The organism is Embleya sp. NPDC005575 (assembly GCF_040605455.1).
In the GTDB taxonomy this organism is placed as follows: domain Bacteria; phylum Actinomycetota; class Actinomycetes; order Streptomycetales; family Streptomycetaceae; genus Embleya.
This window is the reverse complement of record NZ_JBEXCV010000064.1, coordinates 1-44,840: the sequence shown is the minus strand read 5'-3', so window position 1 is coordinate 44,840 and position 44,840 is coordinate 1. Positions and strand designations below refer to the sequence as shown.

The following is a 44,840-nucleotide window of genomic DNA, read 5'->3' as shown; positions in this document are numbered from 1 at the left end:
CGCCGGGCCGAGGCGGGGCAGCCCGCCGAGCCGGGCGGCGGACGGCCGCCGCACCAAGGCGGGCCGGGCCTCCGATCCATCGACCTCGGTGGCCGTCCGCCGGCGGGTTCGCGCCGGTAGGTTGCCGCCATGAGCGACTTCGACGCCCACATCGAGGCGGAGCGCAAGCGGTTGGCGGACCCGGCAGCCGCAGCCGGCGCGACACCGGCCGCGGGGCGACCTGCGGACTGGGCCCGGATCATCGAACGCATCGAGCTGCTCCTGGCCGCGACGGCTGCGGAGTTCGACAGGCGGGGTATCGCGACGCTGCCGGTCTTCGGATACCCGCCCGCGCGGGGGCTGTCCCGGTTCATCCGCCGGCGGCCGGGCGTCGTGGATCGCCGTCGACCGGTCCTGGACCTGTTCTCACTCGACCGCGCGGGTCGGCCGTTCCTGGAGCGCGGCGCCGTACAGGCTCAGGAGGTCTGGTTGCGCAACTCGCACCCCGGCCGGGCCAACGCACTGCGCGCGGCTGTGCTCCGCGCCGGCCTGACCCCGGACACCCGGGTCCTTCGCGCGGGCCCGCCGATCCTGCTCGACCCCGACGAGGCCGCCCGCACCGACCGCGCCGGCGACTGCTTCGGCGTCGCGGCCGACGGAACGCTGCTGGTGTACCCACCGGCGGCCGACACCGCACCGATCCCGCTGGTCGAGGCACTCACGACGGCCGTGACGAACGCCGCCCCACACCCCTCGCGCAGTGACGCGAGTCCGCCGCACTGACCGCCGAATTCGAACGACCCGCGGTCGCCCGGCCGAATCCCTCCGCGTAGGCTCCCGCCATGGCTGAACCCACCTTCGTCCCGGCGGAGTTCGTCGTTCCGGCGGCGCCGAGCACACCGTCCTTCCGACTGGAACCGCTGGCCGCCCGGCACAACCGGGCCGATCTGGCCGCGTGGTCGTCGAGCATCGAACACATCCGGGCCACCCCCGGCTTCGTCGATCGCCACTGGCCGCCGCTCGACGGGCTGACCGCGGAAGAAAATCTGCGCGATCTGGTAGAACACTCCGACGACTTCACCAAGCGCACCGGCTTCACGTACACCGTGCTCGACAACGGTGGCAACGCCGGCGACTACGACGTGATCGGCTGCGTCTACATCTACCCGGACCGGGACGACCCCGCCGTCACTTCGGTGCGCTCCTGGGTCCGGGCCGACCGGGCCGAACTCGACGGGCCGGTGTACCGCGAGGTCTCCGCGTGGCTGGCCGAACACTGGCCGTTCGAGCAGGTCCGGTACGCGAAACGGTAGTCGGCACCGACCCGGCCATCCTCAAACCGGCCGGGTCGCCGCCTACCAGGGCCCGTCGTCCCGACCGGTATCGGTGATCGCGTCCGTCAACGAGGCGAAGGCGTACGTGCGTTGCGGATCCCAGTCGGTGCTGCGCAACAAACGGTCACGCATGCCCGCCCAGCCCGGTGCCGCACCCGCCACCACCCACGCGTCCGGAGCCTGTGCGGTCAGCCGCAACGCCGGGCGCAGCCACGAGGCGGCCTGCTCCGGCCACGAGACGAGCGCCACCACCTCGCCCGGCCAGGCCGCCGCGAGCGCATGCGCTGCGGCGGTCGAGGCGCGGTCTCGCCCGTGCCCGATCGCCAACGTCCGGCAACCGGCCAACCTGCCCAGCAGCTCGGCCAGTTCGGCATCGGTGTGCGGCGCCGGCGGGCGCCCGTGCCAGCGGGCGTAGGCCGCCGGCAGGCACACCGCGCACGGCCGGAACCCGGCCGCGATCGCGGCGGCCTCGTCGGCGAAGAACACCCGACTCGCGACATAGCCGCCGAGCGCGATCGCTCGCAGTGCACTGCGGCAATCCAACCGCCCGTACAGCCGACCGTTGGTGGTGCCGCCCAGTGTGCCGGGCGTGACGCTGCGGTAGGGCCGCCCGTCCGGCCCGATCAGCGTGTACTTCACCTCACGCCGCATCGTGGAAGACCAATCCGAGAGTACGGCGCAGCCCGGTGTGCACGGTGCTGACGCCGTGCCGCATCGGCGCCGCCGACCAGCCGCGGGCCGAGCGGATCGGGCGATCCCGAGTGGTGAAGATCAACCCGTGCCCCTGCGGCAGGCTGATCGCGGTGCCGCGCGACTGGGCCCGAAAGCGCTGCTCGGCCATCAGGAACTCGCCGCCCGTGTAGTCGACTCCGGGCTCGTCCAGGCCGATCACCACCTGGAGCGGGAAGACCAGGTCGCCGTACAGATCCCGGTGCAACGCGTTCCAGTCTCCCGGTCCGTAGCGCAGCAGGATCGGCGTCGGCCGGGTCTGGCCTGCCGCATGACACATCGTCAGCCACTCCTCCAGGGTGTCCGGCCAGGGTGCGGGCCGCCCCAGGCGCTCGGCCCACGCGCGAGCGATCGGCAGCAGGTGCGGGTAGCAGGACGCGCGCAGCGTCGCGATCGGCTCGGGCACGGGTGCGGCGAAGTAGCGGTACCGGCCGGAGCCGAACCGATGTCGGGCCATGTCGATGGTGGCCCGGAAGAGCTCCGGGCGGTCGTACAGCTCGGCGATCTCGCGACAGGCGTCCGGGTCCAGGATCCGGTGGGTCAGCGCGTGGCCGTGCTCGTCCACGCGCGCGGCGAGTTCCGTGCCGGCGGCCGGCTCTGTGGCGAACAGCGTGTCCACGGCACTCACCGCACCCGTGCCAGGATGGCGCCTTCGTGGGCGAGCAGGTACTCCTTGCGTTCCAGGCCGCCGGCGTACCCGCGCAGCGCGCCGTCCGCGCCGATCACCCGGTGGCACGGCCGGACCAGAAGCAGCGGGTTGGCGCCGATCGCGGTACCGACCGCACGCACTCCCGCCCGCGAGGTGCCCACCCGCTCGGCGATCGCACCGTACGTGGTGGTGGTGCCGTACGGGATCTCGTCGATCGCGGCCCAGATGCGTTCCTGGAAGGCCGAGCCGCGCGATGCCATCGGCAGGTCGAAGTCGTGCAGGTCGCCCGCGAAGTAGGCGTCGAGTTGGCGGACCACCTCGGCGAACACGGCCGGGTCCGGGCGCGAGTCGGCGGCCGCGGCGGCGCCGCCCTTCTGGCCCGGCACGGACAGCGAGGTCAGCGCGAGCGTGCCGTCGGGGCGTACGTCGCCGATCAGCAGCAGCTCGCCGAGGGGGCTGTCGAGGGTGGTGTGGACGGTCATGAGCGCTTCCTTCCCGCGTGCAGTGGCCGGATGCCGCGTGCACTGATCACAGGTGCTTCCGGGTTCCACTGTGCGCGATGGCGGGCGCTTCGTCCGGCGGGAATCGGACATCGCATTGAACCTCGATTCGGGCCGCGATGCGGGCTGTCGTTCGCGCCGCGGTTCGAGCCTCGCCGCAGGTCGCGGTCCTGACCCCGCTGCGGGCCGCGGCAACACCCGACCACTCGGGCTCTGCGCCACATTCGGGCAGGATGGTCCGATGATCGAAACAAACCGTCTCCTGCTCCGCCGCTGGCGTGACGACGACCTGCCCGCGCTCACCGCGATGAACGCCGACCCCGAGGTGATGCGCCACGTGGGCGACGGCCTGCCACGTACCCCCGAGCAGAGCGCCGCTGCCCTGGCCGCGTACGAACTCGCGTGGGAGACCCGCGGCTTCGGCCTGTTCGCGGTCGAACTGCGCACCGCCGAACCGGGCCCGGCCGGCGCGCTCGCGGGCTGGGTGGGCCTGGCCGTACCGGAGTTCCTGCCCGAGGTACTGCCCGCCGTGGAGATCGGCTGGCGGCTGGCCCGCCCGTACTGGGGTCACGGCATCGCCACCGAGGCCGCCTTCGAGGTGCTCCGGTTCGCGTTCGAGTACGCCCGGGTGCCACGCCTGGTCTCCGTCTGCCACGTGGACAACACCGCATCCATCAAGGTGATGGGCAAACTGGGCATGACCGAGGAGCGCCGCACCACCGTCCCCGCGCACGGTCGCCCGGTCCTGGTCACCGAGCTCTCGCGCGGCCGCTATCTGCGCGCCCACCCCTGAGCGAACGGCCCGCCGCCCGAAGGACCCGGTCCATCGGGCCGGGCGGGATGCCCGTCGCGCCGTTGTCGAAGGCGGCGTCCAGCCGGCCCTACAGGTACACGGCGCGGTCCACGGCGGCGCGTACGTCGTCCACGTCCGCCAAGTCGCGGACCGCGTCCGGCGCGTGGTGATCCACACCGCGGCGCCCGGTCCGCCTGCCGAGGAGGCGCTGCGGCTGCTGTCGGTCGTCGGCACCCACCGCCTGGACGTAACGGCTGGGCCGAGCCGCCGACATCGCCGTCCGCGTTCAGCCCGAGACGCAGAACTCGTTGCCCGCGGGGTCCTGCATCGTGGTCCAGTTCAGCCCCGGCGCATCGCGCTCGGCCACCACCGTCGCACCCAGAGCCACCAACCGCTTGACCGCGGCCGGGCGGTCCGGCGTGGAGAAGTCCACGTGCACCCGGTTCTTGCCGACCCGATCCTCCGGCACCCGCTGGAAACCCAGGACCAGGGGCTGGGCCGCGACGATTACGAACTCGCCGAAGTCCTCGGCGATCTCCACCCCCAGCGCGTTCGCCCACCAGGCGGCCAGAGTGCTCGGATCGGCGCAGTCGATCGTGATCATCTCTTGTTTCAATTCCATACGCGCACGATAGGAGGTCGCCCCGACCAGGCGACCCACTCCTCGCCGGAAGTGTCGCAGCCCACACCGACACGGCACCCGCGTCTTCGGGCGCGGTCCGCTGCGTACCGGCCCCGGGCCCGCCTCCGGTCAGGAGCGTGCGATGCCTCGGATCAGGGTACGAGCCGTGCTCGCGGCGAACTCGGCCACCGTCGGGCCGTCCTCGACGCCCATGAAGTGCCGTAGGAACGCCCGTTGGTAACACGCGCCGAGCAGCAGCGCGGCGGCCGCGTCCGGGTCGGCGTCCGGGTCGATCCGGCCCCGGTCGCGTTCGACCGTGAGGTAGGCGGCGAGCAGGCGCAGCGGGACGTGCGGGCCGGCACCGATGCCGCGCAGCGCCTCGCGGTGGCGGTGCAGCAGCGCGGGTTCGGCGAACAACGACGAGGCGATCGGCATGCTCTGCTCGTAGAACTCGGCGGCCCGGCTCGCGATCGCCGCCAGTCGCCGCTCGACCCCGTCGGCGCCGGACTCCGCAGACCCGCCGGACCCGCCGGACCCGCCGGAATCTTCGGACCCGTCCAACCCGTCCGACTTCTCGAACTCCTCTGATTCTTCGGCGAGTTGGGCGAGCAGCGGTCCCAGCGGCGGCAGTCGCTCCTGGAGGACCGCGACGAACAGCTCCTCCTTGCCGGTGAAGTGCTTGTACAGCGCGGCCTCCGAGCAGCCGGCGGCGCGCGCGATCTCCTTGGTCGTGGTCCGCGCGAGGCCGAGCGTGCGCATCAGGTGCTCGGCGGCGTCCAGGATCCGCTGCCGGGTGGGCACGACCTGTCGCGGCCCCTCGGCCGGTGCCGAGTGCGGCTCCCGCTGCTGGGGTTCGGGGCGGGGCGAGTGCGGCATGGAGGCGGTCGTCCGTTCGTCGTGGGTGGTCCGATCCGGGGGTTTCGGGTGCCTCCGATGGGGTTCGAGGCGGTCCGTCTCCCGGACTTGACGTAGTGGTGAGCAAGTATTCACCATATGGAGGTGAGTGAATACTCACCCACCTCGGGAGGCAGAACATGAGGCTCACCGTCCTCGGAGCGACCGGTGCCACCGGTGAACACGTACTGCGTCACGCCGCAGCCGCCGGACACAAGATCACCGCCGTGGTCCGGGCGCCGTCCCGACCCGCCTTCGAACACCCGAACATCGAGGTCGTATGGGCGGACGTGACGAACCCGGCCGAGCTGCGCGAGGCCATCGAGGGCCGCGACGCGGTGCTGTCCGGAATCGGACCGCGCAACCGCAAGAGCCCCGGCATCGCAACGGCGGCGACCACCGCGATCCTGGCCGCGATGGCCGACACGGGTGTACGACGCGTGGTGACGATCAGCGCGGCGCCGGTGGGCCCGACGCCACGCGAGGACTCGGTCTTCGTACGCGGCGCTCTGATCCCGATCCTGCGCGCGATGCTCAAGGCGGTGTACGCGGACCTGGCGGCGATGGAGGCCGAGTTGGCCCTCAGCGACGCCGACTGGACCACCATGCGGCCACCGAAGCTCACCAATGGCACCGGCACCGGCACCTACCGCACCCACATCGGCGGCAGCGTCCCACGCGGCAGCACCATAGCCCGGGCCGACCTCGCGCACGGCATGCTCGCGGTCCTGGACGACCCGGCGACCTACCGCCGACCGGTGGGCATCGCGTACTGAATCGGGTACCGGGCCGGCCCGACGGTGAGATCGCCGCGAGTCGGGTACAGGCCACCGATCACCACACGAGCGGGAGGCACCATGGCTCGGCGCAACACGACCGGCGGACCCACCATCACCGTGCGCCGGGTATACGAGCCGGCCGATCCGGACGACGGCCTGCGCGTCCTGGTCGACCGGCTGTGGCCACGCGGGATCGCCAAGGCGGACGCTCATCTCGACGCATGGCCCAAGGAGTTGACCCCGTCCACCGAGCTGCGCCGGGCCTGGCACGCCGGCGGCCCGGCCGACGAGGTCTTCCGCGCCCGCTACCGCGACGAACTCGACGCCGCGCCGGCGCACGCGGCCCGCACCGCACTGCTCACCCGGGCGGGCGGCGGCCGGCTCACCCTGCTCACCGCCGTCCGCGACCCGGAGCACAGCCACGTACCGGTTTTGATCGAGTATCTGAGCGAGGGCCCATAGGGCACGGCGGCACACTCCTGCCGAGTCGTCGCACGCCCACGGGTCCTCGAACCCCAGCGGGTGGACGCGGTACCGCCGGGTCCTCGAACCCCCACCCCTCGAAGCTAGACAGGCCGAAACGCACCATTCGGTCACCATCGACCGCACCACAAGCCGATACGCACCATCCGGTATCCATCGGCCGAACCACAATGGCCCCATGACCGACCACGAGGGCGAGTACGTCGCCGACTGCCGCGCCCGCATCGGCTTCGACCTGCTCACCAATCGCTGGAACAGCGTGGTCGTCTACGCACTGGCCGACGGCCCGATGCGGCCGGGCACGCCGGCCGCGCAGATCGGCGGGATCAGCGCCAAGGTGCTCAACGAGACGCTGCGCCGGCTGGAATACCACGGCCTGGTCATCCGCCGAGGCTCCGCCGCGCGTCGAGTACGCGCTGACCGACCTGGGCGAGACCCTCCTGGTCCCGTTCCGCGCACTCGGCGCCTGGTCGGTCGAACACGACCACCGCGTCCTGGCTGCCCAGGACGCGGCGGACGCCGCGGCGGATACCGCCTGAACGCCACTCCGGGCGCGGGCGCGGCGATCGCGGCTCGGGGCCCGGCTCCCGGTCACCGCCCCAACCGGGCCGCCGGCACCGTGGTGACCAGCGCCGTCGCAGCGATGGCCCACGCCGTCAGTTCGCCCGCGTGGTGGAAGTCGGTACCCACCGACAGGTAGAGCGTGCCGAAGGCGGCCACCCCGAGCACCTGCCCGAGCTGGATCATCGTCACCATCAGTCCGGACGCGTCCGACGCCCGCGGCAGCGGAACCCGGCGCAGCGCGAGCATCATCACCGGGCTGTACGCGACGCCCAGGCCGAAGCTGCTCACGATCATCGTGGCAAGCATCACCACCAGCGGCTGCCCGGTGCCGAACGCCCACCCGGTGGCCGCGAACCCGAGCGCACCGATCGGCATCCCGATCGTCGGCAACCGCCGATGCCAGGCCGCGGGCAACCGCTGCCACCGCAACGACACCGTCGCGAACACGACCGAGGACGGGATGAAGGTCAGCCCCGCCTCCAACGCGCTGTAGCCCAGACCGCTCTGCACGTACAGCGCGGTGGCGAACATCAGCCCACCGAACGCCGTCATCACCAACAACAGGGTGACCGCACCCGCCACCACGCCCGGCACCCGCAGCAGCGCAATCGGAATCAGCGGCGCCGACACACGTCGTTCGACGATCGCGAAGAGCGCGAACAGCACCGCGCAGGCGCCCAGGCTGAACCAACCCCAGGTCGGCCAGTCCAACTCGTGTCCCATCACCAGCGGGACGACCAGAGCGAGCAACGCGGGAGCGAGCAACGCCAGGCCCGGGACGTCCAGGCCGCGTGCCGCAGGGGTCCCACCGGCCGGCAACACCCGGCGGGCGAGCACGTACAGCACTATCCCGACCGGGATGTTGATCAGGAACACCGGCCGCCAGGACAGTCCGAACAGGTCGGCGCTGACCAGGAGTCCGCCCAACACCTGGCCGGCGACCATGCCGCCCGAGATGGTCGCCGCATACCGACCCATCGCTCGGGCCCGGTCGGCGCCGGCGTAGGTGGCCTGGATCAGGTTGAGCACCTGGGGCACCATCAGCGCGGCGCCGCCGCCCTGGACCGCGCGGGCCGCGATCAGTGAGGTGTCGTCCCAGGCCAGGCCGCACAGCAGCGACGCAACGGTGAAGACGATGAGGCCGGCGCCGAACACCCGACGGAAGCCGTGCCGGCCGCCGAGCCGCGAGCCGGTGACGATCAGCATCGCGTAGACGACGGTGTAGCCGGAGATGACCAGTTGCAGTCCCGCACCGCTGGTGTCCAGGTCGGTACGGATCGTGGGGCCGGCGACGTTGACGACGGAGGTGTCCAGCAACGCCATGAACTGGGCGGTGAGCAGTGCGGTCAGCAGCAGCGGATGGGCGCGTCGCGCCGTGTCCGGCGCCGCGGTCGTGGTGGTCATGCCAGGAGCGTGCGGGCGGGCGGGTCCTGTTGCCGAGAGCCTGTCGATCCTGGTACCGAAAGCACCTGGCAGCCAATCGCAGCAGGTACGAGGATGGCCGCATGAGCACCAACACCGCGAGCCGACGCACCGAACTGGGCGCGTTCCTGCGCAGCAGGCGCGAACGCCGGACCCCGGAGGATGTCGGCCTGCCGCCGGGCCTGCGCCGACGCACGCCCGGCTTGCGCCGCGAGGAGGTCGCGATGCTCGCCGGCGTGGGGGTGACCTGGTACACGTGGCTGGAGCAGGGTCGCCCGATCAACGCGAGCGTGCAGGTGCTGGACGCGGTGGCCCGCACCCTCGGGCTCGACCCGGCCGAGCGCACCCACCTGTACCGACTCGCGCAGGTGCCCTGGGAGATCGAGGCGCAGTCGGGGGCGACGTTGCCGGTGGAGATCCGGGAGATCCTCGACGGCCTGGTCCCCAATCCGACCGCCGTGTACAACGCCCGCTACGACGTGCTGGCCTGGAACGAGGCGTATCACAAGGTGTTTCCAGGCCTGGTCGAGCAACCGGTCAACGAACGCAACGTGCTCTGGGCCACGTTCATGTCGCCCGACGAGTGCAACCCGTTCCTCGACCGGGACTTCGAGGAGCCGCGCATGGTCGCCGAGTTGCAGGCGTCGTTCGCCCGGCACGTGGGCGAACCGGAGTGGGAGTCGTTCGTACAACGCCTGGCGAGTTGCAGCCCGGAGTTCGCCCGACTGTGGGCGCGCCGCGAGGTCGGCTCGGGCAACCGGCACATCAAGCGGATCGTGCACAACCAGCTGGGCCGGATGGACTTCGCGGGCACCCGGCTGGGGCTGAGCGTGCCGGAGACCCGGATGGTGGTGTACACACCGGCCGACCACGAGACACGCGAGCGCATGGCCGAGCTGATGGCGATGCCGACCACGCACTGGTGCTGCGAGCGCTGCCGGCGGAAGTCCCGCTGGAGCCACCCCACCTCGGCACTCGACATGGCAGGGGACCGGTCCGGCGACCCCACGACCACGGTCCCCGCCGCCCGGCTGTCCGGGTAAGCGGGTGAGCGGGTGACCGCGACGACCCCGAACAGCGCGCCCTCCGATCGCGGGAGCGGGATCGCTGATCGGGCCCACTGGCCGAACCGGTCTCGCGGGCGATCCGGGGTGGGCTCGCCGCGGGCTCGGCCGTCGCGGGCGGCTCAGATGTCGTAGGCCACGGTTACCGGCGCGTGGTCGGACCAGCGCTCCGCGTACGTGTCGGCGCGTTCGACCGCGGCGGTGACGGCCGCGTTCGCCAGTGCGGGCGTCGCCACGTGGTAGTCGATCCGCCAGCCCGCGTCGGTGTCGAACGCCTTGCCTCGGTAGGACCACCACGAGTACGGCCCAGGGCCGTCGGGGTGGATCCGGCGGACCACGTCATGCCAGTCGGCCGCGCCGAACAACGCGTCGAGCCAGGCCCGCTCCTCCGGCAGGAAGCCGGACTTCTTGACGTTGCCCTTCCAGTTCTTGATGTCGTGCTCGGTATGCGCGATGTTCCAGTCCCCACACACCAACGACTCGCGCCCGCCGATCGCCGCCGTCGCCCGCATCACCTTCAGATGGGCGACCAGGTCGGCCATGAAGCGGTTCTTCTCCTCCTGCTTGGGCGTCTCCGCCTCCCCTGTGGGCAGATACAGGCTGGCCACGGTCACCTTGGGCAGGTCCACCTCGATCCACCGCCCTGCCGCGTCGAACTCGGCCGACCCGAACCCGATCCGCACCGCGGTCGGCTCGACCCTGCTGTACACGGCCACACCGGCCCGGCCCTTGGCCGCCGCCGGGGCGTAGTAGGCGTGCCACCCCTTGGGGTGGCGCACCTCGTCGGTGAGTTGCTCGGGCGTGGCCCGCACCTCTTGCAGGCACACCACGTCGGCCTCGGTCGCGTTCAGCCATGCGGTGAAGCCCTTGCCGGCGGCGGCGCGCAGGCCGTTGACGTTGGCAGTGGAGACGGTGATCATCGGTGCAGATTAGCCCGTTTCGCGGCGGTGCGAGGCAGGGGGGTGAGGTGGCACGGGATCGGCCGCTCGGCCCGTACGGCGACGCCGGCCCGGGACCTCAGCCGAGCAGCGTGGCGTGCAGCGCCAGCCAGGCCGCGCCGGCGCAGCGCGCGGCCACCTCGGCCGGCTCGACCCACTCGGCCGCGTCACACTCGGACGCGGGGTCGGGCCGGGTCGGCGCGCCCGGATCCGGCAGCCGCACCGTGTAGAAGGCCTGGAACGCCCGAGTCGGATAGCGGTAGTCGGCCGGCGGCGTGGCCAGGAGGGTGATCCGCTGGCCGCCGAAGAGAGTGAGCCGCTCGGCGGCCACCCGCAGCCCCGCCTCCTCCGCGAGCTCACGCGCCGCCGCCCGGGCCGGCGTCTCCCCGGGGTCCAGGTGTCCGCCCGGCACCTCCCAGCCGCGTCCCGGCCGGTCCACCCGGGTCAGCAGGGTGCGCCCGAGGCCGTCCAGCGCGAGAACGAAGGCGGTGGTGACGGTGTAGCCCTCGGGCAGGTCGGCACAGCGCAGCACCTCCATCCGGTGCGTGGTGGGGATCCAGGGCACGGTCAGCGATGCGAGCACGGTTGACGCCATCCCGCCATCCTCCCGGACATGGCGGTTGTCCCCCGCGTCGACCGGCGGTATACATCTGCATACGCTCGCCCGTCCGCCCCGCCGCGACAGGCCGCACCCGCACCGCCGGTCGACGCCGCGAAACCGGGCCGACTCGGGCGCCTTAGGGAGTACCTCAGGCCGCCTTACCCCGCCTTACCTCACCTTAGGGTTCCTCGGCGCGGCTTAGGTATCGGGCCGGGTTCGGGGGCCGGCATAGATGCGGCATCCGCCTCATGCCCGACCCCCCACTGGGACGCGAAGCTGTTACCACGAGCCGGGGAGACCGGGTCGAAGTAACAGAAGGTGGACACAGTGATCGAGTACGAGCTTTACAAGAGCCGTCAGCAGGAGCTTCTCGCCGTCGCCGACCGGGACCGTCTGGTCATGGCGACCCTGCGCACCCGGCGCGCCGCCGCGAAGGCCCGTCGCGCCGAGCGGGCGGCCCACGAGGTGGTACAGAGCGCCGCCGCCATCGAGTCGGTACGCATGCGTCGGAACCTGCAACTGCTCACCCGGTGACGGCGACGGTGACCCCCGACCCGCGGTCCGGACCGACCGGACGATGTCACCCACCGGCCGAACGGCACGCGACACCGCCGAGCGGTACACGGCAACAGAGCAACACGGAAATCCCCCGGCGACCCCGAGTGGACCTTTGTCCCTCGGGGTCGCCGCACGTCCGGGCCCGGTACTCGGAACATTGCCCACGGCGTCCACGGCACGGCAGGCACCGCAGGCACCGCCCGAGTGTCGATCGGGACGGCCACGGGCCACGGCCGACATCGGGGGCGGCTACCTTGGCGGCATCGCCGAAGAAATCGACAAGGAACCGATGAGGAGGCTCTGCCGATGAGCGTCGCGTTGTTCACACTCGGGGGCACGATCGCGATGGCCGGCGCGGTCGGCACCGATGCCGGGACGGTGGTCGCCCGCCTGAACGGCGCGCAGTTGACCGCCGCCGTACCCGGCCTCGCGGATCTGGGTGTCGCGCTCGACGTGCAGGACGTACAGGCCGTACCCAGCGGGAATCTGACTTTCGCCCAGGTCCTCGACGTGGTCGCCACCGCGTCGCGCGCGGTCGCCGCGGGGGCGATCGGCGTCGTGGTGTCCCAGGGCACCGACACGCTGGAGGAGACCGCCTACCTCGTCGACCTGGTCTGGCCGCACCCGGAGCCGTTCGTGCTCACCGGCGCGATGCGCAACCCGACGTTGGCCGGGCCCGACGGCCCCGCGAACCTGCTCGCCGCCGCCCGGGTCGCGGCGGCCGAATCGGCGCGTGGGCTGGGCGCGTTGGTGGTGTTCGGGGACGAGATCCACGCCGCGCGCAGGGTGCGCAAGACGCACAGTACGAGTACCGCCACGTTCCGCTCGCCCGACACCGGGCCGCTGGGGGTCGTCGTCGAGGGCCGGGTACGGATCCTGGCCACACCGCCGGCGCACAAGCCGCTGCCGATCCCGGAGCCGGCCGCGCTCACCTCGGCCCGGGTGGCGCTGTACTCGGTCACCCTCGACGACGACGGCGCGCTGCTCGCCGACTTCCCGACCGATCAACGGGGCCTGGTGGTAGCCGGATTCGGAGTCGGTCACGTGCCCGCCGCACTCGCGCCGGTTCTCGGCGAACTGGCCTCGCGTATCCCCGTCGTGCTGACCTCGCGCACCGGTGCCGGGTCCGTGCTGCGACACACCTACGGCGCGGTCGGCTCGGAAACCGACCTGCAACGCCGCGGCCTGCTCAACGCCGGCCTGCTCGACCCGTACAAGGCGCGGGTGTTGCTGCGCCTGCTCATCGCCTCGGGCGCCGACCGCGACGCCCTTGCCGCGGCCTTCGCCGAGCACGGGTGAATCGGGAGCAACCGAGCAACCTATACGTCCACGCCTTCGTGAACGCCGCGAGTCGGTCGGTCGTACCGCCTTCGTGCCTGGTCGGATCCGCCAGGCCGTCGAGGAAGGTGCCCTGGGTCAACCATGCTCCGGGGCGATGTCGACGTCACCGGCACAGCGTTGACGTGAGGTCCCGCTCACCCACCCGCGCGGGCCAGAAAGTGCCGGACCTCCGCCGCGAGCGTGGCCAACTGCTCGCCCGTCTCCACCACCAGGGTCACCGAGGCCGCCCAGCCGCAGCCGCCCATTCGCCTCGGTCGCAGCTCCCAGGTCAGCTCGACTCGCCCGCCGGACCGAAAGACCGCCGTGACGGTGAGATCGCGGTCGTCGGTCTGCCAGCGGCGTTCGCCGTCCCAGCCGCCGAAGTCCCGGGCGAGGTCGGTCAGGAAGCCGGCTATCTCCCTCGCCTCGCCGGTCCAGCCGACCACACGATCGAGATGCGCGGCCATCCCGGGCGCCTGGATTTCGACGGTGTAGTGCACGAGTCGCGATGCCGGGTAGCGCGCGGCGATCTCGTCGTCCGGGCTGACCGCGTCGCGGAGGCGGATCCGGATGGCCGGATTGTCGTTGCACCGGATGATCACGTCGTTCGGGTCGGTCGATCCGGTCGGCTCGTACGATTCGTTCGCCGCGTCGAAGTGGGGATGCATCCGCCGAACCGTAGGGCAGAGCGCCCATCGACGTCATTCCGTTACGGCCTCCGCCACCGCCAAGCGGGAATGAGCCGGCCTGGCTACCGGCCGGGCGCCTGTGCTCACCTACAAGGAGGACTCGGCAACCGATTTCGTCCCGAACCCCGACGATACGGACAGCGAGGACCGACCCGGGCACCGGACCAGGGTGGGCGTGGAACTCCCGCGCCCACCCTGTTGCTTTGCTCAGCCGCGGGCGCGTTCGACGCGCCCCTCGTCCCATACCGGGCCGTCCGTCTCGCGGACCCGGCCGTCCTGGCCGAAGACCATGAAGCGATCGAAGGAGGATGCGAACCACCGGTCGTGAGTCACCGCCAGCACGGTGCCGTCGAAGGCCTCCAGGGCGTCCTGAAGCGCTTCGGCCGAGACCAGGTCGAGGTTGTCCGTCGGCTCGTCGAGCAGCAGCAGGTTGGCGCCGGAAAGTTCGAGCAACAGCACCTGGAATCGGGCCTGTTGGCCGCCCGAGAGGGTGTCGAAGGGCTGCTCGGCGCCGTAGGCGAGTTCGTACCGGTCGAGCACCTTCGCGGCGCCCTCGCGGCCCAGCCCGCTGCGGTGTTCGTCGCCCCGGCCGAGGATGTCGACCAGGGTCTTGCCCACGAACTCGGGATGATCGTGCGTCTGCGCGAACCACCCGGGTCGCACCCGCGCCCCGAGCCGGGCCCGGCCGGTGTGCGCCACCGGAGCGATCACCGTGTCGCCGACCGGTTCGTGCTCGATCTCGGGATCGGTGCCGCCGGCCGCGAGCAGGCGCAGGAAGTGCGACTTGCCCGAGCCGTTCGAGCCGAGCACCGCGACCCGGTCGCCGTACCAGATCTCGGCGTCGAACGGCTGCATCAGGCCGGTCAGTTCCAGCCTCTCGGCGATCACCGCACGTTTGCCGGTGCGGGAGCCGCGCAGCCGCATCTTGACGTCCTGCTCGCGCGGGATGTTCTGCGGCGGGCCGGCCTCCTCGAACTTGCGCAGTCGGGTCCGGGCGGCCTGCAAGCGGGAGGCCAGACCGTCGTTGTACGCCGCCTTGTTCTTGTACATCAGGACCAGCGCCTTGAGCTTGGCGTGCTCCTCGTCCCAGCGCCGGCCCAACTCCTCGAAGCGCTCGAACCGGGCCCGCCGGGCCTCGTGGTAGGTGCCGAACGAGCCGCCGTGGATCCAGACGGTGTTGCCCGCCGCGCCGAGTTCGATCGTGACGATCCGATCGGCTGCCTGGGCGAGCAGTTCACGGTCGTGCGAGACCAACAGCACCGACTTCTGGGTCTCGCGTAGGGACTGTTCGAGCCAGCGCTTGCCCGGGACGTCGAGATAGTTGTCCGGCTCGTCGAGGATCAGCACCTCGTCCGGGCCGCGCAGCAGCGCCTCCAGCGCGAGCCGCTTCTGCTCGCCACCGGACAGCGTGCGCACCTCGCGCCACTTGGCACCGTCGTAGGTGGTGCCCAGCGCCGCCTGGCAACACTGGTCCCAGGCCGGCTCGATGTCGTAGCCGCCGGCGTCGCCGAATTCGGCCAGCGCCGTGGCGTAGCGCATCTGGCGCTTCTCGTCGTCGTTCTCCATCAGCGCCAGCTCGGCCTCGTCGACCGCGCGCATCGCGTCCCGGATCCGCGGCGGGGCGAGCGAGACGAGCAGGTCGCGCACGGTGGACGCGTCCCGGATCCGGCCGACGAACTGCGGCATGATGCCCAGCCCGCCGGTCCGGGCGACCGCACCGGTATCGGGTTTCAGCTCACCCGTGATGATCCGCAGCAGCGTGGTCTTGCCGGCGCCGTTCGCACCGATCAGCGCCACGGTGGTGCCGTCACCGACCCGGAAGGACACCTCGTCCAGCAGGACGCGCCCGTCGGGGAGGGTGAAGCCAACGGTATTGACATCGATGTAGCCCATGGCGTGCGCGCGTCCTTCGTCCTGCGGTCGGGAAATCCGAGGGTGGTCTTCCACGGCTCGTTCCGAGGGTGACAACCCTTCCTACCCGCTCCACGCCGACCGGGCCAACGCATTTCGGGCTCCCCCGCACGGTAGCGCGCCTGGAGAGGGCACGAGACACGCCGGCGGGAGTGCCCGGGTACGCCGGCGGCGGGGCGGGAGAGCCCCGACTCCTTTTCGCATAATGCAACTATTGATTCGCGCATCGCGACATGGAACGGTGACGGCTCATCAGTTTCGGGGTTATTCAAGGAGTCGCGGTGGCACACACGGAACCGCAGCAGATCGCCCGGCAGGTCGCTATGGGCGAGCGCAGTCCGCTCGAGTTCGGGGTGTTCCTGGCCCCCTTCCATCAAGCGGGGCGCAACCCGACCCTGATGCTGGAACAGGACCTGGCCCTGGTCGAGCACCTGGACCGGCTCGGCTACGCCGAGGCCTGGATCGGCGAGCACCACTCCGGCGGCTGGGAGATCGTCGCCTCGCCCGAGTTGTTCATCGCGAGCGCCGCGGCCCGCACCCGGCACATCCGCTTCGGCACGGGCGTCGTCTCGCTGCCGTACCACCACCCGCTGCACGTCGCGGATCGGTTGGTCCTGCTCGACCACCTCACCCGCGGCCGGGTCATGCTCGGCGTCGGTCCCGGCCAACTCGCCTCCGACGCACATATGTTGGGCATCGACACCGCTCGTCAGCGGGCAATGATGGAGGAGTCGCTGGAGGCGATCGTCGCGCTGCTCGCCGGTCGCGAACCGGTAACCCGGGAGAGCGATTGGTTCACGCTGCGCGATGCCCGATTGCAGTTGCGGCCGTACACCCACCCGTCACCGGAACTCGCGGTCGCCGCGACGTTCTCGCCGGCCGGTCCGCGTACGGCCGGACGGTTCGGTGCGGGCATGCTCTCGATCGCCGCGAGTCAGGAGGGCGGCTTCGACGCCCTCGGCACGCATTGGGGCATCGCGAACGAGGTCGCCGGTCGGTACGGACGGACCATGGACCGGTCCAAGTGGCGGCTGATGGGCATGATGCACATCGCCGAGACCGAGGAGCAGGCGCGCCGCGAAGTGGCGTACGGCCTGGAGGGCATCCAGAACTACCAGGCCAAGGTGCTGCCGATCCCGCTGGACACCGCCACTCCACTGGCCGAGCGGATCGACCACGGCAACGCGACCGGTTCGTTCATCTGCGGCACGCCCGAGATGGCGATCCGTCAGATCGAGCGGCTGTGGCAGAAATCCGGCGGTTTCGGCACCTACCTGTTCATGGGCGCCGACTTCGCGGACGCGGAGGCGACGAAGCGCTCCTACGAACTGATCGCACGCGAGGTGATCCCGTACTTCACCGGTGCCTCACACGGCCCGCTCGCGTCCCAGGACTGGCAGGTGGGCCTGTCCGAGACCTGGCGCGACCGGACCGCGCAGGCCGTCGGCGGTGCAGTGAAGGACTACGAGAATACGAAGGGGACCACGGCGTGAGCACGCGGATCGAGGGCGATGCCGGCGCGGGACGCGTCGCGGGCCGGGTCGCGCTGGTGACCGGCGCGGCGGCGGGCATCGGGCGGGCCGTCGCGCGCCGTCTCGCGGCCGAGGGTGCGTACCTGGTCGCGGGCGACATCGATGCGGCCGGGTTGGCCACGCTGGCAGCGGAGTTGGGCCCGGAGCGGTGCGTCACCCGGTTGTGCGACGTGACCGTCGAGGACGATGTGGCGAGACTGGTAGCGGCGGCCGTGGACGAGTTCGGCGGCCTGGACATCGCGGTGGCCAACGCGGGCGGCGGTACGGCGGCCGAACTGGCCGACCACGACTACGTCGCCTGGCGCCGCGTCGTCGACCTGTGCCTCAACGGCGCGTTCCTGACCGTCAAGCACGCGGGCCGGGTCATGCGCGCCCAGGACGGCCGAGCCGGCTCGATCGTCAACCTGGCCTCGCTCAACGCGGTCCAGCCCGGCCGCGGGATGGGCGCGTACTGCGCGGCCAAGGCCGGCGTGGTGGCCCTGACCGAGGTGGCGGCCCTGGAACTGGGGCCGTCGGGCATCCGGGTCAACGCTGTGGCTCCGGGTCTGATCCGCACGCAGGCCACCGCCGGCATGTGGCATGTCCCGGGCGTGGTCGAGGAATACGTCGAGAACGCCCCGCTGGGCCGGTTCGCGGAACCCGAGGAGGTGGCCGCCGTGGTCCTGTTCCTGGCCTCCGACGAGGCGTCCTTCGTCTCCGGCAGCGTCTATGGCGTCGACGGCGGCGCCCGCACCCGACGGTATCCGGATCTGATCGGTGCACTGGAGCGGTTGTCGCAGGACTGACCGCGGCGCCGGACCGGGGCGGCCGGTGACGCGCCCACCGCCGACCCGGCGACCGGATGGTTGCCGGGCGGGTGGCCAGGGTTGATCCGGTGGATTTCGCGCGGAGTGCCGGATCGGCGATCAAGCGGCTGATCAGGGATGAAATGGGGCGCGAGGGTTCCTCTTCCAGTTACTGACACAGCGTCATATTTCTGTTCGGTAATGGCGCTATCGCCTTCGAATGGTCGTGTCCGCGATCGGTTGGCAGCCTGGTCCGGCCGGGTTCGACCTCTTCGATCGGAGGCGGTTTTCCGGCCCCGCAGAGGGGAAACCAGAGGGCACCGAACGGGACGGGAGGGGACCTGACACCCCCACTGCGCGACGGCGCAGCCGCATCCCGTGGGTATCAAGGCGCCGGCGGTCGGGCACACTCCCCCGTGCCCGACCGCCGGCTGCCGCGAACACCGCGACCCAGCCGGGCCGACCTCCGCCCGCTCACCGCGCGTCGATGCCGCGCAGATGCCGCGTGTCGTTGTAGCGGATCGCACGCAGCCGCCCGTCGCGAACGCGCCAGCGGGAGATCGAGGCGTTGCCCACCGGATCGGTACGGACCAGGCGGTCGACGTCCGTCTCGGTGAGGCCCTCCAGGATGTAGCGCAGCATCAGCACGGTCGCGTCGTGCCCGACGATCAGCACGTGCGCGCCCGGCGCCTCGTGCCGCAGGTCGGTGAGCAGCGTGCGCAACCGCAGCGCGACATCGGCGAGGGATTCGCCGCCGGGTGGGCGGTAGTACAGGTCGCCGACCCGGCGCCGACGCTCGGCCTCCTCCGGGTAGAGCTGCTCGATCGCGGCGGCCGTCCGCAGTTCCAGGACGCCCATCTCGCGGTCCCGCAGCCGTTCGTCGCGACGCGGCCGGGGCAACAGCAGGCCCACCCGGGCGGCTTCGCGGGCGATGATGCGCATCGTCGAACGGGCCCGGCGGTACGGCGAGACCAGGACCACGTCGGGCGTCTCGCCCTTGACCGCGAGCCGTCGCCCGACCGCACCGGCCTGGTCCTCGCCCCGCGCGGTGAGCGCGATGTCGGCGTCCCGACCGGCCATCGCGAGGTCGAACTCGCCCACCTCGTCGCGCTCTTCGGGTGCCCCGTCGGCCGGCGAGGAGCCGATGCGCGCTTCGGCGGCGGCAAAGGCCGCGTTGGCCATGCTTTCGCCGTGGCGTACGACGACTATCTCGGCCGGCCCGAAGGGCGCGGTGTCCGACGTGCCGACCACGGTGCCCCCAAGCTTCGTTCCCTGTCATGGTTCTCACCACCGAGGAGGCGGCGAAACTCCCGGCAGCGGACCCGACCACCGGTCACCGCTGCGGACCCGACCACCAGCCACTACCCCGGACCCGACCACCGGCGACCGGTCACCGCTGCGAGCGCGGCCACCGGCCACCGCGTCGGCCCCGCCGCCGTGCCGCGCCCGGCGCCCGCCTTCCCCGCGAGGTCCGCCATCGGCCATCGGCAGATCGTGCACCGACCATCTCGCCGGTCGCTCATACGAGACACGGTCGGACTTGTAGGATCTTCCATCCGCGTATCCGGATAATCTGACCGCATGATCGAACCTCGCGTCGCCCTCACCACCTGCGCCGAGCTGCCGGACCTCGACCCGGACGAGCGCCTGCTCTTCGAACCGCTGGCCGCTCACGGCATCCGCGCCGAGGCCGCCGTGTGGAACGACCCGGCCGTGGACTGGGCCGGCTACGACCTGGTGGTCCTGCGTTCGGTATGGGACTACCCGGCGCGCCGCAAGGAGTTCATCGAGTGGGCCGCGAGCGTGCCGCGCCTGGCCAATCCGGCGTCGATCGTGGCCTGGAACACCGACAAGACCTACCTGCGCGACCTGACCAGGGCAGGCCTGCCGGTCGTGGAGACGATGTGGCTGGAGCCCGACTCGACCGTCACGCTGCCCACATCCGGCCTGCATGTGGTCAAACCCGCGATCAGCGCCGGGTCCCGTGACACCGAGCGCTACGACCTGGCCTCACCCGAACAGCGCGCGCTCGCCGCCGGGCACGCCACCAGCCTGCTCGCGGGCGGCCGGACGGTGATGGTCCAGCCGTGTCTGGAGGCCGTCGACACCGTCGGCGAGACCGCACTCGTCTACTTCGACGGCGTCTTCAGCCACGCCGTCCGCAAGGGCTCCATGCTCGACGGCACCGCCGAAATGGTCGGCGACCTGTACCGGAGCGAGCAGATCGAGGCACGCGAACCCTCCGCCGCGGAACTCGCGGTCGCGGCCCGAGTGCTGACCGAGATCCCGGTCGGCCCACTGCTGTACGCGCGCGTCGACCTCATCCCGGGTGCCGACGGCACGCCCACCCTGTTGGAACTGGAGCTGACCGAGCCCTCCCTGTTTCTCGCCTACGCCGACGGCGCCGCCGAGCGCCTCGCAGACGCGATCGTGGCCGCGCTTCACCCGTAGCCCGGGCCCGTCCGCCCCGAAGGGCCCGACCGGTCGGGCCCTTTGCACGCTCCGCCCCGGCACCACCACACCCGCGCGCGCCACGCGGCACGCGGCACGCGGCACTCGCCGACGGCACAACCACCCGACCGCGCCGGACCCGAACACGGGCCTGGGGCCGGCCCGGCCGAACAGCGGTATCCGATCTGTGCACCCACCCCGGCCGGGGGACGATGGGTCCATGGAGCCCGACATTTCCCTCGAATGGGTCAGTGACCCCGCAGCCGAGGAGCGGCCTGCCACGGAGGTGTACGCCTCGATGGTCCTTCCCGCCCCGACGCCGCCGTCGCGGACCCCCTCGACCACCGCATCGGCCGATACCGATGCCGACATCGGTTCCGATGCGGACGCGTCCGGCGATCGGATCGGGACCGTCACCGCGCGTCGCGCCGGCCGGCCGCTCGGCCAGCTGAGCATCCACGGCAACGGCGAGGCCGCCGTCACCGCGCAGGGCGAGCGGGCCGATCGACTCGCGCGCCGGCTGGTCCGCGGCTCCCATGCCGCGGCGACCACCGAGGAACGGGACGCGTTCGTGCGGATGTACCGGCGCGCGGCCGAGCAGGCCCGCGCCGTCGGTGCGCGGGTGCTGCATTGGAGCGGTACCGACACCGGGCCGGAGGGCGAGGCGGCCCGTGTGCTCGCGGCCCGGGTCACCGGCGAGATCGCCCGGATCTGGACGGTCGACCCGAGCGGCTGGTGGCCGCCGGGCGGCCTGCCCGCAGTGCGGGTACGCACGCTGCCCCCGCCCCGGGTGGGCCTGATCGGCGAGGGCGCCGAGCTCACCATCGCCGTCGAAGACGACCGGGCGTACCTCAACGCGGGTGAGGCGATCACCGCCCCCGGCGTCGGGGCCGACATCCTCGGAGCCCTGATCGCCGAACTGGTGGAGTCGATCCGCCAAAAGTATCCGGACGTGCGCGAACTCGCGGTGTTCGAATTCGACGGCGACACCGAGGGCGCCGTGCGCCGGGCCCTGCCCCTCGCCGGCCTGCGCATCGAACACCGGGTATGGGACTTCGAACTCGCCCTCGACTGACCCCCGACCCGACGGCCCCGCCGCCAACGGCCTCGCGTGGCGGCAGAGCGCGACCGTCGCGCCGTCACGTCCTGCTGTAGGTCGCGACGGACGTCACGCCGGCGAGCACCGTGCCGCCTGTACGAGTGAACGCGGTGACCTCGAACTCACCGGACGACATCGGGGATTCCGGTACCGATCAGGATCGGGCAGGTCTTGATCACGAGTTCGTCGATCTCGCCCATCAGGCCCCGCCGGGCGCGCGCCGCCGGCCGGCCGGATGCCCCTGCCGGTCGGCTCGGCCCGGCCCGCCGCCGATCACCATCACCACGGCCGCGTCCCGGCCCCCGGCAACGGCCGCAGACCCGGCCACGCGGTGAGCAGCCGACCGCGCAACTGCCTCGCCAACAAGCCCAGTTCATGCAGAGGTTCGGATGCCGTCTCGGCCACCACGCCGAGCCGGTGCACGAGTCGCTCGCGTGCCGAGACCGGACCCCACGTGAAGTCCGCGACCGGTACGCGCGCCAGTTGATCGGCCAGATCCCGATGCGCCCGTTCCACCAGTGCGTCGCCTCGAATCAGCCAGCCCGCGCACGCGTCGGCGACGCCCGCCTGCGGATCCGAAGCCTGCCCGGTCAACGTCCGCCACGTCGACGCGTACACCGCCTCGACCTCGGCCAACGGCGCTCCCGTCACCGACATCGCACACCAGCAGGTCGGGAAGCCGACTCGGAGATAGGCGAGTTCGACCAGACCGTCACCGAGCGCGGCCTGCTCGAAGTCGACGAAGCGCACCCCGTCGACGGTCCGCAGGTCGTTGCCCGGACACGGGTCACCGTGCAGCAGGGCATATCGACCGGCCGGATCCAAACGGGTGAGCAGCGCGGCCAATTCATCGGGTACACCCGGCGGGATCGGTTCACCGAGGGTCGTGGCCAGAGCCAGGAACGACTCGGCGTCGGCGTCGCTCGGCGGTCGCCACGCGGGCAGCTCCGCGGCATCGCCCGGGCCGGTGAGCGCGTGCAGCCGAGCCAGCGCCTCGGCGTAGCCGGGCAGCCAGTCGTCCGTTCGCCCCAGGTCGTCGAGGTACTCGAGCACCATGACGCACCCGTCGGGATCGACGCCGAGGACGCGGGGGCCGACCGGGCCTCGGGCGGCCAGCCGTAGGCCGGCGACCTCACGGGCGAACCGCTCCGGCGCGCCGTACCGGTTGTCGCCCGCGTCGGTGATCTGTTTGACGATCGCCCGTTCACCGCCGAACTCGACCTGCCACACCCGCGAACGCGGGCTGCTGTCCAGGAGTTTCGCCTTCTTCGGTGGGCCTAACGCAGCCCGCAAACTGTCGCCGATCGGCACCCGGGGTCTCATGGGACAAAGACTCTAGCCCGAGACGGTCGCGCCGCACACCACCCGACCGGCCGGGTCGTGGGCACTGCCGCCGCTGCGGGTGTTGCCCGGGATGTACCGGCAAATCGGCGTACGCCCGATCGGCGCCATCGGCGAGCACGAGCCACCGACCGACCACCCGCTCCTGACCACCCTCGCCGAGACCTACCGCGCACTGCCCGGCGACCCGTTGTGGATCGGGGCCCGGCCGGAGGTCCCGACCAGGGCAGGCGCCGGAACACCCACGAGAACCGCAGACGCCGACACGGCCCCGCATCGGGGCGCCCGGATCACGGGTAGTCGAAGAACCTGATCCACCACGTCGGCCCGTCCTCGACCGTGTAGTGGTCCGCGAGCCGGCTCACCCCGTCGTACGTCGTCCGCAACAAATCCTCCGGCACGACCCGATAGCCGAGGTCGTCGAGCGCGGCCTCGACCCGCTCCAGGTCCGCCGGCGACACGTACGCGGGCGCCGCGCCGACGGGATGATCGTCGGGCGCGTCGACGCTCGTGACGACCAGGCCGCCGAAGTTGCTGACCACCAGGGTGATCCGCCCGGTCCCCGACAGCGCAGCCGCCGGCACCACGATCACCCCGTGTCGACTCGCCGCCCGGGCCGCGTCCTCGACCGGACAGCGACATCCGAAGTCCGCGTCCAGTCGCTCGACCAGCCGGTCGAAACGCTCGCGCGTGGCGACCGCGTCGTAGCCCGGCGGAGCCGCCAGATGCTCCGGGTCGTCCAGGGCACGCAGCAGCGCCCAGGCGTGGTCTTCGTCAAGCATCGTCATGGGTCAGCCGATCCCTCCGGTCCGCGGCGCCTGTACATACCCGCGCCACGACCGAGCACACCCGGCGGCGCCGCCTCCGCGAGCCCCAGGTCAACGGTCCAACGGATTCCCGCAGATCCGCTCGGCCCACCCGCCCCGCATCAACTCGGCCGCCGCACTCGCCGGCTTGCGCTCCGCCTGATCGCGCGCGGCCCGCAGGAACGCGGGCGCGAACCCGGCCCGCGGCACCGCCGTGAGCAGCGCCGCGGCGAAGTCCGGCTCGAAGGAATCCAGTCCGCGCCCGGACACATCGGCCCCCACCGCGATCTGGAGCAGATGACTCTCCGGATCCGCCTCCGCCGGTACGGCGTCGCGCATGTGCAGCACGATGATCTCGGCCAGTCGATCCCGGCGCGCCTGCGCCCAGCCCGCCCCCGCCGCGAAGACCCGGGCCAGGTGCCCACCCGCCTCCTCGAACGCGAGCGTGTGGCTGTCGAACGGAGCGGTCAGCGACAGGTCGTGCAACAACGCCGCGACGTAGAGCAGTTCGGCATCGAACCCGATCCCCCGGGAAGCCCCCACCGAGGCGGCCCAGAAGTACGACCGCACCGAGTGGTTCCGCAGCCCGATCTCCGCGTACTCCGCACAGACCCCGTACGCGGCTCGCGCGGTCGCCGTATCCGGCGCCTCGACTCCGCCCACCTCGGAAATGAACATGTGCGCTCTCCCACGATCGTCGATCGTCTCATCGGAATGCCCGCATCATCCCAGTCGACCACCCGCCCGCTCCAGTGAAATGATCTTGCCGTCCCCAACGATTTGCGCCACCGACGACCGGGTCACCATGGCCCCCCTTGGGATCACCCTGGTCCGTCCGTCACGCTGTGGGTTCGCGTATCCCTTCCAGACCTGGTGGTGAACCCGGCATGACCGACTTGGATCCGGCCATATCCGAGTCGGCCGATCCCGAGCGGGTCGACCGATCGGCGCTTCAGCGGCGGACCGTGCGCACCCTGATCACCGCGCAGGTGGTCGGCGGCGTGGGGATGGGTGCGGCACTGACCGTCGGCGGGCTGCTCGCCGAGGACCTGTCCGGATCCAAGAGCTGGTCGGGGCTGGCGACCACCGCGATCACCCTGGGCGCGGCGGTGTTCGCCATCCCGATGTCGCGGGCCGCGTCGCGGCACGGACGGCGGGTCGCGCTGACCGTCGGCTGGGGGCTCGCGACGGCCGCGGCCGGCGGGGTGATCCTGGCGGCCGTACTGGAGTGGTTCCCGCTGTTGATCGCCGCGCTGCTCGTCCTCGGCGCCGGCACCGCCGCCAACCTTCAGTCCCGGTACGCCGCGACCGACCTCGCCGACGACGCGGGCCGGGCCAAGGCGCTGTCGATCGTGGTGTGGTCGACCACCGTCGGCGCGGTCCTGGGCCCCAACCTGAACGAGCCGGGTGCCGTGGTCGCCCGCGCACTCGGCCTGCCCGAGTTGTCCGGGCCGTTCCTGTTCTCGGTCGTGTCCTTCGCCGGCGCCGGCGGCATCCTGTGGGCCGCGCTGCGCCCGGATCCGCTGCTGATCGCCCGCACCGACCTCGGCGACCGACAGCCGCCCCGCGGCAACCTGCGCAGTGCGCTCGCGGTGGTCCGCCGGGCACCGCGGGCGATGCTCGGGCTGGCCACGATGGCGTTCGGACACGTGGTCATGGTGTCGGTGATGGCGATGACACCGGTACACATGAAGGACCACGGCACCGCGTTGACCCTGATCGGGCTGACCATCAGCCTGCATGTCGCCGGGATGTACGCCCTGTCGCCGGTGGTCGGCTGGGCCGCCGACCGATTCGGCCGGATCCCGGTGATCCTGGGCGGCCAGTTCGTGCTGCTGCTCGCGGTGTTCGTCGCCGGCACCTCGGGCCACTCCACGGGGCGCACCATGGTCGGCCTGGTCCTGCTCGGCTTCGGCTGGTCCTGTTGTCTGGTCGCCGGGTCGGCGCTGCTCGCCGAATCGGTGCCGGCGGGGGAACGACCGGGCGTGCAGGGCGTGTCGGATCTGCTGATGAACCTGGCCGGCGCGGCGGGCGGCGCGGTTTCCGGATCGATCCTGGGCTTGGCCGGCTACGGCGGCCTCAACCTGGTGGCCGGCTTCCTGACCGTCCCGGTCCTGTGTGTCGCGGCCGGCTTCGCGCTGGGTCGATCCCGGCGCCCGGCCGGCTGAGCCGCCTGAGCCGTCCGATCCGCCGCCGGCACGCCGCCCCGGATGGCCCGCCCCGGTCGTGCCCTGCCGACGATCCCCATATGTTTGGACAAAATGTGCCAAATGGTCGCGGGTTTCCCTGCCCGGGCCTTCCCGGAAGGGGCAACCATGGTGCAGCGGGTGGTCGTCGTCGGAGCAGGATTCGCCGGGTTCGAGACGGTGCGCAAACTGGAACGAACCCTCGGACCACGCGAAGCCGAGATCGTGCTCGTGAGTCCGATGGACTACATGGTCTACCGACCGCTGCTGCCGCAGGTCGCGGCCGGCGTGTTGTCCTCGCGCACCACGGCCGTGCCGCTGCACCGGATGTTCAAGCGCACCCACGTCCTGCCCGGCGGCGCGATCGGCGTCGACCTCGCGGCCAAGGTGTGCGTCGTACGCAAGATCTCCGGCGACATCACCAACGAGCACTACGACAAGCTCGTACTGGCACCGGGCAGCGTGACCCGCACCTTCGACATCCCGGGTCTGACCACCTACGGGCACGGCATGAAGAACCTGGCCGAGGCGGTCTACCTGCGCGACCACGTGATCGCCCAGTTGGAGATCGCCAACTCCAGCATCGACCCGGCCGAGCGCGCCTCGCGCTGCCAGTTCATCGTCGTCGGCGGCGGCTACGCGGGCGTGGAGACCGCCGCGTGCCTGGAGATGCTCACCACCAACGCGCTCCGGCACTTCCCACGCCTGGACCCGGCGCAGGTGCGCTGGATGATCGTGGACGTGGCCCCGCGCCTGATGCCCGAGCTCGGCGAGAACCTGGGCAAGGCAACCCTGCAAATGCTGGCCAAGCGCGGTGTGGACGTGCGGCTGGGGATCAGCGTGCGGGAGATCACCGAGGACTCGGTGACGCTGACCACCGGCGAGAAGCTGCCCTGCCGGACGCTGGTGTGGACGGCGGGCGTCACCGCGAGCCCGCTGATGGGCACGATGGGCGCCGAACTGGTGCGCGGTCGGCTCGCGGTCGCCGCCGACCTGGCCGTGCCCGGCCACCCGGACGTGTTCGCCCTCGGCGACGCCGCGGCCGTACCCGACCTGGCCAAGGGAAACGGCGCGACCTGCCCGCCCACCGCGCAGTACGCGCACCGGCAGGCCAAGATCGCCGCCGCCAACGTGGTCGCGTCGCTGCGCGGTCAACGCATGAGCCCGTTCCGGCACAAGGACCTGGGCCTGGTCGTCGACCTCGGCGGCACCCAGGCGGTGGCCCGGCCGCTCGGCCGCGAGTTGCGCGGCCTGCCCGCGCAGGCGATCACTCGCGGCTACCACCTGATGACCGTGCCCTCGATCCGGGCCCGCACCCGGGTGTTGTCCAACTGGGTCCAGCACGCGTTCGCGGGCGACGACCTGGTCCGGCTCGGCTTCATGTCCGACCTGGACGGCCGGATGGGCAACCTGGAGAAGACCGACGCCTACCTGTCGGCGGACGAGATCACCGCCCGCACCGGATCCCGCGCAGCCCACCCGTGAGCACGCCGTGGGGGCGCACCGCCCCGCGCGGGGGGCGCGCCGTGTGTACCGGAAGCGCCGTACCGGGTGCCGGCACCCTCGCGGGCGGGTACACGGGGGCCATGAACGACGAGCGCGCGGCGGTCCGCCTGCGGATGGCGCTGGTGCAGCGGCTGCGCCTGATCGGGAGCGTACGTACCGAGGCGGTCGCGAACGCGATGTCGCAGGTGCCACGCGAGCTGTTCACGCCCGGTGCCACCCCGCTGGCCCGCGCCTACGAGGACCGGGTCGTGGTGCTGTCCACCGACGAGCGAGGGCTTCCGGACAGCACGGTCAGCCAGCCGGCGATGGTCGCCTTGATGCTCGAACAGCTCGCCGTCCGACCCGGGATGCGGGTGCTGGAGATCGGTACCGGGAGCGGGTACAACGCGGCCCTGCTGGCCCGGCTGACCGGCCCCGAGGGCGAAGTGGTCAGCATCGAGGTGTCCGCCGAGCTGGCCGGCACGGCCGCACGACGCCTGGCCGGGCTCGGCACGCATGTGGACGTGCGGGCCGGGGACGGCTGGGCCGGGGTCGCGGACCGGGCGCCGTTCGACCGGATCGAGGCCACGGTGGGGGTGCCGGACCTGCCGCCGGCCTGGGTGGAACAGCTCGCGCCGGACGGCGTGCTGGTCGCCCCGATGTGGCTGCGGCCGGGCCTGGAGCTGGCCGTCGCGTGGGAGCGGGCCATCGACGGGACGCTGACGAGCGTATCGGTGGCGCGCTGCGGGTTCCTCCAGCTGCGCGGCCCGCACGCCGGCCCGGGCCGGACCCACGCGCTGACCGGCGACCTCGCGGTGATCGGCGAGGATCTGCCGCCGGCCGCGCTGGACGTGTTGCGCGACCTGATCGACCACGGCGCGGTGGACGCAGGTCCCGTCCTGGGCCCGGTGGACGTGCGGCTGACCGGATTCGCGTTGGCCGAACCGCGCTCGGTGTTGTTCCTGGGGCATCCGGGCGACGGGATGACGTGGGGCCTGTTCGACCCGGAGCGACCCGCACTCGCGGTGCTCATGCGGGACCGCATCCTGGTCTACGGCGACCGCGACGCGGCGGTCGAGCTGTACTACGGCGTGGCCGGCGCACCGGTGGTGAACGCCGACCGGCTGCGCCTGGAGGCGGTCCCGGTGGGCACCGGCTTCCCTCCCGCGCCGGACACAGGTGGCCGGGCGTGGACGGTGGAGCGCGAGCACTACCGGTATCGGCTCACCGAGACGTGAGCTTGCTGCGCCGCACGCCCGCGCCCGCGCCCGCGGTGGCACGGGACGGGCGGCGGTTCGCGAGCGCAGGGCTACTTGGGGGTGCGCAGCAGGCAGAACTCGTTGCCTTCGGGGTCGGTGAGCACGTGCCAGCCGGCCTCGCCCTGGCCGATGTCGGCGGGCTTGGCGCCGAGCGCGAGCAGTCGGGCCAGTTCGCTCTCCTGGTCGGAGCCGATCGCCGGGCTGACGTCGATGTGCAGCCGGTTCTTGACCGCCTTGCCCTCGGGGACCGGCTGGAACAGGATCGTGGGCAGCGACCCGTCGGACGCCGTCAGCTCGATGTCCTCGCCATGGACGGTGACCTCCCATTCGAGCACTCGACGCCAGAACTCGGCGAGGGCGGGGACGTCGTTCGCGTCGACGACGAGTTCGGAGAACACAGCGGGCATGACGGCACCTCGGTGGCGGTGGGGCGGGCATCGGGACGGGTGAGCGCTCACTGGGGCGGCAGTGCGCGGACCACCTGCCCGAATCGCGCGGATCCGGTCAGTGTGGCGTGCTCCGGCCCCTGCCAGTTGACTTCGAGTTCCTCCAGGATGCCCTCGTGCCACCAGAACATCCCGGTGGACAGGGCCTGCTGATCCCGGGTCAATCCCTGGGCGGTCTTGAGCACGAAGCCGGCCATGCCCACGGTGCGCTGCGAGGTGAGCGGCAGCGCGAGCAGGCAGTTGTCCGCCGGCAGCGAGACCAGCGCACCCGCGCGCAGCGGGTCTCCGATCGCCTCGCCGAGCCGGAACAGCTGGGCGGATCCGGGCCAGCCCTGACCGAGCAGCGAATGCAGCGTGCTTCCGGTGGAAATGTCCATCGGCGTGCCGCCGTAGCCCTCCATCCGCAGGTTCGTCGCGGCCTGGAGCCAGACGTCCTCGACCGCCATGCCCCAGTGCTGCACCATCGGCGTCTCGACCGTGACGGCGGCGCCGTCGGGGCCCTTGACGCACGCCACGGCAACGATCTCCCCGCGATCGCCCAGCGGCCACACCATGCCCTGCGCACCCAGATGTGGGCCGGGTCGGCTGATGATCAGCCGCAGGTCCTGGCGGATCCGATCCGGCGGCGCGCTCATCAGGACGCCGCGCACGTCCTGCCCCCAGGCGGCGTTCTGCTGGCTGCGGGACTGGCGACGAAACAACGCCACGGAAGGCTCCTCGTACGGGGTGGCGGGCGGGCCTGACAAGTCATAGTCAACACCCCCCGGCCGGCGCAACATCACCCGCTGCGGGCGCCCCGCGGCGATCGCGGGTCGAGGCTTCCTTTCCGCACCGACGGGTCGCATCATCGGGCGATGGAGTTCAAAGGCGGGGCGCTGATGCCGGAGATGGCCGGGAAGTACATGACCGGCTACGTGCACGTGCGATGGCCGTTGGCCAGGTTACGGATCGAGACCGGTCTGATCGGCATTCGGGCCTGCCCGGCCTGGCCGCTGACCGCGTTCGACGGCGCGCCGTTGGCGGTGAGTTCACCGGCGGAGATCGAGCTGGTCTTCGCGAGCGTCGGGATGCTGCGGAACCCGATGGTGGGCCTGCGCGCGGCGACAGGGCGTACGTACTACTTCCGGCCCGGTCGTACCGCCTACTTCCGGGCCTTCCGCCGCACGGCCGAAATTCTCGACCTGTGCGAACGGGAGGGCTTCGCGGTGTCCCGGGAGAACCACAGGGTCGACCTGACCCGATGATGCGCCTGCGCTGCGGCGGTTCACGCCTGGCGGGTCGGGAGGATCACGAGCTGGCGCAGGTTGACGTGGCGCGGGCGGGTTGCCACGTACGCCACCAGGTCGGCGACGTCGGTGGCGGCGAGGCTGCCGATCGCGTCGAACATGGCACCGAGTTGGCCCGATTCACCCAGCTCGGCGTTGTCGATGTGCGAGCCGAGTTCGGTGTCGGTCAGGCCCGGCTCGATGTTGGTGACCCGGACGTCGCGCGGGCCCAGTTCGCTGCGCAGGGACGCGGACAGGTGGGTGAGCGCGGCCTTGGTCGCGCCGTACACCGCGTAGTTCGGGAAGGTCACGTGGGCGCCGATCGAGGAGATGTCGACCAGGTCCGCGGCCCGTCCGTCGGCCGCGGCGGCCACCAGGTCGGCGGTGAACGCGCGGATGATCCGCAGCGCGCCGGTGACGTTGGTGTCGATCATCCGGGTCCACTCGTCGATCCGGCCGTCGTCGAGCGGGTTGGGCAGCATCACTCCGGCCGAGTTGACGACCAGATCGACCCGGCCGAGTTCGGCACGGATCCGGGCCGCGCCGGCGTCCACCGAGTCCTGGTCGGTGACGTCGACCGCGACGGCCAGGGCGGTGCCGCCGGCGGCGGTGATCTCGGCGGCCAGGTCCTTGAGCCGATCCTCGCGGCGGGCGAGCAGCGCGACGTGCGCGCCGTGGGCGGCGAGCAGCCGGGCGGTCTCGGCACCCATGCCGCTGGCGGCTCCGGTGACGACGGCGATCCGACCGGCAAGCGCGGTGTAGCTCATGGGAAGACTCCAGTGGAAGGGGCGCGAGGCATGTTCCCCGCTGACCCACCTCACCTTGCCCGCACCCGCGGCCCTCACCCAGAGCTCGCGTTTTCCTGGGTCTGCTCGTACCACCTTCGTGGACCGGGTCGGCGAGTCGCGAGTACCGGCGGGTCACGGCGCCGGCTCCGGGGCGTGAAGACAGGCTTTAGAGTCCGGACATGAGTGATGCGTCGTTCGAGCAGCTTGGTGACTTCCTTCGTGCGTGTCGGGCCCGGGTCGGGCCCGAGGAGGTCGGGTTGCCGGTGTTCGGGCGCAAGCGTCGGGTGGCCGGGCTGCGGCGCGAGGAGGTCGCGCAGCTCGCGGGCGTGAGCGTGGACTACTACGTGCGGCTGGAGCAGGGCCGGGGGCAGCACGTCTCGGATGCCGTGTTGGATGCGATCGGGCGCGCGCTGCGGCTGGATCCGACCGAGTACGAGCACATGTGGGATCTGGCCCGGCCGACCCGGGTGAGTGCGCGGCAGGTCGCGCCGTCGACGGCGCGACCGGGCGTACAGGTGCTCCTGGAGCGGATCGACGCGCCGGCGTTCGTCCTGGGCCGGTGCATGGACGTGCTCGCCTGGAATCCGGCCGCCGACGCGGTGATGGGGCTCGGCGCGATGGCGCCGCACGAGCGCAACATGGCGCGGCACACGTTCCTGTCCCCGGACGCGAACCGGTTCTACCCGGATTGGGAGCGGGTCGCCGCCGACACGGTCGCGTTCCTGCGCCTGGACGCCGCGCGGCACGCCCACGACGCGCGCATGGCCGCCCTCGTCGAGGAGTTGTCCGCCGGCAATCCGCGCTTCCGGCCGCTGTGGGACGCCCACCAGGTGGCCGAGAAGACGCACGGCACCAAGCGCCTGCGCCCCGCCGACGGCAGCGTGCTGGACACCGCCTACGAGAGCCTGTCCTTTCCCGGCGACCCCGACCTTTTGCTGATCGTCTACACCACCGCGCCCCGCACCACGCGCCCCGACGCCGAGTTGTCCGCGAGCGCCGCCCGGCACTGAACCCGGCGCCGGCGGGCGGGCGATGCCGCGGCTATCCGCTCAGCTCCCGCTCCAGGGGGACACGGAAGCGGGGTGTCACACACGTGCCCGCCATCCACGAGGCGTGCCGAGCGGCCTCGGCCGCGATGGCCTTCGTCGCCTCCGGTGGGAGGTCGACCAAGGTCTGCCAGACCACCTCTCCGTCCGCCCGCGTGGCCCACCCACCGACGACGCGGCCGTTCCACCACACGGTCGGGCCGATGTTGCCCATCCGGTCGAACAGGCGCTCGCGCAGCTCGGGCGTGATGTACCAGTCCCGCTCCTTCCAACCCATCGGCGTGGCGTCCAGCGCCGGCAGCAAGGCCGCCCACGGCTCCGGCGCCGGGCTCGGCCCCTCGTCGCCGGGCAGCACGTAGCCCACGCTCCCGTCGTCCAACGCGACCTCCACCGCGCGCACCGCCGCGAGCGCGTGTCGGGTGTCGGCCTGCGTCCAGCCGGTCCACCACTTGACGTCGGCCGGCCTCCCGGGCCCGAACGCGGCCAGCCATCCGCGCACCAGTTCGGCCTTTGCCTCGGTCTTGCCGGTCTCCGGCAGCGGTGGTGCGATGGCGTACCGGAACCGGCTGGACAACCACGACCCCTGCGGCCTGGTCCGGACGATCCTGCCCTCGCAGGAGAGCGTGAACAGCAGTCGCGTGGACACCCCCTGGTTCGCCTCGTACGGCTTGCCGATCGACACCCGGATCTGGGTACGCAACCGCGGTACCACCTCGCCCAGTTGCATCGCCGTCGCCTCACCCAGCTCGGTGAGCGCGGCCACGGTGGCGGCCTCGACCTCGTCCAGCCACGCCTCGTCGTAGCCGCCCGACGCCAGGAACTGGAGCATCACCCGGCGCTGCGTGATCGCGACCGCGTCGGTGCTGGAGCGCTGCACCACGTGCATCAGCTCGCGCGGGACCACGTAGACCGTACGCCGCATGCCGGGCATCCGGACCAGGGACCTGTCGTCGTAGAGCGCGCGTTCGACCTCGGCCATCGACGGCTTTGCCAGGCGTGCGCAAATGGACACGTACACCGTGGCGGGGTCGGTGGCGTGCAACAGGAGCACGGCGCGGGCCGCGTCCTCCGCGTTCGCGGCGCGCGCGCCGGCCGCCAGCCGATGCCGAATACCCAAACGCGCTCGTCGTTCATCGTCGCTGATCCGTGGCAACGCAGAGGTCATGCGCCGACCATAGGGGTCCGGTACGACATGTGGCCGGGAATCATACGGCGCGGCGATTCCGGATCGCTTTACCGTGACGGGGTCGGTACACGGAAGAATCGAGTACCGAGTAGCACCTGCCGAGTTCCTCCCCGTACCACCGCACGTCCGTGTGAAGGAGTCACCATGCCGTCTGCGGGATCGCCCCGGTTCGATTGGCGTCGAATGACGCTCGCCCGCAGGGCGGCGAGCGCGGGTGGCCCGCGCCCGCCGAGGGCCGGGAACGGTCTGGTGATCGGGGCGGTGATCGTCGGGGCGATCGTGATCCTGGCGTGGTGGTTGTTGTCCTCCGGCGGGGGCGACAACGGCAAGAAGTCCGCCTCGGCGACGGCGCTGCCCAACGCGTCCGGGTCGGCGAATCCGTCCGCGCGCGCGAGTGGCTCCTCGGTGCCCTCGCCCACCTCGACGGTCAAGATGGCGGTCATCGCGCGCCAGGCGATCGGCCTGGAGATACGTGAGAAGCCGGGCAAGGGCAAGACCATCGCCGAGGTGAGCGCGGGCACCGAACTGACCGCGACGTGCCGGGCCAAGGGCGCGAACGTGTACGGCTGGCGCGGCGGCAAGAGCGATCAGTGGGTGCTGGTGACCACCGGCCAGGGCGCGGGCTACGCGCCCGAGGCGTGGTTGGAGACCACCGGGTCGGCGAAGGACGTGCTGCCCACCTGCTGACCCGGCGCCGGCACGGGCCGCCGGGGAGACCGCGCCGACCGGGCCGACCGTCGGCCCGGCGCCCGCTCGCGGCCGATCAGCCACGGGCTCAGCGGGGTCCGCGCGATCAGCCAGGCGAATCCGGCGGAGGCGATCGCGACCACGGTCACCAGTACGGCGGTGTCGACGGGGGGCGACCACGGCAACGCGGCGACGAATCCGTTCAGTTCCAACCACCGCAGGATCATCGGGTGCACGAGGTAGACACCGAAGGCCAGTTGCGCCCCGCGCGCGGCAACGTGCCGACCCGGGATCGGCGTCCGCGCGCGCTCCCACCGGGTGGCGAGGGCGTACAGCGCGAGCACCGCGACCGGCCCCCACAGCAGGCTCACCGGCTGGGTGGCGATCGAGGCGGTCGCGGTGTCCCGGCCCGCGGCCACGGTGTGCCGGTACCACGCGTAGGTGAGCGCGAGCATCGCGAGCGTGCCGACCCCGATGGTCCGGGTGTGACTCATGACCCATGCGTGGAAGGCGTCCAGGTGCACCGCGGCGAGCGCGCCGGACAGCACGAAGAAGCCGTAGGTGGTCAGCAGCATGCCGCCGTGGATGCGATACCACTCCAGCGGACCGCTCAGCGGCGCCTCGTGGAACAGCACCACCAGTGCCGCGAGTTGCCCGATGCCGGCGACCGCGAGCAGCAGCAGGTGTCGGCCGGCGCAGGCGCGGACGAGCCTCAGCAAGAGTGGGAGGAGTACGGCGATCTGGAGGGACACGAGCAGGAAGTACAGGTGGTACCAGGACCCGCCCCAGACGATGCCGCCTCGCAGATCGGCCAGCGCGCCGGGCAGGTCGTGCCAAATCCGCGCGTGGTCGCCCAGCACCCAGTAGGCGGTGGACCACAGCAGATACGGGACACCCAGCAGCTTGAACCGCTTGGTGAGGAAGGCGCCGACCCGCAGTGGGCGGCCGTAGGCGCTGTGGAAGAGCACGAACGTGCTGACGAAGAAGAACACCGCGCGCGTCGAGTGCAGGACGAGTTGGGTGAACGCGGGGCCCTCGCCCGGGAACGGGTACGTGACGCCGATGACGTGCACCACGATCACGCACAGGAAGGCGACGTCACGGATCAGGTCCACCCGGTGCAGATGCGGCCGGCGGCCGGCCGCTTGCGGGCCGGTCGTGCGCGGGCCGGTCGTGGGGTTCGGTATCCCCGCCCGCTGCGGGGCGGTCGGCTCGCCGACCTCCGCGCCTGCCGGGCGGCCGGGCGCGGGTGCCGGTGCGATCGTCGGCCGGGCGCCCCGGGTCCGCTTGTCGTAGGTGTCGAAGGAAAGGGCCATCAACGAGCGCCTGCCCCGAAACCGGCGATCACCTCGCCGCGAGCCCGCCGATTTCGCCGGGGTACGACGGGCGGTCGCGCCGTCCGTGCGGGGTGCGAGCCGGATCGAACCGCAGGACGCGGGGTGCCACAACGCGGAAAGTCCATGTAGGCAGCATGGACGTGCTACATGAGTGAATGATTAAAGCCGCCCCGAAGACCCCTTGACGTTGTGTCAGGTTCGGGCAAAGTCCGCCGACGCGCGGAAGGCGCGTCGGCGGGTGGATCGGTTGGGCGTCGGGCCCGGCAGAGCGCGGTATCGGGTGGGCGTCGGGCCGGATGCCGCTCACCTGCCCGGCTGGGGATCCGGAACGAACACGGCGCGGTCCCGGTGAAAGGTCATGGTGCCGGCGGTCGAGCCGTCCCAGCCCAGTCCACCGGGTTCGTAGCGCTTGCTGACGGTGGCCCACCACAGGTTGGACGTCATCACGTGGCCGACCTCGTCGAGGTAGGCCCGCATTCCCGGTTCGCCGCCGTGCGGGCCGGTCATGATGCGATCGCGCAGGTCGAGGAACTTGCGTTCGGTGGCGTCGATCAGCCCGCAGATCTTGTTCATCGCGCCTTCGAGGTCGAGCCCCTCGGCCTCGCCGAGGTAGTAGACCAGGTTCACCCGGTCGTCCATGACCAGTTCCTTGCGGTACGAGACCAGGTCGTTGATCAGCGTGTACCCGTCTATCGCCGTGTCGTGGATGGCCACCATCTCGGCGGTTCGAAACGCCTCCTGGGACAGTGCCACGCCCGGGACGCCCTCCTCGGCGAAGCCGAACAACCAGCGCACGCCCAGACTGTGCCGGCGGTCGTCCATGTATGTGTCGTAGTCGGATATCCCGGCGTCGCGCCAGCTCTCCAGTTCGGTGGTGAAGCCGTGTGCGAAGTCCTCCATGTAGGAGACGAAGCGAATCCAGCGGGCGGGAGGCATGCGCTCGCGCAGCCAGGAGAAGTCCTCGCGCAGCGGGGTCGAGCCGTCCCCCCAGCCGAGCAGATCGGACATGAAGCGGCCGAAGACGTTGCGGGTGGCGAACGAACTGCCGCCCAGACCCGCCTTGTCGACCAGGCTGTTCTCGATGCCGATCAGGTAGTTCATCACCTTGGCGGTGGTCAACGCGAGTTCGTAGTCGGCGTGCGGAACGGACAGCGACACCAACAGCGTGCCGTCCACGTTCTTGTCGATCCGAGCCGCGTCGCCGGCGTATGCGAAACCCAGGTGGCGGTGCGCCCACCAGCGGGATTCGCGCATCAGACGGTCGGTCTCGGGATGGAACGTCATCGGCAGCAGGTTCGCGAGCTTCGGCAGGTGAAAGCTGATCGGGAGGTCGACGACGGTGGGTGTGCTCACGCCGGGCTCCTTTCGCCGGTCTGCGTCGGAGTGTTCCTGCCCCCGCTGCGCGATCCGGCGGTGCCGGGTGCGGGGGCATGCAGAGCTGTGGGGTGCGCCGACGACGCGCCCGAGCCACGCGGGGTGCCTGCCGGGCGGTGCGATCGCAGGGCGAGTCGATTGCCGAGGTGGCCCAGGGCCAGCAGGGTGAAGTGGTCGGCCAGGCACGGAATCGCGTACAGGAACGGCCTGGTGCCGAGCATGTCCGGTACCGAGTCGATCCCGCCGTCGCCGCGTTGCGCGCTCAGCAGGTGCTCGACGCCGCGCGCCACCGGGCGCGGGTCGTTTTGCCGACACAGCGCGATCAGAGCGTACGCGGTGCTGATCGCGTCGCTGGGATCTCCGGGTTGCTGGCCCCAGCCGCCGTCCGAGTTCTGCCCCTCGCGGATGGCGACGAGCGCCCGCTTGACGGTGGCCCGGTAGGCGTCGGGGCCGCAGGCGTCGATGGCCAGCAGGGCGCGGAAGATCGCGTGATAGCGGCTGCGGCTCCAGTCCGGTTCGAACGTGCCGTCGGGGTGCTGCGCGGCGGCCAGGAACCGACGCCCGGCGATGATCCGTTGTACGTGTCGCGACGCGCGCACGCTCAGCGCGTTGACGGCGGCGGCGGTCATGCACGCCTCCGACGGCGCGCCGGCGATATAGGTGGGGAATCCACCGTCCGGGCCCTGGTAGGACCACAGCGCGCGTAGGCCGGCATCGATGGTGCGCCGGTAGCGCACCGGGTCGGTCGCGTGCAGGAACTCGATCGCCACCGAGGTGTCGTCCACGTCGGCGAGCACCGCCGCGTCGGTGTACGACCAACCGCCGCCCGACCGTTGGCCCGCCGCGAGGTGGTCGCCGATCCGCCGGCGAACGTCGTACGGGGCGCCGGACGCATCCAGCGCGACGCCCGCGGTGACCGCGCACCACGTGTCGGTGTCGGTCACGAACGGCACTCCGCCGTCGTCGCGTTGGTGGGCCAGCGCCTTGGCCACGCCGTTGACGAGCAGCGCGTCCAGGTACGGCCGGGCGGCGAGCGCGTGCAGGACCAGCAGGTGCACCAGGATGTTGCCCTCCCAGACCCCCGGTCCCTGCTGGGTATCCACGAGCAGGCGCAGTTCGGCCGGGCCGACCTCGTCCGCGTGACCGCTGAGATCGGCCAGCGCGACCTTGAGCGCGACGGTCTGTACGTGCGCCCACGGGTGCAGGTTGCCGGTGTCGAACGCGCGCGGGTCGAACGGCCGGCAAGCGGCCCGACGCGGTGGGCCGAGCAGGGCCAGAACGGTCTCCAGCATGACCCGCTTGCGGGTATTGAGGAACGCCGGCGCCCGCTTGAGAAAACGGTCGAGCAGGTCGCCCGCCCCGTGTTCGCAAGGATCGCCGACGTGGCGTAAAGCGATCGTTGCGAGTAACCGATCCAGGGGTTCGGCACTGTGGAGACAATCAGTCAGAAACCCGGCAACCCGACGGTGGTGATCGGCCTCGATACCGGTGCGCTCCAAAAGGCGCAGCAGCAGCGCCGATTCGAGCACACGGCTGCGGCACGGACCGCGCACCGCGCCGTCGGGGCAGACCGAATCGGCGACCCGTCGACGCAGCCGGGCGGTGGCCACGGGCAGTTCGGGTACGAACAATTCCGCAGGCCACCCCGGCAACCGGGTATCTCGCACGCGCATCGGTCAGCGCCTCCCCCACACGTCCTGTCGCAAGCTGTGCCGTTGTATCCGGTGTACCCGGGTTTGGCGCCGCGCGGGGAATGGGTGCTGCGGTTGAGTTACCCGGCGCGCAACGCACGCCCCGGCATGTGGACGACCCCCATCGCCCGAACCGGGTGTGTGCTCAACACGAAATCACCCGAAGGCGTGAATGCGGAAGCCTGTACTCGTTTGTTGTCTGAATTGGTAAGTAATCGCCATCAAATGTGCTGGAAATGAACGGCTATTGACGGCACTTCAGACCGTCGGGATCAGCCCTTCGAGCCCGGGAGCGGTCCGGGTGGGCGCGAATTCGACAACGTCGTACGTCGCCGCGCCTTCGCGCCGGAACGGGTCTTCCGCAAGCACGGCGTCGAGCGCGGCCCGATCCGTGGCGCGCGCCAGGATCACCCCACCGGTACGGGGTACCCGGCGGCCGGAAGCCAGCAACGTGCCGGCGGCGTAGTGCCGATCGAGCCATTCGAGGTGCGCGGGCAGGAGCGCGTCGATGTCCTCGATGGGGGCAACGTAGGTCAACGTGATCACGAACATGCCCCGATCGTAGGCCGTGCCGGATCGAGCGTGCTCGGACCCGGACCCCGGGGTGCGATCCGGTCCGGCGGTCCACGCCGGCCGCACCGTGGAACCCGACGGAATCTCCGACACGGATCACGCCACCACCGTGCGCGTCCTCCGGCGCGTGATCGCGAACCTCACCGGCCCCAGGGCGGGCCGGTGGCGTTCGCGGGGAAATGTTTTGTTCGGGCGGGGTCGGGTGGCCATTCTCGGCGCATGATGACTCCCGAGACCAAGGGCTGGACGTGGGTACTCGAGTCGGCGTGTCCCGACTGCGGGCTGGACACCCCGGCCGTTCCGCCTACCCGAACCCCGCCCTGACCCGCGCGAACGCCGCGGCGTGGCACGAGCTGCTGGTCTCCGGCGGTGACGAACTGCGCATCCGGCCGAACCCGGCCACCTGGTCTCCGACCGAGTATGCGTGCCACGTCCGCGACGTGTTCGTCCTGTTCGACGAGCGACTGCGGCTGATGCTGACGCAGGACGCCCCGGAATTCGCGAACTGGGACCAGGACGCGACGGCCGTCGAGTCGCGCTACGCCGAGCAGGACCCGGTACGGGTCGCGGCCGACCTCGCGGCGGCCGGCGCCACGCCGGCCGACGCGTTCGCGGCGGTGGCCGAGGACCAGTGGGCCCGTACCGGTACCCGCAGCGACGGCACGATCTTCACCGTCGAGTCCTTCGCGCGCTACTTCATCCACGACCCGGTTCACCACCTGTGGGACGTCACCGGCGTCCGCGCCGACTGACCCGGCTTCGGCTGCCGGCTCGACCGACCGGGCACCGACCCGGCGGCCGGATCCCCTCCCCGCACCCGACCGGGCGGGCGGCGAGGTTCCGGCGGCGCGTGTGTCCCTAACGGCGGGTGAGTTCCTTGGTGAGTGCGGCGGCCACCGCGTCGCGCACCGCCGACTCGGGCGGTGTCGCGCGGCCGGTTTCGGCGGCGAGCTCGGCCAGTGACGTCATCGTCGTGTCCGGGAGCGCGCACGCGGTGAACGTGGTGAACGCGCTCAGGTCGGGGTCGATGTTGAGCGCGAAACCGTGGCTGCTGACGCCGCGTCGGATCCGCATTCCGATGGACGCGAGCTTGCGGTGGTCGGGCGTCCAGATGCCGACCAGGCTCGACGCGCCCGCCGGCGTCTCGCGCCGGATCGCCGGGAAGCCGAGCGTGTCCAGTGCGGCGAGCAGGCCGTTCTCCACCCGGCGCACCAGATCGCCGGCCCCGAGCGCCCGCAGGTTCACGATCAGGTAGCCGATCAGCTGGCCCGGCCCGTGATAGGTCGCGTGGCCACCGCGGTCCACCTCGACCAGCGGGATCGGCGACTCCGGATCCGGGAGATCGGCGATGGGGGTGCGCGCGCTGTACGTGATCACCGGCGGATGGGTGAGCAGGAACAGCCGGTCGGGGGCGAGATCCTGCTGCCGCTCGGCGACCCAGCGCGCCATGTCGACCTGCGCAGTCGGGTACGCCACCGCGCCCAGGTCGACCCGTACCGGCGCGGCCTCGTTCATACCCTGTTTGTGCATGGCGCCGACACCTGCCCCGCGGTCGTGCCAGTGGTCCGGCGCCAACGCATCGCGGAGGCGAAGGACAGGTCGACGAAGTCCGCGCCCGGGAAGACCTCGCCGTAGCGGTCCCGGTACTGCGCACGGGTCAGATAGTGATCCGACATCAGGTGGTCCAGCCACGCCGCGCCGGTGCGGAAGCGGTACAGCCACCAGGCGTCCCTGGCGCGCATGCGACGCAGGTCGTGGATCAGTTCGCGGGCGGCGCCGGCGATGTACTGCCGGCGCGTCGCGTCGGGCACGGTGGTCACGTTGTCGACCAGGACGATCTCGCCGCCGGGTCGGACCAGCGATTTCAGGTGCGCCAACGCCGCGCCCAGGTCCGGGAGGTGATGCAGGGTACCCATGCTCAGCACCAGGTCGAAGCCCTCGCCGTCATGGACGTCCGTGAGCGAGGCGACCTCGTAGCGGATCCGCTCGTGTCGACGTCTTACCCGCGCGACCTCGATCAGCGGTGCGCTCAGATCCGCGGCCAGCACCTCGCCATAGGAGCCGGCCAGCGCCAGCGCGTGTCGGCCGGAGCCGCAGCCGGCGTCCAACGCACGGTCGCCGTTCAGTTCGAGCCCGGCGAGCCACTCGCCGAGGGGGTCGCACAGTCCCGCATAGCGGTCGTAGTCGCCCGCGAAGGCGTCGAAGAGCCGCGGATCGGCCTTGAGCGGTTTCATTGACTTGGTCAAGAATGGCTTGCGTGTCCCGAACCACGTACGGGTCCCGAACCAGGTGCGCACCGCCGACCAGGCACGCGCCCCGAACCGTCGACGCGACGCCGAACGTTTCGCGTCGGCCGGCTCGCGGCCGACCGCCCGGTCGGCGATCGGGCGATTCGTCCCGATCAACGGCACCGGAACCGGATTCGCGCTCTTCGGTTCCCCGGTCGCCCGGCCCGACGCCGTGCGACTCGAAGCCCTTAGCCCCTCAATCATGCCGAGGATGACGCCCCCATGTCCTTCGTACTCGTCGACAAGCCCCGCCCCCATGTCACGCTCATCACCCTCAATCGACCGGACCGCATGAACGCCATGGCCTTCGACGTCATGGTCCCCTTTCGTGAGGCTCTGGAGGCCGTGAGCGCCGACAACGATACGCGTGTCGTCATATTGACCGGTGCCGGGAGGGGCTTCTGTTCCGGCGCGGATCTGGAGAATTCCGGCCGCATCCCCGGCATCAAGGGTCTGACCCGAACCAGCATCGCCCGTCGTTCGATGGAGATCCTGGACGACGTGATCCTGGGGCTGCGCCGGATGCACCAACCGGTGATCGGCGCGATCAACGGCCCCGCGATCGGCGGTGGCTTCTGTCTCGCCACCGCCACCGACATCCGAATCGCCGCCGACACGGCCTACTTCCGGGCGGCCGGCATCAACAACGGACTCACCGCGAGCGAGCTCGGAATCAGCTATTTGCTCCCCCGGGCGATCGGGTCGTCTCGGGCATTCGAGATCATGTTGTCCGGACGGGACGTGGACGCGACCGAGGCCGAGCGGATCGGGCTGGTGTCGCGCGTGGTGTCGGGCGAGAAGTTGCTCGACGACGCGTACGAACTCGCCGAGCGAATCATCGGGTTCAGTCGAGTGGGGGTGGAAGTGACCAAACGGTTGCTGTGGTCCGGCATGGAGGCCGGCAGCATGCACTCGCACATGGACCACGAGGGACACGCCCAGTTGTACGTGCGACTGACCACGGAGAACTTCGAGGAGGCCATTCGGGCCCGCAAGGACAAGCGGCGGCCGGAGTACAAGGACTGACGGACATTCAGCCGCTCTTCGGACGGGCCCTTCGGACGGATCTTCGAACGCCTTCAACCGAAAGACTGACGGATATTCAGCCGGATGCCGGCGTGACGCCGACCCGATGTCGGTGTCACATGTCCGTAATTACTTGGTCCGGACTCCACACGTTGAGTGAATGTTGAACATGTGTTGACCGGGAACGGGCAAGCTCAGGCTCATAGTGCGGCGGTCCGGCCGAATCCGGCGGGGCCGCCGGCCACACCACGGGGGTGTGAGCGAGATGCGAGGAGAGTTTCCGTGCTTCACGGAAGGAACGACGAACTGGCCGCCGTCACGGCACTGCTGCAACGGACGCGCGCCGGTGACGGCGGAGCCGTCGTGCTGCGCGGGGCCGCGGGGGCGGGCAAGACGACGCTCCTGGCCGAGGCGATGTGGGAGGCGAAGGGGATGACCGTCCTGCGGACGGCCGGCCCTCGCGGCGGCGGCGCCCTCCCCTACACCGCGCTGCGCCAACTGCTCGCCGACCTGCACCCGAGGATCGGCCGCCTCCCGCACACCCGGGCCCAGGCGCTGCGCATCGCACTCGGCCTGGCTCCCGGCGCGGCCGATCGCGGCGTGGTGGCCGCGGCGGCCTGCTCGCTGATCCTGATCACCGCCCGGGAACAGCCGGTCCTGGTCCTCGTCGACGACGCCCACTGGCTCGACGCGGCCTCGGCGGCGGTCGTCTCCTACATCGCGGGACGTGCCGAGGGCCTGCCGATCGCCGTCCTGCGCGCGACGCGGGAGGGCGCGACCGCGGACCCGAGCCCGGCAGCGACGAAGTCGGTCGTGGGCAGCGCGGTCGTGGGCGTGGACGGCCCGACTGCGGGCGAGGCGGGCGCGGCAAAGGCGCCTGCGTCGGGCGCGGGCGGCCGGATCGCCAATCGGGCGGGCGCGGCATCGGCCGAGGGCGTAGGCGGTGCCATGGTCGGCAGCGCGGCCGGCGGGAGCGGGGTGGAGCCCGCGGCAGCCGAGCGGGCAGCCTCTGGTCGCGGGGGCGTCGACGGCTCGGCCGCGGGCAGGGCGGGGGGCAGCGGCCTGCTCTTCGGCACCGACACGGACGCCGATCCGACGGCCCGCGCGGCGGAGCCCTGGGCGAGCCGCGCGACTGCGGATACACGACGCGGTCGGCCGGAAGGTGGCACGGCGGACGGTGTATCCCGGGTCGCCGGCTCCGCAGAGCAGGTAACGACGGCCGGGGGCGACGAAGTCGGCGCTGCGACCGAGCGACTCCCGGACGGTTCCGGGCAATTCGACGCGGGTACGTCAGCTCGGGCGGTGCCCGAGACCGCCCGGGGCGCTGCCGGGGCGGGGGCGCCCCGGGCGGATTCCGGTGCGGCGGTCGCCGGTGCGGACGTGCCCTTCGCGGCGCTGCCGGAGGAGGCTCGCCGGCTGCTCGCGTTGGCCGCGCTCGAACCGGCCGCCGACCTGGACCAGTTGGCCGTCGCCGGTCGGCGGATCGGTATCGGGCGGGGCGCTCGGCTCGCGGTGTTGCGGGCCGGCCTGGTCGACGCCGCCGAACACCGGGTGCGATTCCGGAGCGCGGCGGCGCGCGAGGAGGTACGTCGCTCGCTCAGCGCTGCGGAGCGCCGCTCACTGCACGGGGCACTGGTCTACGCTGCGAGCGGTGCTCTCGCCTATCGGCGACCGTGGCACCTGGCCGCGCTCGCCGCCGGCCCCGACGCCGACCTCGCCGCCGCCCTGGAAGCCGGCGCCGGCCGCACCCGCCGCGAACTCGGCGCGGGCGCCGCCGCCGCGACCTGGGAGCAGGCAGCCCGACTGACCTCGGATCGCCCGGTGGCCCGCCGCCGCTACGTGGCCGCCGCATACGCCGCGTGGGAAGCCGGCTTCCCGATCCGCGCGCGCACCCTGCTCGACACCGCCGACGCCACCGACCTGGACGGCGTCGCCGACGAGGGCAGCTCGGCGCACTCCTCCGGCACCGCGATCCGGCTACGCGCCGCCCTGCGACACGCCGAAGGACACCGCTCCGAAGCGGGAGCACTGCTCTTGGAAGCGGCCCATGGTCGCGCCGCGCTCCTGCTCGCCGCGACCGGCGCCGCATGGGAGGCAGGCGACCGCGCCCGGACCACCCAGGCCCGCGCGGCCCTGTCCGCGCTCCCCCTGGACGCCGACGACCCGCTGCGCACCGTCGTGGCCGCGCTCGGCGCCGACGGCGTATCACCCGCGATGGTCGCGCCGGCCACCCGGGCCCGGCTGTACGGCCTGGGTATCGCACTGTGGGAGGTCACCCCGCTGGCGGTCCACGCGGCCGCCACCGACCAGGCCGCCTACGAGGTCCTCCTCGACGAGGCCGCGGTACTGCGCACGCACGG

45 protein-coding genes and 3 pseudogenes are annotated in these 44,840 nt (G+C 71.7%); 23 read left to right on the top strand and 25 right to left on the bottom strand.

All coding sequences use genetic code 11. The features are described 5' to 3' along the window. The first annotated feature begins 129 nt into the window (after positions 1-129). Both ABZS54_RS22135 and ABZS54_RS22130 read left to right on the top strand, forming a co-directional pair. On the top strand, positions 130-762 hold the full coding sequence (locus ABZS54_RS22135) for a hypothetical protein (RefSeq protein WP_355538574.1): 633 nt from the start codon (positions 130-132) through the stop codon (positions 760-762). Positions 763-821: 59 nt separating this feature from the next. Next, on the top strand, positions 822-1,292 hold the full coding sequence (locus tag ABZS54_RS22130; RefSeq protein WP_355538571.1) for an N-acetyltransferase: 471 nt from the start codon (positions 822-824) through the stop codon (positions 1,290-1,292). A 42-nt stretch (positions 1,293-1,334) separates the two neighbouring features. Here the strand turns inward: ABZS54_RS22130 and ABZS54_RS22125 are convergent, their stop codons facing one another. From ABZS54_RS22125 to ABZS54_RS22115, 3 genes are read right to left on the bottom strand one after another with little or no spacing between them, the layout of a single operon-like run. Next, a complete protein-coding gene (locus ABZS54_RS22125; protein WP_355538568.1) occupies positions 1,335-1,964 on the bottom strand; it encodes a hypothetical protein in 630 nt (209 codons plus the stop codon). Next, positions 1,954-2,670, bottom strand: a complete 717-nt coding sequence (locus ABZS54_RS22120) for a 2OG-Fe(II) oxygenase (RefSeq protein ID WP_355538565.1) — start codon at positions 2,668-2,670, stop codon at positions 1,954-1,956. Before ABZS54_RS22120 ends, ABZS54_RS22125 begins: the two co-directional genes overlap by 11 nt. After that, complete coding sequence (locus ABZS54_RS22115; protein ID WP_355538562.1) at positions 2,667-3,173, bottom strand: methylated-DNA--[protein]-cysteine S-methyltransferase; 507 nt, start codon at positions 3,171-3,173, stop codon at positions 2,667-2,669. The genes ABZS54_RS22120 and ABZS54_RS22115 overlap by 4 nt, the downstream gene beginning before the upstream one ends. 259 nt (positions 3,174-3,432) lie before the next feature. Between ABZS54_RS22115 and ABZS54_RS22110 the strand changes: the two genes are divergently transcribed. Further along, a complete protein-coding gene (locus ABZS54_RS22110; RefSeq protein WP_355538559.1) occupies positions 3,433-3,984 on the top strand; it encodes a GNAT family N-acetyltransferase in 552 nt (183 codons plus the stop codon). Between the two features lie 22 nt (positions 3,985-4,006). On the opposite strand, the pseudogene ABZS54_RS22105 reads toward ABZS54_RS22110, so the two are convergent. After that, positions 4,007-4,135 (bottom strand): annotated as a pseudogene (locus tag ABZS54_RS22105) (short-chain dehydrogenase); the annotation flags it as partial. Here ABZS54_RS22105 and ABZS54_RS22100 point away from each other — a divergent pair. Continuing rightward, a pseudogene (locus ABZS54_RS22100) lies at positions 4,127-4,234 on the top strand (transcriptional regulator); the annotation flags it as partial. The pseudogenes ABZS54_RS22105 and ABZS54_RS22100 sit on opposite strands and share 9 nt — an antisense overlap. 36 nt (positions 4,235-4,270) lie before the next feature. On the opposite strand, the gene ABZS54_RS22095 reads toward ABZS54_RS22100, so the two are convergent. Continuing rightward, on the bottom strand, positions 4,271-4,606 hold the full coding sequence (locus tag ABZS54_RS22095) for a VOC family protein (RefSeq protein WP_355538556.1): 336 nt from the start codon (positions 4,604-4,606) through the stop codon (positions 4,271-4,273). A gap of 129 nt (positions 4,607-4,735) precedes the next feature. After that, entirely contained in the window at positions 4,736-5,482 is a 747-nt protein-coding gene (locus ABZS54_RS22090) for a helix-turn-helix domain-containing protein (protein ID WP_355538553.1), read from the bottom strand. Positions 5,483-5,640: 158 nt separating this feature from the next. Between ABZS54_RS22090 and ABZS54_RS22085 the strand changes: the two genes are divergently transcribed. The 3 genes and pseudogenes from ABZS54_RS22085 to ABZS54_RS22075 all read left to right on the top strand — a co-directional run bounded on the left by ABZS54_RS22085 (position 5,641) and on the right by ABZS54_RS22075 (position 7,301). Beyond that, the gene (locus tag ABZS54_RS22085; RefSeq protein ID WP_355538550.1) at positions 5,641-6,276 is read left to right on the top strand and encodes an NAD(P)H-binding protein; all 636 of its coding nucleotides are present in this window, start codon (positions 5,641-5,643) and stop codon (positions 6,274-6,276) included. An 81-nt stretch (positions 6,277-6,357) separates the two neighbouring features. Next, positions 6,358-6,741, top strand: a complete 384-nt coding sequence (locus tag ABZS54_RS22080) for a DUF488 family protein (protein WP_355538547.1) — start codon at positions 6,358-6,360, stop codon at positions 6,739-6,741. A 199-nt stretch (positions 6,742-6,940) separates the two neighbouring features. Continuing rightward, a pseudogene (locus ABZS54_RS22075) lies at positions 6,941-7,301 on the top strand (helix-turn-helix domain-containing protein). Between the two features lie 52 nt (positions 7,302-7,353). On the opposite strand, the gene ABZS54_RS22070 reads toward ABZS54_RS22075, so the two are convergent. Continuing rightward, complete coding sequence (locus ABZS54_RS22070) at positions 7,354-8,730, bottom strand: MFS transporter (protein ID WP_355538544.1); 1,377 nt, start codon at positions 8,728-8,730, stop codon at positions 7,354-7,356. A gap of 101 nt (positions 8,731-8,831) precedes the next feature. Between ABZS54_RS22070 and ABZS54_RS22065 the strand changes: the two genes are divergently transcribed. After that, the gene (locus tag ABZS54_RS22065) at positions 8,832-9,791 is read left to right on the top strand and encodes a helix-turn-helix transcriptional regulator (protein ID WP_355538541.1); all 960 of its coding nucleotides are present in this window, start codon (positions 8,832-8,834) and stop codon (positions 9,789-9,791) included. Between the two features lie 143 nt (positions 9,792-9,934). Here the strand turns inward: ABZS54_RS22065 and ABZS54_RS22060 are convergent, their stop codons facing one another. Together ABZS54_RS22060 and ABZS54_RS22055 are read right to left on the bottom strand one after the other, a co-directional pair. After that, positions 9,935-10,732 (bottom strand): exodeoxyribonuclease III, encoded by a 798-nt coding sequence (locus ABZS54_RS22060; protein WP_355538538.1) that lies wholly within the window; start codon positions 10,730-10,732, stop codon positions 9,935-9,937. A 97-nt stretch (positions 10,733-10,829) separates the two neighbouring features. Beyond that, positions 10,830-11,345, bottom strand: coding sequence for an NUDIX hydrolase (locus ABZS54_RS22055; protein ID WP_355538535.1), 516 nt, complete (start codon positions 11,343-11,345; stop codon positions 10,830-10,832). Positions 11,346-11,678: 333 nt separating this feature from the next. On the opposite strand from ABZS54_RS22055, the gene ABZS54_RS22050 reads away from it, so the two are divergent. Continuing rightward, complete coding sequence (locus tag ABZS54_RS22050; RefSeq protein ID WP_355538532.1) at positions 11,679-11,885, top strand: hypothetical protein; 207 nt, start codon at positions 11,679-11,681, stop codon at positions 11,883-11,885. A 330-nt stretch (positions 11,886-12,215) separates the two neighbouring features. Continuing rightward, complete coding sequence (locus ABZS54_RS22045) at positions 12,216-13,208, top strand: asparaginase (protein WP_355538529.1); 993 nt, start codon at positions 12,216-12,218, stop codon at positions 13,206-13,208. Between the two features lie 176 nt (positions 13,209-13,384). Here ABZS54_RS22045 and ABZS54_RS22040 read toward each other — a convergent pair whose 3' ends face one another. Both ABZS54_RS22040 and ABZS54_RS22035 read right to left on the bottom strand, forming a co-directional pair. Beyond that, positions 13,385-13,897 (bottom strand): DUF6228 family protein, encoded by a 513-nt coding sequence (locus tag ABZS54_RS22040; protein WP_355538526.1) that lies wholly within the window; start codon positions 13,895-13,897, stop codon positions 13,385-13,387. Between the two features lie 228 nt (positions 13,898-14,125). After that, positions 14,126-15,811, bottom strand: a complete 1,686-nt coding sequence (locus ABZS54_RS22035; RefSeq protein WP_355538523.1) for an ATP-binding cassette domain-containing protein — start codon at positions 15,809-15,811, stop codon at positions 14,126-14,128. A 299-nt stretch (positions 15,812-16,110) separates the two neighbouring features. Between ABZS54_RS22035 and ABZS54_RS22030 the strand changes: the two genes are divergently transcribed. Beyond that, the gene (locus ABZS54_RS22030) at positions 16,111-17,322 is read left to right on the top strand and encodes an LLM class flavin-dependent oxidoreductase (protein WP_355538520.1); all 1,212 of its coding nucleotides are present in this window, start codon (positions 16,111-16,113) and stop codon (positions 17,320-17,322) included. Further along, complete coding sequence (locus ABZS54_RS22025) at positions 17,319-18,146, top strand: SDR family NAD(P)-dependent oxidoreductase (RefSeq protein ID WP_355538517.1); 828 nt, start codon at positions 17,319-17,321, stop codon at positions 18,144-18,146. The genes ABZS54_RS22030 and ABZS54_RS22025 overlap by 4 nt, the downstream gene beginning before the upstream one ends. A gap of 474 nt (positions 18,147-18,620) precedes the next feature. On the opposite strand, the gene ABZS54_RS22020 is transcribed toward ABZS54_RS22025, so the two are convergent. Next, positions 18,621-19,397 (bottom strand): histidine phosphatase family protein, encoded by a 777-nt coding sequence (locus ABZS54_RS22020; protein ID WP_355538514.1) that lies wholly within the window; start codon positions 19,395-19,397, stop codon positions 18,621-18,623. A gap of 330 nt (positions 19,398-19,727) precedes the next feature. Here ABZS54_RS22020 and ABZS54_RS22015 point away from each other — a divergent pair, with 330 nt between their 5' ends. Together ABZS54_RS22015 and ABZS54_RS22010 are read left to right on the top strand one after the other, a co-directional pair. Next, on the top strand, positions 19,728-20,597 hold the full coding sequence (locus ABZS54_RS22015) for a hypothetical protein (protein ID WP_355538511.1): 870 nt from the start codon (positions 19,728-19,730) through the stop codon (positions 20,595-20,597). A 220-nt stretch (positions 20,598-20,817) separates the two neighbouring features. Continuing rightward, positions 20,818-21,672, top strand: coding sequence for a hypothetical protein (locus ABZS54_RS22010; RefSeq protein ID WP_355538508.1), 855 nt, complete (start codon positions 20,818-20,820; stop codon positions 21,670-21,672). Positions 21,673-21,975: 303 nt separating this feature from the next. Here the strand turns inward: ABZS54_RS22010 and ABZS54_RS22005 are convergent, their stop codons facing one another. The 3 genes from ABZS54_RS22005 to ABZS54_RS21995 all read right to left on the bottom strand — a co-directional run bounded on the left by ABZS54_RS22005 (position 21,976) and on the right by ABZS54_RS21995 (position 24,521). Then, positions 21,976-23,019, bottom strand: coding sequence for a phosphotransferase (locus tag ABZS54_RS22005; protein WP_355538505.1), 1,044 nt, complete (start codon positions 23,017-23,019; stop codon positions 21,976-21,978). Positions 23,020-23,327: 308 nt separating this feature from the next. Continuing rightward, positions 23,328-23,825 carry a hypothetical protein gene (locus tag ABZS54_RS22000; RefSeq protein ID WP_355538502.1) on the bottom strand — a complete coding sequence of 166 codons (498 nt, stop codon included), beginning with the start codon at positions 23,823-23,825 and terminating at the stop codon, positions 23,328-23,330. Positions 23,826-23,915: 90 nt separating this feature from the next. Beyond that, the gene (locus ABZS54_RS21995) at positions 23,916-24,521 is read right to left on the bottom strand and encodes an HD domain-containing protein (protein ID WP_355538499.1); all 606 of its coding nucleotides are present in this window, start codon (positions 24,519-24,521) and stop codon (positions 23,916-23,918) included. 209 nt (positions 24,522-24,730) lie between these two features. Here ABZS54_RS21995 and ABZS54_RS21990 point away from each other — a divergent pair, with 209 nt between their 5' ends. The 3 genes from ABZS54_RS21990 (at position 24,731) to ABZS54_RS21980 (ending at position 28,752) form a co-directional block, all read left to right on the top strand. Continuing rightward, on the top strand, positions 24,731-26,011 hold the full coding sequence (locus ABZS54_RS21990; protein WP_355538496.1) for an MFS transporter: 1,281 nt from the start codon (positions 24,731-24,733) through the stop codon (positions 26,009-26,011). Positions 26,012-26,158: 147 nt separating this feature from the next. After that, positions 26,159-27,514, top strand: a complete 1,356-nt coding sequence (locus ABZS54_RS21985; protein ID WP_355538493.1) for an NAD(P)/FAD-dependent oxidoreductase — start codon at positions 26,159-26,161, stop codon at positions 27,512-27,514. Positions 27,515-27,615: 101 nt separating this feature from the next. Next, on the top strand, positions 27,616-28,752 hold the full coding sequence (locus tag ABZS54_RS21980) for a methyltransferase domain-containing protein (protein WP_355538490.1): 1,137 nt from the start codon (positions 27,616-27,618) through the stop codon (positions 28,750-28,752). 71 nt (positions 28,753-28,823) lie between these two features. Here the strand turns inward: ABZS54_RS21980 and ABZS54_RS21975 are convergent, their stop codons facing one another. Then, complete coding sequence (locus ABZS54_RS21975) at positions 28,824-29,180, bottom strand: VOC family protein (protein ID WP_355538487.1); 357 nt, start codon at positions 29,178-29,180, stop codon at positions 28,824-28,826. A 47-nt stretch (positions 29,181-29,227) separates the two neighbouring features. Beyond that, the gene (locus ABZS54_RS21970) at positions 29,228-29,926 is read right to left on the bottom strand and encodes a hypothetical protein (protein ID WP_355538485.1); all 699 of its coding nucleotides are present in this window, start codon (positions 29,924-29,926) and stop codon (positions 29,228-29,230) included. 147 nt (positions 29,927-30,073) lie between these two features. Here ABZS54_RS21970 and ABZS54_RS21965 point away from each other — a divergent pair, with 147 nt between their 5' ends. Continuing rightward, positions 30,074-30,463: a hypothetical protein gene (locus ABZS54_RS21965; protein WP_355538482.1), complete on the top strand. Its 390-nt coding sequence runs from the start codon at positions 30,074-30,076 to the stop codon at positions 30,461-30,463. A gap of 20 nt (positions 30,464-30,483) precedes the next feature. Here ABZS54_RS21965 and ABZS54_RS21960 read toward each other — a convergent pair whose 3' ends face one another. After that, positions 30,484-31,251, bottom strand: coding sequence for an SDR family oxidoreductase (locus ABZS54_RS21960; RefSeq protein WP_355538479.1), 768 nt, complete (start codon positions 31,249-31,251; stop codon positions 30,484-30,486). Positions 31,252-31,451: 200 nt separating this feature from the next. Here ABZS54_RS21960 and ABZS54_RS21955 point away from each other — a divergent pair, with 200 nt between their 5' ends. Then, the gene (locus ABZS54_RS21955) at positions 31,452-32,282 is read left to right on the top strand and encodes a helix-turn-helix transcriptional regulator (RefSeq protein ID WP_355538476.1); all 831 of its coding nucleotides are present in this window, start codon (positions 31,452-31,454) and stop codon (positions 32,280-32,282) included. Positions 32,283-32,313: 31 nt separating this feature from the next. Here ABZS54_RS21955 and ABZS54_RS21950 read toward each other — a convergent pair whose 3' ends face one another. Beyond that, complete coding sequence (locus tag ABZS54_RS21950) at positions 32,314-33,483, bottom strand: winged helix DNA-binding domain-containing protein (protein ID WP_355538473.1); 1,170 nt, start codon at positions 33,481-33,483, stop codon at positions 32,314-32,316. Between the two features lie 165 nt (positions 33,484-33,648). On the opposite strand from ABZS54_RS21950, the gene ABZS54_RS21945 reads away from it, so the two are divergent. Next, entirely contained in the window at positions 33,649-34,191 is a 543-nt protein-coding gene (locus ABZS54_RS21945) for a hypothetical protein (RefSeq protein ID WP_355538470.1), read from the top strand. Here the strand turns inward: ABZS54_RS21945 and ABZS54_RS21940 are convergent. From ABZS54_RS21940 to ABZS54_RS21925, 4 genes are all read right to left on the bottom strand, one after another. Then, a complete protein-coding gene (locus tag ABZS54_RS21940; RefSeq protein ID WP_355538467.1) occupies positions 34,128-35,507 on the bottom strand; it encodes an acyltransferase in 1,380 nt (459 codons plus the stop codon). The two genes, ABZS54_RS21945 and ABZS54_RS21940, sit on opposite strands and share 64 nt — an antisense overlap. A gap of 324 nt (positions 35,508-35,831) precedes the next feature. Continuing rightward, the gene (locus ABZS54_RS21935) at positions 35,832-36,881 is read right to left on the bottom strand and encodes a hypothetical protein (RefSeq protein WP_355538464.1); all 1,050 of its coding nucleotides are present in this window, start codon (positions 36,879-36,881) and stop codon (positions 35,832-35,834) included. Beyond that, entirely contained in the window at positions 36,878-38,575 is a 1,698-nt protein-coding gene (locus ABZS54_RS21930) for a prenyltransferase/squalene oxidase repeat-containing protein (RefSeq protein WP_355538461.1), read from the bottom strand. Before ABZS54_RS21930 ends, ABZS54_RS21935 begins: the two co-directional genes overlap by 4 nt. 276 nt (positions 38,576-38,851) lie before the next feature. Beyond that, entirely contained in the window at positions 38,852-39,145 is a 294-nt protein-coding gene (locus ABZS54_RS21925; RefSeq protein WP_355538458.1) for a YciI family protein, read from the bottom strand. A gap of 269 nt (positions 39,146-39,414) precedes the next feature. Here ABZS54_RS21925 and ABZS54_RS21920 point away from each other — a divergent pair, with 269 nt between their 5' ends. Beyond that, positions 39,415-39,918: a DinB family protein gene (locus tag ABZS54_RS21920; RefSeq protein ID WP_355538456.1), complete on the top strand. Its 504-nt coding sequence runs from the start codon at positions 39,415-39,417 to the stop codon at positions 39,916-39,918. A 106-nt stretch (positions 39,919-40,024) separates the two neighbouring features. Here the strand turns inward: ABZS54_RS21920 and lipB are convergent, their stop codons facing one another. Next, positions 40,025-40,696, bottom strand: coding sequence for a lipoyl(octanoyl) transferase LipB (gene lipB / locus ABZS54_RS21915; protein WP_355538453.1), 672 nt, complete (start codon positions 40,694-40,696; stop codon positions 40,025-40,027). Continuing rightward, on the bottom strand, positions 40,678-41,412 hold the full coding sequence (locus ABZS54_RS21910) for a class I SAM-dependent methyltransferase (RefSeq protein WP_355538450.1): 735 nt from the start codon (positions 41,410-41,412) through the stop codon (positions 40,678-40,680). Before ABZS54_RS21910 ends, lipB begins: the two co-directional genes overlap by 19 nt. A 264-nt stretch (positions 41,413-41,676) precedes the next feature. On the opposite strand from ABZS54_RS21910, the gene ABZS54_RS21905 reads away from it, so the two are divergent. Further along, a complete protein-coding gene (locus ABZS54_RS21905; RefSeq protein WP_355538447.1) occupies positions 41,677-42,480 on the top strand; it encodes an enoyl-CoA hydratase in 804 nt (267 codons plus the stop codon). Between the two features lie 282 nt (positions 42,481-42,762). After that, on the top strand, positions 42,763-44,840 hold a 2,078-nt coding region (locus ABZS54_RS21900; protein ID WP_355538444.1), incomplete at its 3' end, for an AAA family ATPase.

Coding starts and splice junctions, on each gene's coding strand:
- ABZS54_RS22135 (WP_355538574.1), top strand. CDS start 130: ATGAGCGACTTCGACGCCCACATCGAGGCGGAGCGCAAGCGGTTGGCG.
- ABZS54_RS22130 (WP_355538571.1), top strand. CDS start 822: ATGGCTGAACCCACCTTCGTCCCGGCGGAGTTCGTCGTTCCGGCGGCG.
- ABZS54_RS22125 (WP_355538568.1), bottom strand. CDS start 1,964: ATGCGGCGTGAGGTGAAGTACACGCTGATCGGGCCGGACGGGCGGCCC.
- ABZS54_RS22115 (WP_355538562.1), bottom strand. CDS start 3,173: ATGACCGTCCACACCACCCTCGACAGCCCCCTCGGCGAGCTGCTGCTG.
- ABZS54_RS22110 (WP_355538559.1), top strand. CDS start 3,433: ATGATCGAAACAAACCGTCTCCTGCTCCGCCGCTGGCGTGACGACGAC.
- ABZS54_RS22095 (WP_355538556.1), bottom strand. CDS start 4,606: ATGGAATTGAAACAAGAGATGATCACGATCGACTGCGCCGATCCGAGC.
- ABZS54_RS22090 (WP_355538553.1), bottom strand. CDS start 5,482: ATGCCGCACTCGCCCCGCCCCGAACCCCAGCAGCGGGAGCCGCACTCG.
- ABZS54_RS22085 (WP_355538550.1), top strand. CDS start 5,641: ATGAGGCTCACCGTCCTCGGAGCGACCGGTGCCACCGGTGAACACGTA.
- ABZS54_RS22080 (WP_355538547.1), top strand. CDS start 6,358: ATGGCTCGGCGCAACACGACCGGCGGACCCACCATCACCGTGCGCCGG.
- ABZS54_RS22070 (WP_355538544.1), bottom strand. CDS start 8,730: ATGACCACCACGACCGCGGCGCCGGACACGGCGCGACGCGCCCATCCG.
- ABZS54_RS22065 (WP_355538541.1), top strand. CDS start 8,832: ATGAGCACCAACACCGCGAGCCGACGCACCGAACTGGGCGCGTTCCTG.
- ABZS54_RS22060 (WP_355538538.1), bottom strand. CDS start 10,732: ATGATCACCGTCTCCACTGCCAACGTCAACGGCCTGCGCGCCGCCGCC.
- ABZS54_RS22055 (WP_355538535.1), bottom strand. CDS start 11,345: ATGGCGTCAACCGTGCTCGCATCGCTGACCGTGCCCTGGATCCCCACC.
- ABZS54_RS22045 (WP_355538529.1), top strand. CDS start 12,216: ATGAGCGTCGCGTTGTTCACACTCGGGGGCACGATCGCGATGGCCGGC.
- ABZS54_RS22040 (WP_355538526.1), bottom strand. CDS start 13,897: ATGCATCCCCACTTCGACGCGGCGAACGAATCGTACGAGCCGACCGGA.
- ABZS54_RS22035 (WP_355538523.1), bottom strand. CDS start 15,811: ATGGGCTACATCGATGTCAATACCGTTGGCTTCACCCTCCCCGACGGG.
- ABZS54_RS22015 (WP_355538511.1), top strand. CDS start 19,728: ATGATCGAACCTCGCGTCGCCCTCACCACCTGCGCCGAGCTGCCGGAC.
- ABZS54_RS22010 (WP_355538508.1), top strand. CDS start 20,818: ATGGAGCCCGACATTTCCCTCGAATGGGTCAGTGACCCCGCAGCCGAG.
- ABZS54_RS22005 (WP_355538505.1), bottom strand. CDS start 23,019: ATGAGACCCCGGGTGCCGATCGGCGACAGTTTGCGGGCTGCGTTAGGC.
- ABZS54_RS22000 (WP_355538502.1), bottom strand. CDS start 23,825: ATGACGATGCTTGACGAAGACCACGCCTGGGCGCTGCTGCGTGCCCTG.
- ABZS54_RS21995 (WP_355538499.1), bottom strand. CDS start 24,521: ATGTTCATTTCCGAGGTGGGCGGAGTCGAGGCGCCGGATACGGCGACC.
- ABZS54_RS21990 (WP_355538496.1), top strand. CDS start 24,731: ATGACCGACTTGGATCCGGCCATATCCGAGTCGGCCGATCCCGAGCGG.
- ABZS54_RS21985 (WP_355538493.1), top strand. CDS start 26,159: ATGGTGCAGCGGGTGGTCGTCGTCGGAGCAGGATTCGCCGGGTTCGAG.
- ABZS54_RS21980 (WP_355538490.1), top strand. CDS start 27,616: ATGAACGACGAGCGCGCGGCGGTCCGCCTGCGGATGGCGCTGGTGCAG.
- ABZS54_RS21975 (WP_355538487.1), bottom strand. CDS start 29,180: ATGCCCGCTGTGTTCTCCGAACTCGTCGTCGACGCGAACGACGTCCCC.
- ABZS54_RS21965 (WP_355538482.1), top strand. CDS start 30,074: ATGGAGTTCAAAGGCGGGGCGCTGATGCCGGAGATGGCCGGGAAGTAC.
- ABZS54_RS21960 (WP_355538479.1), bottom strand. CDS start 31,251: ATGAGCTACACCGCGCTTGCCGGTCGGATCGCCGTCGTCACCGGAGCC.
- ABZS54_RS21955 (WP_355538476.1), top strand. CDS start 31,452: ATGAGTGATGCGTCGTTCGAGCAGCTTGGTGACTTCCTTCGTGCGTGT.
- ABZS54_RS21950 (WP_355538473.1), bottom strand. CDS start 33,483: ATGACCTCTGCGTTGCCACGGATCAGCGACGATGAACGACGAGCGCGT.
- ABZS54_RS21945 (WP_355538470.1), top strand. CDS start 33,649: ATGCCGTCTGCGGGATCGCCCCGGTTCGATTGGCGTCGAATGACGCTC.
- ABZS54_RS21940 (WP_355538467.1), bottom strand. CDS start 35,507: ATGGCCCTTTCCTTCGACACCTACGACAAGCGGACCCGGGGCGCCCGG.
- ABZS54_RS21930 (WP_355538461.1), bottom strand. CDS start 38,575: ATGCGCGTGCGAGATACCCGGTTGCCGGGGTGGCCTGCGGAATTGTTC.
- ABZS54_RS21925 (WP_355538458.1), bottom strand. CDS start 39,145: ATGTTCGTGATCACGTTGACCTACGTTGCCCCCATCGAGGACATCGAC.
- lipB (WP_355538453.1), bottom strand. CDS start 40,696: ATGCACAAACAGGGTATGAACGAGGCCGCGCCGGTACGGGTCGACCTG.
- ABZS54_RS21905 (WP_355538447.1), top strand. CDS start 41,677: ATGTCCTTCGTACTCGTCGACAAGCCCCGCCCCCATGTCACGCTCATC.